The organism is Paenibacillus sp. GXUN7292 (genome assembly GCF_050864975.1).
Lineage (GTDB): Bacteria > Bacillota > Bacilli > Paenibacillales > Paenibacillaceae > Pristimantibacillus.
The window spans coordinates 1-57,671 of the sequence record NZ_JBOZWO010000024.1 but is presented as its reverse complement, the minus strand read 5'-3'; the positions used below and the strand labels follow the sequence as shown (position 1 = coordinate 57,671).

Below are 57,671 nucleotides of genomic sequence, written 5' to 3'. Positions count from 1 at the left end.
CATAATGAGCACTATGAGCACAATTTGTAAAACAGCAAACTCGAAACGACGGACAGGTGAACAGCATGACGAACAAACCTAAAAACGGTACTGCATTGCAAGAAGGCATTCATAATCAAATTGAACAAATTATGGGCATATTCGGACATAGCTCGGACTTATCGTTGCGAAAAATTAAAATAAAAAACGGCAAGCAACAGCCAGTAGAAGCAGCTATGATCTATTTTGAAGGCATGATTGACTCGCAAGCTGTTCAAAATTGCATGAGCAGTCTTTTACTTGTCGATTTGCAGCAAGCCTCTCCTGAACATGCTTCAGTATCGGTTAAAGAGCAGCTTTTCTATTTACAGCGCGAGGCGCTCGTCGTGAATCAGCTTTTTATAGCGCAGGACCTCTCATCCATCACAGCCTATATGCTTTGCGGAGAAGTTATATTTTTACTGGAAGGCTCTGCAGAAGCTATAGCACTAAACGTGAATGACCAGCAGCAGCGCGGAATTAGCGAACCGTCTACTGAAACCATTATAAGAGGCCCAAGGGAAGGCTTTATTGAAAATATTCGTACCAATACGGTGCTGCTGAGACAAAGAATGAAGAGTGAAAAGCTGTGGATTGAACAGAGAACGATTGGAACGATTACAAAAACAAGTATTGAAATTTTATACCTTAAAGGTATAGCTGAAGAGTCAATAGTAGCGGAAGTAAGAAAACGGCTGGATAAAATTGAAACGGATGGGATTTTGGAAAGCAGCTATATTGAGGAATTTATACAAGATGAAACCTACACCCCCTTTCCTACTGTGTTCAATACAGAGAGGCCTGATGTCGTTGTAGCAGAGCTGCTGGAAGGGCGCGTTGCCATACTAGTAGACGGCACCCCGTTCGCTCTTGTCGTGCCCGCTACCTTTGTGCATTATTTTCAAGCAGCCGAGGATTATTACCACCGTGCAGATATAAGCACGTTAATTAGAATTTTGCGATTTGCCACCTTTTTTATCGCATTGCTTGGGCCATCTGTCTATATCGCCATTACAACGTTTCATCATGAGATGATTCCTACCCCCTTGCTCTTAAGCTTAAGCGCGCAGCGCGAAGGTGTTCCCTTCCCTGCTTTTATAGAAGCTGCGCTTATGGAAATCGCCTTTGAAATTTTACGAGAGGCAGGCATAAGAATGCCACGGGCAGTTGGCCAAGCGGTATCCATCGTAGGCACGCTTGTTATAGGCACTGCCGCTGTTGACGCAGGCATCGTCTCCGCTGCAATGGTAATCGTCGTGTCCATTACAGCGATATCAAGTTTTGTCTTTCCTGCACCAGAAATGTCTTCTACCATTCGCATGATCCGTTTTCCAATGATGATATTAGCCGCTACATTCGGACTTTTCGGCATCATTATCGGCATTGTCATTATTGTGTTTCATATCACCAGCCTGCGCTCCTTCGGCCAGCCTTATTTGGCTCCGCTTGGCCCGATTGTCATTTCTGATCTGAAGGATACGTTAATAAGAGTGCCTAACTGGTTTATGAAGAGCAGGCCAGCTATGCTGAACAAGAAAAATAAAACCCGCCAAAAAACAAGGAAAACATTAAAAAATACAAAATGATCGGAGATGCTTCAGCATGAAAAAAACACTACTTGTCATCTCCTTGCTGCTCGTTATAATGTTGCAAACTGGTTGCTGGAGCAGAACCGAGCTTAACGAGCTTGCTATTGCTGTAGGGCTAGGCATTGATAAAGTAGGCGAGCAATATGAGCTTACCGTGCAAATTGTAGATCCCTCTCAAGTATCATCTCAAGGATCAAGCAAAGGCTTCACGCCCGTAGTTTTGTATTCCAGCAAAGGCAACTCATTGCCTGAAGCTGTCGGACGTCTGGCTACTGAGGTACCTCGAAAAATTTATTTCGCCCATTTGTGGATCGTTGTTTTATCTGAAGAAGTGGCTAAAAAGGAAGGTATCGGCTATATACTCGATTACTTATCCCGAGCTCATGAATTTCGCAATGATTTTTATTTTGGCATATCCCGCGAGTCGACAGCCAAGCAGCTATTAGGTATTTTAAGCGCGCTTGAACGGATTCCCGCTAATAAAATGTTTCAATCGCTCTCGATCGCGCAAAGGGATTGGTCCCCCGTCTCAGCGATGCATTTGGATGAAATGCTTGATGAAATGATGCTGGATGGCAAAAACCTTGTCCTTAACGGCTTTAGGATTGAAGGCGATATTAATAAAGGCTCTTCTATTAAAAATTTGGAAAGCACCACTAATCGAACGAAAATAAAGCTGAGCAGTCTTGGTGCTTTCAAAGGAGATAAATTGGTCGGCTGGTTGAACGAATCGGAAAGCAGAGGCTATACGAACATTACTAATAAACTGAAAAGAACCGTCCTGGTCGTTGCTTGCGAGGGAGATGGTACGGTTTCCTTTGACGTGATCCGCTCCAAGACGAAGATTGAGCTGCTGAATGATCGCGGAGGAAAACTAGCCTTTAAAGTATCCATGCTGACGGAAGCTGACATCGCGAGCGCTGAATGTACGATAGATTTAAATGATCAGAACGTGCTGAATGATCTGGAAACGTTAGGGGCTAATCAAATAAAGGAGCACAGCAGTTCCGCCATCAAAAAAGCTAAGAAGCTCGGAACAGATATATTTGGATTCGGAGAAGTGGTACGCCGATCCAGGCCAGCCTATTGGCAAACGATCAAACATGATTGGTACGACATCTTCCCAACTATTCAAGTCGAAATAACGCCTGTGCTCAAAATTAGAAGGCTGGGCGCAATTGGCGAATCTACGCTTAACGATATTAAATAGTAAGGCGGCTATCCATGACTAAATTTCAAATTAGCAACCGGCAGCTTATTATAATGGCTACGATTATTACAATTGGCGATTCTATGCTTGTGCTTCCCTTTGTATCCGCATCTGCAAGCACGCAGGATGCCTGGATTTCCTTTCTGCTTGGCACAGCAATTGGTATGAGCATTATAACGTTTGTCACTTTTATAGCCAAGTTGTTTCCTAACTTGACGCTGGTCCAATATAACGAGAAGGTGTTCGGCCGTTGGATCGCCATGCCTCTCTCCCTTTTCTATTTGTTCTATATTTTTTTAAACACATCTGCTCATATACGAGAAATAGCCGATTTTTTAACAACGCAAATTATGCCGGATACGCCGATCCATGCCATTATCTTTTTGACATTGCTCGCTACCATTTACGGCGCGAGACATGGCATTGAGGTCATTGCACGCACGAGCGAGGTGTTTTTTCCATGGCTTATATTGTTTATGGTGATCATTATTTTACTTTTGGTAAAGGAAGTTAAAATGGAACATATCCTGCCCATAATGGAAACGGGAATAAAGCCGATACTAAGAGGATCAATCCCTTCAGCGGCATTCCCTTTTATGGAGCTTTCTTTATTTTTTATGATCTTTCCTTTAGTAAAAGATAAATCTAAAATTACAAAAAACATGCTGCTTGGCGCTGCGATAGGCGGGATACTAATTTTCTGCATGGTCATTCTTTCTATTTTGGTGCTTGGGCCATATATTACTGTCACGCATATATATCCAAGCTATGCTTTGGCTAAAAAAATAGATGTTGGCGGTTTTTTGCAGCGCATCGAGGCTACTTTGGCTATATTATGGATCATGACCATTTTTCTTAAAATCTCAGTTTGTCTTTACGCTTTCACAACTGGCATTGCTCAGCTTATAAAAATAAAAAATGAAAAAATACTGTTTATGCCCTTTGGCATGATCTTGTACTTTTTATCGATTATTCTGGCACCTAATATCGCATATTTCAACCGATTTATTTCGCAATACTGGTCGCTGCTTGATTTTACATTTGCGTTTGTGGTACCTCTGCTCTTATTGACCGCCTTCACCGCACGAAAATGGTTTGGAAGCGGAAATCTGAAATAGAAAGGAAATGTACATGCTCACTGTCCTTTTTATCGTTCTCGCAAGCACGCTTATCGTTGTTATCGAAGTTCCAACGCTCAAAAGAGAAAAAAACAGAAAAGACATAGTCGTCTTCTCTGTTTTAATGCTAGCAGGCATTGTATTTGGCGTTTGCTGGGGGCTAGGCGTCGTCTTTCCTTCCCCCTTTCAACTGCTGACCGTTATTTATAAGCCGCCTTATGACTTATTAATGCAACTGCTCGGTTAGTTTTGAACAGGATATGTTTTCTGCAAAAATGTGATGGATTGAACAATTAGCTTTTTAAGAACCTTAACATCAATGTCAGCTAATTTATTAATGTATATACATGCTTTCCCAGCTGTATGCTTGCCAAATTGCTGCAATAACTCGTCTCGCTCGGTATCCCCTGTTGCAAAATACAAACTAGTTTTTGCTTTGCGCGGAGAAAAGCCGACTAGGGGAGCATCTCCTTCATGACCTGTTGGATATTTATAATGGTAGCTGCCAAAGCCTATTATGCTCGGCCCCCACATTGTCGGCTCATAGCCTGACGCCTCAGTAAAAATATCAAGCAGCCGATACGCATCCTCTTTTTTCTTCTCGCTCTCAACCTGTTCTATAAACTCAATGACACTATGATCCGTCGGCTTCGTCTTTTGCTCGTACATATTCGCATACCCCTCCACGTTAGATTAGCTGCCATATAAAGGGAAACATTGCGATCAAGTTTGGGATTCCCTTTTCTACTGCTTATCAATGTCCGCAATTAATCGGCACTCTCATTATAGCAACTAATCAGAAGCGGGAACAACTAGCCAACAATAGCTTGCAGTTATTAAGCGTTTTTATATAAATGCTTCATCAATTCCTTGTTTTTCTTTTGGAACAGCTCATTATGCGATGAAACCATTCCCCATGCTCTAGCATCCGGTGCAATATAAAGCTTGGCTTTGTTTATCGCATTAGCTGCATCCTGGAAAGCGCCGGCTATAAGGTGCAGCTTCCCATCATGATGTAAAATATCGCCTGCGGCAAAAATGCCCGGTACTGAAGATTCGCTTAATACACTGCCGTTCACCCAATAATCGTCCTTCAGCTCAATTTTAAGCACGCTTTCCTTTAATAAGGCCATATCTCTTTCATAACCATGATTAATAATGACGTCATCGACCTCAAGCTCAATGACGCTCTCGTCTTCATTTTTGCGCAGCAGCACCTTTTGGATCGCGCTATGGTCGTTGTCAGCAATCAATGTTTCAATCGTTGTATTCAGCAGCAGCTTTGTTGAGCCGTTTTGCAGCTTCGTCACCTCTGCTTCATGACCTTTAAGCATATCGCTGCGATAAGTCAAATATACTTGTTTGGCAATGGGCTCAAGCTCATTGGCCCAATCGATCGCCGCATTGCCTCCGCCGGAGATAAGAACTGTTTTATTTTTGAATCTGGCCAATGATTTCACTGTATAGTGCAGATTGGAAACTTCAAAGCGCTCTGCGCCTTCAATATTCAATTTTGTCGGCTTCAATATGCCTCCTCCAACCGCAATAATAATCGTCCGGGAATAATGCTCTTGTCCGGAAGCGGTATGCAGCGTAAAAATACCTGTTTCATCCTGGGATAAAGATACGACCTTCTCGCCAAGAACAATTTCCGGGTTGAAGGTTCTCGCTTGCGCTTCCAGCTGTTCAATTAATTTTGCGCCGGTTGTAGGCATGAGACCGCCGACATCCCAAATCATTTTTTCGGGATATACATGCACCTTGCCGCCAAGATAGGGCTGGAATTCAATTATTTTTACCGACATCTCTCTCAATCCGCCATAAAAAGCTGCAAACAGACCCGCTGGCCCTCCACCAATTATCGTTACATCCAAAATATGTTTGCTCTCCATTTCTATCCATCCCTTCATTTTCTGTTTTATTTCAACTACGATCTGGATTTTGCTAGTAAGTATAAGAAGTATGGTGCGCCAATTACAGCGACAACAATTCCTGTAGGTATTTCTGAAGGCTGCAGAATGACTCTTCCGATCGTATCTGCTGCCACTACGAGCAAGCTGCCGGCAAGCGCTGCGGTTGGCAGCAAAATCTGATGCCGCGGACCGACAAGCCGCCGCGCCAGATGGGGAGCAATCAATCCTACAAAGCCGATTCCGCCGCTAATTGCCACCGATGAGCCCGCTAATCCAACAGCAACGGCCAACAGCCCTATCCGCTCCTTCTCTATCGAAGCGCCAAGACTGGCAGCAGTGTGTTCGCCAAGGCTTAACACATTCATTATGCGCGCCTTGTACCAGGCTAGAGGAATTAATACAACGATCCATGGCAGTAATGCAAGTACAAATTTCCAGTTGGAGCCCCATATGCTTCCGGCTAGCCAAGTAGCAATAAACTGATACTGATCGGGATCTAGCTTTAATGTTAGGACGATCATCGCAGCGCTTATTCCCGCTGCAACGGCTATCCCTGTCAACAGCAGCCTTGTAGGCGATATGCCTTCATTTTTTTTATAGGAAAGCACATATATAAGCAAAGCGGTCAGCCCCGCGCCAATTAGCGCAAGAAAAGGAATTGCAAATATGGAGCCAAATGAATTGGTCGGAAAAAACGAAACGAACAACATTAATGCAAACCCGGCGCCTGCGTTTATTCCAAGAATCCCGGGATCAGCAAGCGCGTTGCGCGAAATCCCCTGCAAAATACAGCCGGATACTGCAAGCCCTGCTCCAATCAACAAGGAAATGACGATCCTTGGCAACCGGAATTGAAATAAGATCAAGGATTGCTTTTCATTCCCGTATCCAAACAATGTTTTAAATACTTCAAGCGGTCCAAGCCGGATATATCCGGAATTGATACTAACAATAATGCTTAGAACTATGAGTACAGCTAAAATCATAATGATCATTACGCCGTGTCTCATTTTCTTTTGTTCATGGCTTAAAGGTGTTGCTGCCGGCATTAGAGCTCTCTCCTCTCTTTTCTAGCTAAAAATAGAAAGAAAGGAACTCCGATTAGAGCAATTAAAGCGCCGATGGGCGTTTCATATGGCGGATTAATTGTTCTGGCTATTACATCTGCCCATATAACCAGCAAGCCACCTAGTATCGCTGAGCACGGAATAATCCAGCGATAATCAACGCCGACCAGATAACGGGTAACATGCGGTATAATCAAGCCGACAAAGCCGACTGCACCGACGATTGATACAGCAGAGCCCGCCAAAACAAGTACGGCGAGCATGCTTGCTACTTTGACAACAAAGGTGCGCTGTCCTAATCCTGCAGCAATTTCCTCGCCTAAACTCAACAGCGAAATGGAACGCGATAAAACGATTGCCAGGAGAAAAGCCCCCAGCACCCAAGGGAAAATAACTTTAATTTGCAGCCATTTGGTGCTTGCAACACCTCCTGCATACCAGAACGCAATATCCTGGCCGACATGGAAATGCAAAGCGATCCCTTCGCTGATCGCAACGAGCAAGGCACTGACCGCTGCGCCTGCCAGCACAAGCCGCAACGGCGTTAAGCCCCGTCTATTGAGCGAGCCGATTCCAAATACGAGCCCCGCTCCAATCGCTGCGCCTAGAAAAGCAAATATAATCAGCTTCATAAACGGCATGCCGGGAAAAAAGGCAAAGCATACAGCAATCATAAAATTTGCGCCTGCATTGATGCCGAGCAGTCCGGAGTCTGCAAGCGGATTGCGCGTCAAGCCCTGCATAATAGCTCCGGACACTGCGAAGCAAAGCCCAACCATCATGCCTGCAATAGCTCTTGGAATCCGCAATTCGCGAATAATATGATGATCTGTAATTTGATCATTGAAGTGGAAAATCGCCCGCACGATATCATTCCATTTAATCGATGTAGCCCCAATAGAAATGGACAATGCTAGACTAAGCAGCAAAGCAATTGATCCTCCAATTATTATGACAGTCGCAACGATGGGCCTGGAAGAATAGTTACGGTCTGCGGCTGATCGCCTGGTGGACATTTGTGCGTTATTGGTTGCCATTGTTCAATCTATTTACTCCTTCCAATTGCCAGTGCGAGTGTACTCGTATATATTGGCCAAACTTAAACAGCAAATTGCGCTTTATGCAGCCGGCTGTAGATGCCTTCATCTTTTATCAATTCATCGTGGCTGCCTTGCTCTGCTATGCCCTGCTCGGCAACAACAACAATCCTGTCTGCATTTTTAATCGTTGCTAATCGATGTGCGATAACAAGCGTTGTCCTTCCTTCCGCAAGCTCTTGCAGCGCCGACTGAATCGCCTGCTCCGTTTCTGTATCCAAGGCAGAGGTTGCCTCATCCAAAATCAATATTTGCGGATTTTTCAAAAACATTCTCGCGATCGATAATCTTTGCTTCTGACCGCCGGAAAGCTTTACACCGCGCTCGCCGATTACGGTATCAAGCCCTTGCGGCTGTGATAACAGCATTTCCTCAAGCTGCGCGCGTCTGGCAGCCTCCCATATTTCTTCTTCTGTCGCATTCAGCTTTCCATATGCAATATTGTCTCGGATCGTTCCGTCAAACAAAAATACATCCTGCTGAACAATGCCGATATGAGAACGCAGCGATTCCAAAGTCATGTCGCGAATATTAACGCCGTCTATTTTGATTGCACCCGAATCAACGTCGTAAAAGCGCGGCAGCAGCGAGCAAAGTGTCGATTTCCCGGCTCCGGACGGCCCTACCAGAGCGACGGTTTCACCCGCTTTAACGGAAAGATTAACGTCTACCAATACAGGTTTCTTATTTTCGTACTTGAAGGTGACATGCTCAAATTGCAGATGTCCTACTACCTGATTAAGCGGCTTGGCATTTGGCGAATCGTTTACATCCGGTTCCGTCTCCAGCAATTCCAAATATCTGCGGAAGCCGGCCACTCCTTTCGGGTACGTTTCGATGACGGAATTGATTTGCTTGATTGGACCAAGAAACACATTGGACAGCATAACAAACGCGATAAATTGCCCGTAGCTCATTTGATTATCTATGACAAACCATGTGCCGCACAGCAATACAAATATCGTTACAAATTTCATAAGAATAAAGCTGAGTGACGAGTTCCAAGCCATTATTTTATATGTGATAAGCTTAGTCATTCTAAAACGATTGTTGTTTTCAGCAAATTTTTTAATTTCAAAATTTTCGTTTGAGAAAGCTTGCACGACGCGAATACCGCTTATGTTATTTTCCACTCGAGCGTTGTAATCAGCCACGTCGGAGAACATTTTACTGAATGCTTTGGACATCTTTTTACTGAAATAAAGCGATAAATAAATAATTAATGGAATGATAATAAATGTAAGCACTGCCAGCTTCCAGTTAATGCTGAGCATAATGCCGAAAGCGCCAAGCAAGGTCATGATCGCGATAAACAGATCCTCTGGCCCATGATGCGCGATTTCACCGATATCCATCAAGTCATTGGTCATTCTCGAAACAAGATGCCCTGTTTTGTTGTTATCAAAAAAACGAAATGAAAGCTTCTGAACGCGATCGAACAGCTTTTTTCTCATATCCGTTTCAATATTGATGCCCAGCTTATGCCCATGATAAGTAACTACATAATGCAGGACTGAACTAACGAGATAGATCGCGAGAAGCCCAAGACAGGCATATAGAATGACCCGCCAATTTTGGCTTGGCAATAAGTCATCGACGACATAGTTGACTGCAACGGGGAAAATAAGATCAAACAAAGCAGCCAGAATCGCACAGCCAAAATCTAATATAAACAGACCGCGATAAGGCCTGTAATAAGCCATGAAGCGACGAAGCATATTCAACCTCCTAGATTAGTATAAGCGATGCGATTGATATTCATTATCAATAACATTCTGTAACATTATAATGATCTTTCATATTTAAAGCAATGTACTTTTGTGAGCAACTTCTTATACAATTTTTAATACCGGAGGCGCATGCCGGCTTCGGCTTTAATCAAGCTATTTTTTTCTCCAGCATGACTGAAGTTATTTTTTGCAGCTGCAGCTCGAGCGAGAACGGGTCCTCCATAACGAACCCCATGCAGCAAATGAAAGCTGCTTAGCCGCTCACCAGCATTTAATTGAATATGCCGAACATCAATAATCTTTATGTAGGCATAATTCCACATAAGCAAAAGATTACTTGGATCCATCTCTTACAAAGCTCCAAGCTCTAAAAAGTCTATTTATCCCAGAGCCAGCAGTAAATCATCTATTTTCCGATTATGCGAAAGCACGCCGTAATTCATCCATGCCCAAAAATCAACCTCATATACTCGCTTAGCTTTCACTGCGGGATGGGTATTCCACGCTTCTGAGCTCAGCCAGTGTCTTTCGGCACCTCCGCTTTGCTCACGGTCAAATGTAATAAACAGATGTTCTGCATCGAGAGTGGATAACATATCCAAGCTCAATTTCATTCGGCGCTCATGCGAAGGCATTTGCTGTACTATTTGCGGCTGATTCAAGCCTAAACTATCGTATAGTAACGGGCCTGTGTACCCTTTTTTAGGACCACCGTACAAATAAATAGCATTGGAGGCAAATCGAAGCACTGCAACTGTTTCTTTATCCAAAGCGTTTTTTAATTTTTGATGTGCAGTCGCTATTTTTTGTTCATGCTCGGCAATTACTTGCTGCGCTCTTTCTTTACGGCCAATAATAGAAGCGATCTGCAGCAACGTTTTCCGCCAATTTTCCGAGCTGCTAGGCAGCTTGTAGATAGGTGAGATTCTGCTGCATTGATCCAAATTCCACCTGTGATATCCCTCATCCAAAAATATAAATTGAGGCTTGTGCATGGAAAGCATCGACCAGTCTATGCTGGATATATCGATCTGCGGCACATCATTCATTCCTAAATACTCTTGCCGCCCCCAATGTTTATGTGCACACTGTATAACCGGGGTCACCTCAAGGGCTACTAAATAATCTTCTAGAAACGGAGCGAAAAATCTGGTTTCCAGCGCATGGCCGGATCGGTATTGACCAGGCGTGACACCGACCTTTTGCTTGAATTTACGATTAAAATAATACTCATTGTTATAGCCGACAGAATGAGCGATTTGCTGCAGATTGTCATTCGTAGTCAGCAATAATTGCTGTGCTTTGTCTATACGGACTGCATTTAAAAATTCGATAGGAATTTGACCCGTCATTTCTTTAAATGTTTTTGTAAACTGCCAACGATTGATCGCCGCACTCGCTGCCAGCTCAGATATTGTCAATGGTTGATCGTAATGCTCGCGCACATATGCGATCGTTTTCTGGATCACTTCACGAATATTGTAATCTTCCTTTTTAGCATGAAAGCTCTTTAAAATTTGGGTGAATAGAGCAAGAAACCGGGTTTGATTGTTTAATTGCTCTATTTCATTTTCGGCAAACTGATGCTCGTATAAAGTATCTGCTTGTATACGTGCGGCTGAAAAACTTTCACAGCCCGCAGCTACTCTTTTTACAGCTTCACTAAAAAGTTCGCTGCCATTCGCCCCAAAAGGCGCTTTGTGATCCATGAATATCGAAAAAGCGATCGTATAGTACTCCAATCCTTCTTTCTGCAACGTTATTTTATATTCACTGTTAGGAGGCAATAAGCAGCATATGCCGGCATGCAGTTCGTAAGCTTGGTTACCTGTATGCAGCTGACCGCATCCTTCTGCAATTAACAAGATCGAATAAACGGGCAGCTCCAGCCAGACAGATTGATTAGGCAGCTCTTTATTCCACTTTATACTCTCCCAAACAGGTATATATGAACAATGAGCAATTTTAGGCTTCAATAGAAATACCTCCTTCCTTTATTTTCATTTGATAATGATTATCAATATCTATAGTTAGTGTAAATGAAAAAGAGAAGCTTTTCAACGATTTATTGAAAGCTTCTCTAAATATTATTATACATGTGTATGCAGAGCGTTTATTTCTTGGAAAGCACGTCTACAATATCGTCAAGCTTTTTCATATTTGCTGTAATAGCTCCACTTTGCCAATGGGAACGCTCGAACTTATACACTTTATTATTTTTAAAGGCTGGCACCGAGTTCCATAGCGGACTATTTAACAGCTCGAAGGCTTCCTGGTTTTCAGGAGATTCCCAGCTTCCATTAGAGGGAAACACGATTATATGATCTGCATCTAGTTTGGCAAAGGCCTCTTCAGACAATATTTCTTGAAAGCTTTCCATATTTTTAGCAAGCGGATGAGGCTCAAGCCCAAATGTACTGTATATTTCACCGGCATACCGATTTTTCACACCGAACAATGCAATGGTATTGTCTCCTGTGTTGACACGAATTACGGCAAATGTTTCCCTGCCTACCGTTTTATCAAACATCGCTTTCGCTTCGCTTACTTTGTCGGCATATTGATTCAGCACGGTTTCGGCTTTTTCTGGTATAGATAAAACGTCGGCTACCGTTTTGAAAATATCTTCAGCGCTTTGCAATTTATTTTCAGGAATTCGATAAGTTGGCGCAATCAAGGAGTACTGCTCATAATTGGCTTTGTCTACTACGCCATCAACGATAATAAGATCTGGCGAATAAGCAAGCAGCGCTTCAAGCGAGCCTGTTATATCAAAAAGCGGTGCATCCAGCTGCAAATATTCCTGTGTTCCCCAAGTGGGATGGTACCATTGTACGACTGGGGTTACATCTAATGCCTTCAAATAATCTTCCAAGTAAATTGCCGCCACCCTTTGTGGCTTAGCGGGAATTGTTACGCTGCCGAACTCATCTGTAACCTCTCTTGTCTCCGCTGTTGCTTCCGCTTCTTTGATTTTGTCGTCATCCGATTGTTTTTCAGTTGCTGGCGCATGCGAAGCCTGCTGCTGTACTGACTCATTTGTATTTTTGCTGCAAGCGGCCATCGTTATTAGCAGCAGCATCATTATAATCGCGGATGTAACTTTTACTGATTGAATCGTCATTTGTTTCTCTCTCCTATATGTTTTTATCACTGATACTCATTCTCAGTTGACAAGACATATAGTAGCTTATTCTAGCATGTGTAACAATACACTTTCTGGATCGCTTTTTTATACTTTTTCAAATACCGCAATTTCTCGCGACCAACGCTTCTTGCTGCAGTGTAATTAATGACATTAAAGACATTAAGTTAATGACGTTAAAGGTATTTAGTTAGTGGCGTTAACTAATAAGCTACAATTCGCTCTCCTGTACTGTTATAAATACTTGATACTTTTTTCGGTATTGAGCAGGTGTGAGCTCGACCCCCTTTTTAAATACTCTCGTAAAATAGTTCGGATCATTCAAGCCGCACTTGGCTCCAATTTCTTTTAAGCTCAGCTCGGTATGCAACAACAGCCGTTTTGCCAGCTCTATTTGCACATGATGACGATACTGTATAGGGGTTAAGCCTGAATATTGCTTTAGACAGCGAGTAATGTAATCAAAATGATAGTGCAGCTCCTGCTCCATTTGCGACGAATTAAAGGGTCTAGTAATGCTTTGTTCGATGTAATGTGCCGCTTGCTCGCTTAAATAATAGGACCGGGAGTGAAGCCTTTCCCTAATGCCATTCTGAAGCTGGACAAGAAACTGATTGAATACAGCATACAGCTCAAAGGAATGCTGGCGTACAAGCGATGTATGAATTTCGACCATACGATCCAGCAATGGGATGAGCGGCCTTAGCTCAACAACGGAGTGCTTGGGCAAATGAAGGGTTGCCGTCTGCGCGGTCAATGTTTCATTATTGCCTGCAGCTAAAGGCTGAGGCCAGTTCATATGCTCGCTGGAGATGGTGCTTGCTTCCCGGTCATAAATAAAATGCAGCCAGTATACTTCGGACAATTCATCTGAAGCGCGGTAGCCGCGATGTATTTTATTGGGCTCTAGAATGAGTATGCTGCCCTTTGTCAGCTCGTAGCAAATATCGTCTTCCTCAATATAAATTGCGCCACTGACAACAATTAATAAATCATAGAGCTGAAATTTACGTTTGGCATGGATCGTTCCCGAATGCCACAAAGCATGGCCTACTGTTGCAAGCAGCGGCAGCGGCGGCACTTGAAATTCAATCACCTGCATAACTACACCTCCAAAAAAATCGATATTGTGCTATAAATAGTCGATATCGTTAGCTGTTGGCTTTATTTAATGATACTACAATAGTAGATATCAGCATACTATTGGAGGTAGATTCAATGCGTTTTCGCCAAGTTCATCTCGATTTTCATACTTCAGAGGCAATTGAAGGAATCGGCAGCTCTTTTTCTAAAAAACAATTTCAAGAAATGTTGATGCTGGGACGCGTAGATTCAATTACCGTTTTCGCGAAATGCCATCATGGCTGGGCCTATCATCCCAGCGAGGCAAATGACATGCATCCGCAGCTTGATTTCGATTTGCTTGGCGCCCAAATCGAAGCGGCGCACGAAATCAATGTCCTTACCCCCGTTTATATTTCTGCAGGATTGGATGAGAAATTAGCTCGCCGCCGTCCGCAATGGCTCATTCGCGACCAACAGGAAAAATTAAATTGGGCGTCCGATTTCATGTCTGCCGGATACCATCAATTTTGTATGAATACACCCTATTTGGATGTGCTTGTGGAGCAGGTAGCTGAAGTTGTCCGAAGCTATGATGCTGACGGTATTTTCCTTGATATCGTAGGCATTAGAAAATGCTATTGCCAATTCTGTGTAGCGAAAATTCGCGAGCGCGGATCCGATCCCCGCAATTTGGCTGATATGAAGCTGATGTGGGAAGAAACCTATCATACCTATACAAAGCGTATTAACGAAACCATTCATGGTATAAAAAGAAATCTACCTATCTTCCATAATAGCGGCCATATTACTAGAGGCCGGCGTGATCTCGCGCATAAAAATACGCATCTGGAGCTGGAATCGTTGCCGACAGGCGGCTGGGGGTATGACCACTTCCCGTTATCAGCCCGCTATGCACAAACGCTTGGCATGAATGTGCTCGGCATGACAGGCAAATTCCATGAATCCTGGGGTGAGTTTGGGGGCTATAAGCATCCGAATGCGCTTCGCTATGAAACAGCGCTCAGTCTCGCTAATGGATCAGGATGCTCCATTGGCGATCAGCTTCACCCTGCAGGTTTGATGGATAAGGCGACCTACTCTTTAATTGGAGCTGCATACAAAGAAGTAGAAGCCAAGGAGGCCTGGTGCACGGATACATCAGCCATTAGTGAAATTGCGCTGCTATCATTCGAAGCTATATCTTCTTTCACTCGTGCAGAGGGGCAGCGTGTTAATAAATATGTAGATGTCGGTGCGGCGCGCGTGCTGCTGGAAGGCCACTTTCTATTTGATGTTATTGATATGGAAACAGATTTCAGCCCATACAAAGTTATTATTTTGCCTGATGCAATTGTCAATTCCGATCTGCTTATGCAAAAAATAAATGCTTTCTTGGCAGGCGGCGGGAAGCTGCTTGCTTCAGGAAAGTCCGGCCTTGATGAAGAAGAAACAAGCTTTGCATGGGACTTTGGCGCCAATTGGAACGGAATGGCAGATTCCTGCCCTTCTTATTTCCTTCCAGAGTTTCCGCTTCAAGCATTGGAGCAAGCTTCCTTCGTCATGTATACAGAGGCACAGCATATAAGTCTTGCTGATGCCGGCATCGCTCACGGTACGAGAGAAGATTCCTATTTCAACCGTGATCTGTTTACATTCTGCTCACATCGTCATACGCCATCGACCTTGCAGCCAGCCGGCATAGGCATGTCAGAAGGCAAGGACGGCATCTACATCGCTTGGAATGTATTTGAGGAGTACGCGACCAAGGGCAGCTTGCATGTGAAGGAGATGGTCTGCTTTGCACTTGATCAGCTGCTGCCAAACAAGAAGCTCGTAACAAATCTGCCGGCGCAAGGCATAACGACACTCCAAGCCCAGCCGGCAGCTAACCGCTGGATAAACCATCTTCTCTATGCCGCACCCGTTAAGAGAGGACTTGATATCGAGGTAATTGAGGACTTGTTACCACTGCGTAATATCGAAGTGGCAATTGAAGCACAGGAGGCTGTGCAAGAAGTTTATCTGGCTCCGCAGCTTGCTCCTCTTCCTTTTACCCAAGCGGATGGTATTGTTCGCTATACCGTTCCCGAATGGGCTTGTCATCAAATGATCGTGCTGCAGTTTTAGCTTATTTGCTTATTTTTAAAACAAAACGAGCTGAAGAGTCTTCTTCAGCTCGTTTTGTTCATTTTATTTAACGCTCACTGTCATTATCGACATAAGGACCTGTCGTTCGGCGGACTACAAGCTCAGGAAGCAAAATAACACGCTGCTTATTCAGCTTTTCCCCGCTTATTTGATGTACGAGCAGCTCGATGACCTTGCTGCCCATCTCACGGATCGGCTGTGCAATCGTAGTAAGCGGCGGGTCTACTATTGTTGCAAGAATCGTATTATCGAACCCGATGACGGACAATTGATCGGGAATGATGACGCCTCGCTCGCGTGCAGCTTGAACGGCTCCTATTGCAAGGAGATCGTTGCAGGCAAAAATGGCAGTCGGCGGATGCGGCTGGTCGAGCAGCGCCCCTGCTTCCCGCTTGCCACCATCAATCGTAAAGTCGCTAATTCGAATAAGCTGCTCATCATAGATGAGCTCATATTCCTCAATTGCAAGGCGGTAGCCGCGTACGCGCTCGCTGCTGCTCATAACCTTTAAATCCTCGGCAATGACGGCGATGCGCCGATGACCGCTGGCAAGCAAATGAGAGGCTGCCTGATAGCCGCCCATAAAATCATCAACAAGAACAGTATCGACGGCCAGCGTAGGCATGTCACGAGCTATAAGCGCGATCGGCATGCGTGCCTCCAGCATATCCTTCAATCTTTTGTCATTCCATGCGCCAGTTGCAAGCACGATGCCGTCCACGCTTTTCTGCTGCAGCAGCGCAATATATTCGGCTTCCTTCTCCCATTCATTATCTGTGCTGCAAATGACTAGGTTATAGCCCAGCTCATGAGCGCGATCCTCCGCGCTTCGTGCTATTTCTGCAAAAAAAGGATTCGCTATATCAGGTATAAGCATACCGATCGTAAACGTATTTTTTCCGGTTAGCGCAGAAGCCACAACACTCGGCTGATAGCCCATTTCGTCCATAATGGCCGTTACACGCCTGCGCGTCTCATCGCTTATGCGACCTGTATGATTCAAAACTTTAGAAACAGTGGCAATTGACACCCCTGCTTTTTGAGCGACATTATAAATAGTGGGCTTCATTGTTCAGTCCAGGTCCCTTCATGCTTTTACGTGCCATAAAACATAGTAGTTACATTTTAAACCAAAAAGTTTTGGCAGGCAATGAACAAGGCGCAGAAATCCGTGCTGTACTGAACTTCATCAAGAGCCACCTTTATATCGGAATCTTCAATCCACTGCCCGACAGTCACATTTTGCTTAAAAGGCGCTTGATTCGTCTCGGTATTTCTTCAGCGAGCTCATTCCATTCCATATATAGGCTGACAGGGATATGATACGGTTGAAATTGCATGGATGGCTTAAATTTGAACGATTGTAAATAAGCGGCTGCCTTTTGATCAATTTCTTCATTAGTATTGTACGAGCCGGCTAATAGGTCCGGGACCATCAGGCCGCCCTTCCCTGCATTTTCATTTGTTTCCTGATATAAATTCGGAATCTTTCTAAGCTCATCCACTGAAGATGCGAAGGCGTGCTTGCCAGGCTGTGAATAAATTTCGACATGCGTTCGTTGCAGTATATTCTGCCCGCCAGCCAGCAGCACATTGTTATAATCCCCATGATAGCTGGCTTCAGCGTATACGACCTCTCCCTCATGTCCGACATAAACCCAAAAATGCTCCAGCTCATACATATGCACAATATCGTAATCAAAATAAATGGCATACTCAATAACAAAGCTTACTTGAGAGGGATCAAACGTAATGTAACGCTTTAACATAGAAGGCGATTGGCACGCCTCCTTGATTATGGTGGCGCCGACCAAAACAGGGAAAAAAGGTTCCTTTTCATCAAAATAAATGATCGGACTGTATCGATCCAGCAGTTCTACGTCCATCTTCACACATTCCCTTCCTCGTTCGTTGGAACCTGCTCCTGCGACTTAATTACGAACGACCATCATCTTTTTTCGCGTATAAAACTCCACGCCATCTTTGCCGTTCGCATGCAAATCGCCATAGAATGATTTTTTATAGCCGGAAAAGGGGAAAAATGCCATGGGCGCCGGCACGCCTACATTAACGCCCAGCATCCCGGCATCGATATTTTCACGGAACTGGCGAATAGCTTGCGCGCTGTCGGTAAAAATACAGCTTCCATTAGCGAATTCGGATTGATTGGCGATAGCTATCGCTTCCTCCAACGACTCCGCTCTAACGATGGATAGCACAGGAGCAAATATTTCATCCTTCCAAATGGATGAGCCCGGCTTCACATGATCAAATATCGTTGGGCCTACAAAATAGCCCGCTCCGTTTGCTGCCTCGCATTGCCTGCCGTCAAGCAGCAGCTGAGCTCCCTCAGCTACTCCCTTCTCGATATAGCCCAAGGTGCGCGCTTTGTGAGAGTCGCGAATGACAGGACCAAGAAATACGCCTCTATCCATGCCGTTGCCGATTGCCAGCTGAGCAGCGGAAGCGATTAAGCGAGCAGTCAGCTCATCGGCAGCCGAACCGACCGCAACGACAACCGAGCAGGCCATGCAGCGTTCACCTGCAGAGCCAAAGGCGGCATTGACGATTTCTTTTACCGTCAGCTCCATATTAGCATCTGGAAGAACAAGGGTATGATTTTTGGCTCCGCCAAGCGCTTGCACACGCTTGCCCTGTGCCGCTGCAGTTTTATATACATATTCAGCAACGGGCTGTGAGCCTACAAACGAAATAGCCGCGACCTTTGGATGCTCCAGCAGACGGTTGACTACGTCATGCGCTCCATGCACAATATTTAGCACACCATCAGGCAGGCCCGCTTCCGCCATCAGCTCGGCAAGCCGATTCGCTAGCAGAGGCGTTCTTTCGGAAGGCTTCAGCACAAACGTATTGCCGCAAGCAATCGCCAGCGGAAACATCCAGCAAGGCACCATCATTGGGAAATTAAACGGCGTAATGCCTCCAACCACCCCTATCGGATAGCGGTACATTGCCGATTCAAGGCCGGTTGCAATATCGGGCAGGACGCTGCCCATCATAAGTGTGGGCGCTCCGGCAGCGAACTCTACACACTCTATGCCGCGCAGCACCTCGCCATAAGCTTCGGCGTAGCTTTTGCCATTTTCTTGTGTAATTAGTTTAGCAAGCGGGTCCCAATTATCGACTAATAGCTGCTGATATTTAAATAAAATACGGGCGCGGCGCGGAACAGCCGTCTTTTTCCAGCTTTCAAAAGCTGCCGAAGCTGCAGCGACTGCTTTATCTAAGTCTTCCTGCGCAGATAGCGGCACTATGGCGATTGCTTCACCTGTTGCTGGGTTGGGGATAACATCGGCGCTGGAGGTGCTGGCATCTACCCACTGTCCTCCTATAAAATTTTGCAGCCTCAAAACAGAATTAGGTGCCGTCATAAGCTACCGCTCCATTCTCTTTATTGTCACGCAGCACTTGCTCGATTTGCTCAATCGTAGGCATAGCATCAGAACAGCTATGGCTTGCTACAACAATTGACGCTGCTGCACTGCCATACAGCTGGCATCGTTCTATCGGCCAGCCTTGCAGCAAGCTGTAGATGAACGCGCCGGCAAAGGAATCGCCCGCTCCAAATGTCTTGACGACGTTGGCAGGAAATGTGCGCCCGCGTATAGCTTCACCACCGCGCGTATAGGCAGTCGAGCCGTCACCGCCACGTTTAATGAGCACAAGCTTTGCATTTTTGGCTAGCCAATAACTTGCCGTTGCATCATCCTTGCCGCTGTAATCCTGCTTATTGTCCTCCATCAGATCGAACTCTTCTCTGCCGCCGAATATAATATCGCTTTGCTCTGCGACCAGCTTGCAGTACACAGATTTTTCGTCATCTGACTGCCAGCTGTACGGACGGTAATCGATATCAAATATAATAACTGCCCCATGCTTGCGAGCAAGCTCGATCGCTCGAAATACCGCTTCGCGGGACGGGCTCTTGGCAAGTGCCGTTCCTGATATAAGCAGTGATTTGGTTTTACTGATCAATTCCTCCTGGATATCAGCAGGCTCTAGCAGCAAATCGGCTGCATGATCACGATACATCAAAATACTGCATTCCGCAGGGGATTTAATTTCTGTAAAAGCAAGTCCTGTCACACTTCCAGAATAATCCGTAATGACATTGGACGTATCAATATGCTGCCGATCCAAATAATTCGCGATAAATCTTCCATGCTGATCATTGGCTATTCTTCCAATAAAAGCAGTGCGCATGCCAAGCCGCGCCAGCGCGATTGTAATGTTGGCTGGCGAGCCGCCCACATATTTCGTAAAGGTCATCGTCTCCTCCATCGGACGATGAATTTCGTTGGCATTGAGATCGATGCATAAACGGCCAAGACCAATGAAGTCGATGCTTCGATCTACTGGAAAACGAATGTCATTTGTCGACATAATTTATAGCTCCTCTCTGTTCACTCAGGCTTTGGCGTACCGAATAACCATTCATGCTCGGGATCATTATGAAATCGCCATTGCCTGGCGGGACCAGCCATCACATTTAAATAATAAACCTCATAGCCCGGCGGCGCAGATACCGGGTGGTAGCCGCGCGGGACAAGAACGGCATCGCCATTTCTCGGCACTAACGCTTCATCGAGTGTACGATCATCGGTATACACGCGCTGCATAGCAAATCCATGCTCAGGGTTCATTTTGTAATAATACGTTTCCTCTAATAAAGATTCTTGAGGCAGGTTGAGCTGATCATGTTTATGAGGCGGATAGCTGGACCAATGGCCTGCCGGTGTGAACACCTCTACTACTAATAAATGATCAGCGGGCTCAGTTTCCGGCAGTATATTATGAATCGTACGTTCCATGACGCCATGTCCTCGCTGAGAAACGCCAACATCCTGCGGTCTAATTAATCTGGCCGGATAAGCTCCCTTGCCGGGAGCCGTGCAGATAGCAAGCTCCAATTTAGTTATAGCTTTGATTGCAACCGCATCATGCGGCGGGGCATAGAAAGCATAGGGCGGCTTTTGCTCAAATACTGACATCCGCTCACCGATCGCTGTCCAGCTTTCTGTTTTCGTTGCTGCGTTGGCAACGCCCGTCAGCAGCACGATGCAAGCCTCTTTATTTTCGGTTTCAAAACAATAGGTTTGCCCGGCGTTCAATGTGATCACTTGAAATCCGACATACCCCCAGCCAGCACTCTCAGGAGTAATCGACAATACTAACCCGCCAGAGTCAGGCTTATTGCTGCTTGAGACGATGAGTTTAGACATGCTGCATCACCTCCAGCCTAACGGGAACGCCGTCACGAAGAGATTGGCGCGCAGCTTCCGCGATTCTCTCGGCCTGCAGCCCATCGAAACCGCTGACAGGAACAGGCGTTCCTTGCTGTATACTGCTGCAAAACTGAATAACCTCCTCGCGAAAGGCATCGCGATATCGCTCCAGAAAGAACAGCAGCGGCTTATCTCTATGCACGCCGTGCTCTGTCATGATTTCCGCACTGTTAGAAAAATCATTCGACACCGTTATACAGCCTTCCGAACCAAACACCTCTACTCGCTGATCATAACCATAAGCCGCTTTACGGCTATTATCGATAATGCCCAATGCGCCATTGGCGAAGGTGAGTGTTATGACGGCCGTATCGATATCCCCAAGCTCTTCAAAGACAGAGTCAACCAGTACGGCCCCCTTTGCATATACTTCAACGACTTCTGATGCCGCCAAGTATCTGGCCATATCGAAATCATGAATCGACATATCCATAAACAACCCCCCAGATGAACGGATATACGTCTCAGTCGGCGGATAAGGATCTCTTGATGTTATTTTAATCAAATGCGGCATGCCCGCCTGGCCTTGCTCCACCAGCTCTCGCACACGCTTGAAATTATGATCAAATCTTCGATTAAAGCCGACCTGCAGCTGAACGCCTGCTTTGTAGACCTCATTAAGCACCTCTTTAGTTGAAGCGGGATCAAAGCTAAGCGGCTTCTCGCAAAAAATATGCTTGCCTGCTTGCGCTGCTTTTCTAACAATTGGCAAATGGCTCTCTGTAGGGGAACACACAAACACCGCTTCTAATTCTTTATCAGCAAGCAATTGCTCATAATCTGTTGTAATAATTGCTACACCGAGGCTCCTTGCCCATTCTTGCCACCCTGCCTCTGGACTAATATCCGACACTGCTGCAATTTCAATTTGCGGCAGCTGCAGCATGTTTAGAATATGCAATCTGCCTATTCTGCCTGTTCCAATGACGCCGATCTTTAGTTTTTTCATAGGCTGGCCCCGCTTTCATGGAATAGATAAATATTGCTTAGCCAATTTCGCATATGCAACCGGATCGGCCCTTACAGGATCCTGTTCGGCTTCAATAATGATCCAGCCGTCATATCCCCGTTCATTCAGCTCCTGCATGATAGGCACAAAATCAATGCATCCGTCCCCGGGCACAGTAAACAATCCTTCGATAACCGCGTCTGTAAAAGGAATCGCTTCCTCTTGCTTCCGCTGTCTTACATGCTTCCGCACATCCTTTAGATGAATATAAGCGATCCGATCATAATAGGTGTGCAGCAGCTCTAGCGGATCAATGCCGCCGTAATAGGCATGGCCGGAATCAAAAAGTAAATGAACAAGGACAGGATCGGTCGAATCCATTAATCGCTGAATGGCTTGCGGCCCCTCTATAACCGTCTCCGCATGATAATGATAAACGAGCTTCATACCCAGCTGCTTACAATAGCGCCCCGCTTCATGCATGCCAAAAATAAGATGCTCCCATTCCTGTTCATCAAGCTCCAGCTGCCTGCTCCTCTCCTCTGTACGCGGGTCTGAAAAACCATACGATACCTCGCATACTACCGCATGCCGGCAGCCCATTTCATGAAGAAAGTCAGCATGGTTGCGAAAGGCCGCCAGCTCTTCTTCCAGCAGCTCAGGCTGGCTGAACATAACCGATTTCCACTGCGAGGTCAGCACCAGGCCATATTGGGCCAGCTTGCTCTTCAATTCTGCTGCGGGCTTCGGGAATTTGCGGCACATTTCTGTTCCTTTAAAGCCAAGCAGCGACATTTCCGACAATACTTGGTCACAGGTATAGTGGTCTCCGACAGACAAGACATCCTCATTCACCCAATTAATCGCCGATATACCGAACTGGTAACGCATAACTCTTCTCCTTCCTTTCCATTAGAAGCTTTAGAAGCGTCTTGCAGATTCTAGTTTCTTTTGCAGCTTGCCATAAGCTTGCTGAACTTGATTATTTTCCGAAACCTCTGCAACACCTACATGCCACCACGAATCATAGCCGCTTGTTCCCGTGCCGGGCAGCACCTTTATATCTATTAAAGTACTTGTCGTCTCCAGCTTGGCAAGTTCAAGCGCTTCAGCTAGCTGGTCAGCAGTATGTGCAGTATAAGCCTTTGCACCTACGCTTCTCGCATAAGCAGCAAAGTCAATCGGCATATACGCTCCGCTTAATTGTTCCTGCTGGCGATAACGAAATTCATTGCCAAAGCTGCCGCTTCCATGATCTCGCTGCAAGTTATGAATACATTGAAAACCATGATTATCAAACAATAAGACCGTTATTTTTTTGTTCTCCTGCAAGCTTGTAACAAGCTCCGAATGCAGCATCAGATAGCTTCCATCACCGACAAGCGCATAAACCTCCCGATCAGGCTCGGCAAGCTTCACGCCAAAAGCGCCCGCCACCTCATAGCCCATACAAGAAAAGCCATATTCCATATGATAGGTTTTAGGTATTGAACAACGCCATAAGCGATGCAAATCTCCTGGCAGGCTGCCTGCTGCGCCTACAATGATATCTTCGCTGTTGATAAAGGAATTAATGATGCCCAGCGCTCTCGTTTGCGCGAGACCATCTTTATGCTCAAGCTCATATAATCGATCAACCTCAGCATGCCACTCCTCTTTCATTTGCAATAGCTTATTTGGCTTGTTTTTGTTTTCATACCCGATTTGATTAAGCGCTTTACCAAGCGCGATTAATCCTTCTTTGGCATCAGCAACAATCGGGCATGCTTGCCATTTCACAGCATCTGCTGCACCTATATTAATCGTAATCACGTCAGTATCCGAACGAAAGGCTGTTTTGGACTCTGTAGTGAAATCTGCTAGTCTCGTTCCTACTGCAATGACAGCATCCGCTTCATGCAGCAAACGATTAGCTGCAGCCGTGCCAGTAACGCCTAAACCGCCAAAGGCGAGCGGATGCGTCCAGGGCATAGCACTCTTCCCTGCTTGCGTCTCCAGTACAGGGATGCCTGTCGCTTTTGCAAATTGCTGCAGTTCTTCTGCTGCTCCGGAATAATGAACACCGCCACCGCAAATAAGGACTGGCTTCTTCTTGCTGCTCAATAAGGCAGCAGCACGATGGACAGCGGACTGGGCTGCAGGACGCCGATCGGCCATATGCATGCGGTCAGCAAAAAAGTCCGCCGGGTAATCAAAAGCCTCACATTGCACATCTTGCGGCAAGCATAACGTTACTGCACCTGTATCTGCGGGATCGGCAAGCACCCGCATTGCTTGATTCAAAGCTGACATCAGCTGCTCAGGCCTCGTAATTCGGTCCCAATACCTGCTTACAGGTTTAAATGCATCATTGACACTTATTGAATAGTCCATAGGATGCTCAAGCTGCTGCAATACGGGATCTGGCTGTCTGGAAGCAAATACATCTCCGGGAAGCAGAAGCAGCGGTATACGATTAATGGTTGCTGTACCTGCTGCTGTTACCATATTTAGTGCGCCCGGACCTATGGAGGAGGTACAAGCAAACGCTTGCAATCGATTTTGTTGTTTGGCATAAGCAATTGCCGCATTCGCCATTCCCTGCTCATTCTTGCCTTGAATGAATGTAAAATCAGCGAGCTCGCCCTGCTGCTGCGCTTGTTCAAGTGCCTGCCCGATGCCTGTTACATTGCCATGTCCAAAAATCCCCATTATTCCTTTGAAAAACTTGTGCCGCTCGCCATCCCTAACCAAATATTGATGGTTCAAAAAGCGAATCAATGCTTGAGCCATTGTCAGTCGTACGGTGTCCAAAGTATTCCCTCCTTTTCAAATGATTAAGCGCTTACCCTTACATAATAACTGCATGCTGCGAACTTCGCAATACTATATTTTCAAATGATTGTTATTTTACTGCCAGCAAGCAAACGATCAATAGGCATGGCATTACACGGCTACCATACGAATATCGTACATAGAAATTCTAGAGCCTCTCCATGGTTTTTCTTCGCTTTTCTATTTAAACTGTTATTATATACAGCTTACAACTTTCGAGGTGATTTATATGAATATTATATCCAGCAAGCAAAGCAGTTCTCTTTGGAATCATACAGAGCTGTATGTTAAAAGATGCAGTAATACACGCTCCTATCGAATCTATATTGCGGTTCCTGGCACTCCCCCGCCGCTAGCAGGTTATCCGGTCATCTACTTGCTAGACGCCAACTCCGTTTTTGGCACGATGACTGAAGCGATGCGCCTGCAATCACGCAGACCGGAGGTCACTGGAGTGCAGCCGTCCATAATTGTTGGAGTAGGGTACCCGTCTGCTGAGCCATTTCCAGCTGAAAGACATTATGACTTTACGAAGACAACGCCTGACGATGAGCTTCCTCCGCATCCTGCAGGCGGTCAATGGCCTGAGCAAGGCGGAGCTGATGATTTTCTAAATTTTATCGAAGAAGAGCTTCAGCCTTATATTAGAAAAAACTATATGATAGATGGGATGCAGCAGACAATTTTCGGACATTCCTTGGGCGGGCTTTTTGTGCTCCACACACTGTTCAATAAACCTCATCTGTTCTCATGCTATATCGCAGGCAGTCCATCTATTCATTGGAACAAACATAGCTTGTCAGCTTCTGAGCAGCAATTGGCTAAGCGGATTCATCAAGCGCCGCTCCTCATCCGCTTGCTGATCGCAGTCGGCGAATTAGAACAATCCCATAAAAGCGGCATGTTCAGCAATGCCAAGCAGCTGGCAGCTCGGCTAGAGGTACAAAGTGAGCATGGCCTGCACGTTAAATATAAGGAATTTTCAGGAGAAGGCCATATTTCAATCTTGCCCGCGCTGATTAGCAGGGCCATTCGCTTCCCATCGGAAAGTACAGATTTTCGATAAGTTATCATTAGTGGCGATAGAGATCTCGCTATTGTTGAGCGAGCACTAACGGGCCTGCGCTAACTGTATTTCCTCAGACAGTTGAAAAAGTATAAAATGGAGTATGGACATATGTTTGCAGGTAGTAGCTAAGTACATTTTGTGCATCTAGATTCTCTTTTTTTACCGAATAAACGATTCTACATGTATTTTATGCATCTAGATTCATTGAACTACCCTTTATTTCGCGAAATGAGCCAAACTAAAAGTAGTTTTTCCCTTTAGAATCATAAAAAAGCCAAATTTCTTAAAACTAAGTACAAGAAATCAGCGTGTTGAAAAAGCTCCGCAGCAGCTTAATAGCCCGGATAACGGACCTAAAGTAGTCAACGGGAAGCCGTCGATTCGTTGTAGCATCCTTTTAGAATTGTGACGGAACTGAGAGGCTCTATTTAGCAATAAAAAGGGGGGTTAAATCTGTAACGGAACTGTGGTGAGCTATATGTCATCTTTCCCCGTTTAGGTAGTGAATTTGAGTAAATAAGGTTTCTCAGTTCCTTTAGATTTTAGAATAAGCTGATTTACGTACAATAGCGTGTCTCAGTTCCGTTAGCTTTTTCAACGGCCTGAAGAATTGCATTTAGCTTTAGTTTGGGCTTGGTTGCCCACAATGACAGTCCCACCTAAATGCGATAGATCTTCACTTCATTCGTTTTGGTATACTAGCATTTCTAAAAATTCATCCCTCGTCTTTAAGGGTTCACACAGTAAACAAACCTCCCCCAAGACTAGCAGCCAGCCTGTCTTAAGGGGAGGTTTGTAACATTTATGCGGTGCGTCCTTTCTTTCGATAAAGCAATAATATGAAATAAGGCACTCCAATGATCGCTATAACGATGCCGACCGCCAGCTCGGCTGGGGCAAAGACCGTTTTGCCTATATAATCCGCTGTTACGACTAGAAGTGCGCCTATTAACGCACATACCGGTATCATCCGCTTATGCTTATGGCCTGTCAGACGCCTGGCGATATGCGGAGCTATTAACCCGATAAAGCCAATGCCGCCCGCTACCGATACACAAGCACTGACTAGTCCGATGCAGCACAGCAGCAGGAGCGCCTTCTCTTTCTCCACAGCAACTCCCAAATTTCTTGTCGTCGTGTCATCGAGCGTGAACACATCTAAAATGGAAGACTTGTAGTATATAATGGGAACAAGAATAACGATCCACGGCAATACGGATATAATGTACTTCCAGTTAGCGTTATAAATGCTGCCAGCACTCCATACGGTAGCCATTTCAAAGTCATTCGCATTCATTTTAAGACTGATGTACAAAGAAATAGCTCCCATTCCAGAAGCAATCGCAATACCAGTGAGCAAAAAGCGCTGCGATTCCAGCCTACCGTTTTGCCAGGAGAACAGATAAATTAACAGAGCAGCGAGCAATCCGCCTACCATGCCAAAAAGCGGCATCATCATCGCCGTCCCTGTTCCGATACCTTTTACTTGTCCTTGGAAGAAAAATAAAAAAATAACGATAGCAGCTCCTGCACCAGCATTAATTCCTAGCACGCCTGGATCTGCCAGGCCATTACCCGTCGTGCTCTGTAAAACAGCACCAGCAATGGCTAGCCCGGAGCCAACAAGCAAAGCAATAATAATGCGCGGCAGCCGGAATTGAAGCACGACCAAATTTTGATCATCATCCGAGTTCAGATGCAGCAAGCTTTTCATGATATCCATAACTGATATATTAATGCTTCCGCTAGTAAGACTTAAATAAATAGCCAGCACAAGCAGCATAAGCAGCACCAGCATTAGCAAGGCAAATTGTGAATAGGAATGTTTTTTAAGCAGCCTTTTCAACCTTTCCGCCTCCCTTCCTACGAATCAAATATAGAAAGAAAGGTACGCCAATGACCGCAGTTACAACACCGATCGGCGTTTCAAACGGATAATTGATAAATCGGCTCAACACATCGCAAAAAGCAAGAAATACAGCTCCTATTACTGCTGAACATGGAATAATTTTACGATAATCAGCACCTGTTAAAAATTTGGCTATATGAGGAATAATTAACCCGACAAAACCAATTTTTCCTGCAAGCACTACGGAAAGTCCCGTCAGTATTACCACACTTATGGTCGCCAAAAGCTTGATCATGACCGTTTTTTGACCTAATCCCGCTGCAACGTCCTCTCCCAACGATAATAGTGTAATGGATTTAGACAGAACCATAGCCAATATGAACCCTATAATAGCAAATGGAATAGCAAGCTTAATCAGAGTCGGATCTATTTGATGTAAGCGGGCGTTATACCAAAAGCTTACATTTTGCGAGATTTGGAAATACATAGCCAGTGCAGCTGAAATACTGCTTAGAAAGGTTCCGATAATCGTTCCTAATATAGCCAGCCGTACAGGTGACAGCCCGCCAGGAATCAATGAGGCCAGCCCGAATACAATGACAACGCTAAATGCAGAACCAAGGAAGGAATAGCCGACCATGCCAAGTGAGGATGTGCCCGGAAGCACGATCATACAAACTGTAATTGCAAAAGCCGAGCCGTCCGATACGCCCATAATGGAAGGGGATGCAAGATAATTTCTTGTCATCCCCTGCATTAATGCCCCTGATATCGCTAAAAATGCGCCGATTAATAATGAACCTATTGCTCGTGGCAGCCTGGAATGCTTAATTATTTGATGGTTCACATTGTCTGGATCGAAATGCATAATCGCATTCCATACTGTGCCGGCATCGATTTGCTTCGCGCCATACAATACTGAAGTAATGACAGCCAGCACAATTAAAAATGGAGAAGACCACAATATTAAGGTTGTAACAGGAACCTTATAGCGCATCATCATCTACTCACTTTGTCTGATTTAAAGAGCTGTTTTTTACAGCCTCCAAAAATGCAATCTTACTGAAAGCTGTGCCTCCTTGGGCTATCGGATCAACGATATTAACGAATAGATGATCATTTTTGACCGCATTGATCGATTTAAAGATCGGATTGTTCTTCAACTCTTCCAACGTTTTAGGAGTCTCAACATTTTCACCCTCGGCAAATTGGATAAATAAATAGTCGGGATTAATTTCTGTCAGCATCTCCAATGAAATCAATTGCTGAGCTTCAGCCTTCAAGACCGCATCCGGTACATCTGCGCCTAGATCTTCATAGATGGATGGATTGAAAAATATGTTTTGCGGATAGATGTACATGCCGCCTGTACGAATTCTAACAGCAAGTACCGTTTTATCCTTCAAAACCGGACCTAATGACTGCTTTAGCTGGTTCATATTATCTTGATACTTTTGCAGCTCTTGATTTACAAGCTCTTGTTTTCCTGTCAACTCGCCAAGCAGCTTCAAGTTAGCTTCCCAGTTGGTTGAAATATGCGAAACAGGAATTGTAGTAGCAATCGAGCTGAACTTCTCTAAAGATTCGGCAGGAAACTTTGTACTAGCCAAAATAACGTCCGGCTTAAGCTTCAGCATCTCTTCTACGCTTGGCTGCGTCTTCTCTCCCACCCCGGTTACGCCTTCCATAATACTAGCGAACATAGCAGGAAATTCGCCGCTAACCGTCGTTGCTCCGATCGGTTTAACGTTAATAACTAGCGCATCCTCCATAGATTCCATAGAGCCCGCCATGATTATTCTTTCGGCAATAGCTGGAACTTCATATTCTTTGTCCAAATATGTAATTATCCTGGTACCTGCCGGTCCATCCTCCTTCTTGCCTGTTTGTTCGGTTCCTCCAGCGTCACTTGCTGCAGGAGTAGCTTGCGGAGACTGCTTCGGAGTTTCATTCGGTTTATTATTTTTGGCACCACAAGCGGATAAGCTTGCAGCAAGTATAATCGCGATTAATATTGTAACTACTGCACGTCTTTTCATTTTTATTTTCCCCTCTCCTATTCAAAAAAATGATGCTGTACTTATGCAGGAAACAACCACTGAAGCGCTAGCGGGAATTGCTCCACAAAATAACGGTCTTCGTGTGCCGCACCTTCTGTTGTCGCAAACTTTACATGCGAAATGCTGCATTTCTTCGTTCGCAGCAGTTCAAATGCTTTTCTCGTGTTTTCAACCATGTGCCTTTGGATATTCGTCTTATAGATTCCTTCGGCTGTCCCTACATACATATAAATCTTTTGATCGGGCGAATATTGGTCAGCTTTACCCATAAACGGCATAAACCCTTTATACCAAAAGGAAGCTGATATGGCTCCAATAGCGCCAAATACTTGTGGATACAAATATGCTGCGTAAATAGAGATAAGACCGCCTAACGAGGCGCCCATTATAGCTGTGCCTGTAAAAGAGGAGTCCGTATTGTATTCGGCATCGATATATGGCTTTAAATCATGAACGATAAAGCTTAAGTACCGGTCCCCTTTCCCGCCAAAGTCGTTAAATCTCTCTGTCAGAGCCGGAGCAGGCCAAGGTGTGTAATCATCATTGCGCTGCGCAGATTCAATGCCTACTAAAATGACTTCCTTCAGCTTGCTTTCTGACATCCATTGTTCCATTGTGTCTAGGCTGTTCGTTCCAGCGCAGAATAGATCACAGCCGTCCTGAACATAGACAACGGGAAAAGCGCTCCAGCTTTCCTTATAGCTCGGAGGCGTATAAATCCACAGCCTTCTGTCCATAAAGATTTGTTCGCTTACATTCCCCCTCAACATGTGCCCCTTCTTCCACCCTCCAAATAAAAAATGAGAACAATCAACTATAATGATAATCATTCTCAATAAATTATAAGCGAACATGGATTGTAGTAACATGGACTATTTACGGTTTTCGTTTGCAGTATCTCCATACAGCAGCTTTAATAGATCATCTATCATGCGATCGCAAGCATATGCTGAATATTCACGCCAAGGATCTGATAAAATTTGATACATTTGATTTTTTCTTACCGCTTTCAAATTAGCCCACTGCGGAAGTGATTGAAAAGTCTGCCAATGCTCAAGCGTTTCCGTTTCCTGACAAATATTAAGCAAAATATGATCAGGATCGCTAAGCGCCAATTGCTCTATCGTTACGTTACGATTGAAGCTGCAGCATTCCAAATGCTCTGCTTCGTTCAGCTGCAATTCTTCGTATATGAGCTCTCTCATTCCTCTAGTATGGCAGTAATAGCAGCTATTTTTATACATGCTCAAAACAAGCACCGTTTCCTTCTGCAGCTTTTTCTTTAATAATTGTCTCGCATGCTGCAGCTTCTGCTCATAATGCTCCAGCCAACGCCGTGCCTCCTGCTGTGCCCCTGCCTGCTCAGCTACCCAAAGCAGCTGCTCGCGCCAATTGCCAGATTGAACAGAAAGAGCTGCTACCGGTGCTATGCTCTCCAGCCGCTGCTTCTCCTCCGCATGAAGATGCTCTTCACTGCAAATGATCAGATCCGGCTTGTTAGCAGCCAATATGGACAAATTAGATTCCCAATCCAGATTATAGCGATAAGCGCTTAATTGCACCGGGATTTCCGATCGGTAACGTTTATAATAATAAGCTGTCCATTTTGGGTGCAGCGGTGCGGCAAATGGCAATATATCCAGTACGAGCAAATAACCGGCAATGGCCGAATCATAAGCCGCAATTTTAGTTTTTCTTTTTTGCACATAAAATGCAGGAGAGACGCCTACCTGCTTCTTGAACATACGGCTGAAATAAAACTCATCATTATAGCCTACCTGATGCGCAATTTCGCGCAGTTTGGCACTAGATTGCGCCATCAGCTTTTTTGCCTGATTAATTCTAATTTCTGTTACATATTCGATAGCGCTTTTTCCATACGCTTTTTTAAACAGCTCCACATAATATTTAGAACTTACCTCCGCCATATGCGCAAGCTGGTCTATTGTAATTGGCTCATAATAATTGCATTCCAAATAAGCTTTTGTTTTTTCAAGCGCGGAGCGCGTATCCGTCAAAGGCTTGCTGCCCGAGCACTTGAACATCTGATACAGCAGATCATGGAACAACGATTGCGCATGAAATCTTTCTGCCGTCGACTCATGATGATGACAAGCATTTATTTGCTCGCACAATGGCAGCAGCTGTGTGCATGTATGCATTGCTATTTGGTCTTTCCACTCCAGCTTTTCGTATTGATTATCCGTCATTCCGTAATCAAATCTAAATAAATACAGCTCCAGCTGTTCATGATCGGCTTCTATCCCAATCGTCTGACCTGCTGCAGCAAAGTAGACAATGCTTTGCTGTAAGGCATACTCATCAAAATCGATATGCAGCTGGCCGCTACCGTTCTTTACAACTAACAGGATAGGTGATGACAGCAGCTGGCTGTGCAGCTGTTTATCGCGCAGCAGCCTGCTTTCGCCAAGCCTAAACCAGCAGCGCTCTATTAATTCTGTTATCCCTTTCTCACAAAATGCTGCTTGCTGCATACTTGAAATCTCCTTCCGATTGTTCATTCATATCACAATAAGAAACGCTGCTCACCTTGGCTTAGGAAACCGTTTCTCACTGAGATATAAACACAATATAAGTCTTCAAATTTTAATAACGATGATTTTTTTCAAAAAAAGCTCCTGCTCGATCTTATTATCGAGCAAGAGCCTCCTTCTACAAAATGAATAATGGCGAATTATTTATATTGCGAGGTTGTAAGTGGAATAAATACGGAGCCTTCTTTGGAAATATCGCCATAAACATATAATTCCTCTACTCCGCCAATATTCACTTCAATCGTTGTCAAGCCATCCTCTGCTTTAATAAGCTCTACTTCTTTCAATATAATATCTTTTTTAGAATCTTTAATGGTGAATTTTTCAATATCGGAGCCAATTGCTGCAACTTGCAGCTGCAATGTTTGATACTGTTTCTTTGGATACAGCATAAAGCTGCTGCTGCGGTTTCCAGTAGCGTTATCAAAAAAGACCTCTTTGTAATCCTTGCCCTTATAGGTAGTAAAGGCCGGGTCTTTAGTATGATACATATCTTTGAAGCCAACAGATAAAGCAGTGCCTTCGATTTTTTCTCCAAAAATAACGGTTCGTGTAGCTTGATCATAATCAACGGCTACCCCTAACGCATCTGCGACCGCTCTAACTGGTACGTAGTTGGCATTTTGATACAAAATGGGTACGATTGCATTGCCATTAACATCCTTCAGCTGCACTGGAGCCCCATCCACTTTAACTTTCACGTCGGGATTCAAGTACGCTTTTATTTCTTGCAGCTTGGTAGCAGCATAAGCACCTGTCCCCATACTCGCCAAAATCGTTACGCCTAAAACGGCGGCCATCGTTTTTTTCTTCAAAATATCCTCTCTCCTTCTAAATATATAAAAATGTATGCGTATTATTATATATATGGAAAGAGTTGCTATACAAGTTAAGAAAGTACTATTTGGAGAGATTTAACAATAAATTTGCATGCAAATTTAAAATAGGCTTATTTATAATATTTTTTATGCTGTAGCTTCTGTTTTTTGCCGGACATAGACGGTCTGATTCTGATTTACCGCCTCTTCATGAGCAGCTCCGGTAAGCTCGAAAGGCAGACATAATGGAACGCCGGTGCGGGGATCTGGAATAATATCAGCTTCAATACCGAACACGGTTCGCAAAACGTCCTTCGTCATAACAACCTCTGGCGTCCCCTCACTAATTAGCGTGCCATTTTTAATGGCAACCATATGCTGCGCAAAGCGGGTAGCGTGATTAAGATCATGGACAACCATCACAATCGTGCGTTTTTGCTCTTGGTTAAGCTGCTGCAGCAGCTTCAGCACCTCCAGCTGATGAGCCATATCCAAATAAGTAGTAGGTTCATCCAAGAAAAGCATGTTTGTGCCTTGCGCCAACGCCATCGCGATCCACGCCCGCTGACGCTGCCCTCCTGACAGCTGATCAACCGGACGATCATAGAAATCCCCCATGCCGGTTACTTCTATCGCCCACTCGATCATCTTTTTATCCTCAGCTGTTAAAGAGCCGAAGCCCTTCTGATGCGGAAAGCGCCCATACCCGACTAGCTCAGAGACAGTAAGCCCATCCGGCGCAGTCGGATTTTGCGGCAGTATAGCGAGCTGTTTCGCTACTTCCTTGGTCGGTTGGCTATGAATCGATTTGCCATCAAGAAACACAGTTCCGCCTTGCGGCTTCATCATGCGGGCCATCGCTTTAAGAATCGTTGATTTCCCAGAACCATTCGCGCCGACAAGCGCTGTAATCTTTCCTTCCGGAATAGATAAGTTTAAATTGCTTACGATCAGCCGCTCCGAATAACCGATATCGAGCCTTTCTGTATAAATTCTCTTCATAACTTCTCACTCCTCTTTATGTAGATTCTTTATAATGTTTGAACAATAATAGCTTCCATTTCCTCACACTATATGTTGAGAAGGATTATCAATATCAATGTTAATATATCAAATCCGAAGAAGCTTCGCAACCCTAAAATTAATTGGACATCTGTACAATAGCTTGAAGACTCTCTTGTTTTCATGAATAGCATTAGTAATACATGGTAACAATATGACTCAATTATAGTAAAAAATACTTTACGTATGGGGTAATCTGCATGATCAAAACAACTGGAAAAATTAGCTTCATACAACTTTTCATGGTCATCATGCTTTTTAACGGCTTACTCAGTCATGTAATCGTCAATCCGATTTTGCTTGAGGCTTCTAGAAGAGATGCATGGCTGGCTGTTCTATTTGCTACTCTTTTATTTCTTCCATGGTGTGCTTTGCTTGTGTACATTATGAACAAATCAGGGAGACAAAAAATACAGCCTTGGCTCGCCGAGAAAACCTCTCCATTACTTTCTTGGCTTATACTGGCTCCAATTATTGCACAGCTATACTTAATTGGCGGTATGACCATTATTCAAACAACACTGTGGACGGTATCTAATTACTTGCCGGCTACACCTCAATATGTGCTCATTCTCACTCTTCTCCTCGTAAGTCATTTTGCTGCCAGAAACGGCATACGTACGATTGCTATAGGATCAGGCATATTGCTGCCAATCGTGGTTTGTCTCGGTTACTATGTTTCCTTTGCTAATATGCCGAATAAAGACTGGTTTTTATTGCTGCCTATGATGGAAGATGGCTGGGGGCGTGTTTTAAATGGCATGGTCTATATTGGCGGCGCCTTTATTGAACTGTCTCTGGTGCTTCTTCTTCAGCATCGCTTGTCTAAAAAGGTTAAAGTATGGCAAATGCTCCTGCTTGGCCTCGTACTTGCCTATATTACTCTCGGACCGGTAGTGGGTGCCATAACAGAATTCGGCCCTGATGAATCAGCAAAGCAAATGGTGTCTCCCTATGAACAGTGGAGACTTGTAAAACTGGGCTCGTATATTGAGCATGTTGACTTTTTTTCTGTATTTCAGTGGATCGCTGGGGCATCGGTGCGAATTAGTCTGGCTCAATTTTTATTGTATGATTTGATTCCTTTTAAAAAGCCAAAATCCCGCAACCGCTTTTTAGGTGTCATTACACTCAGCTATTTAGTTATCACGCTTTACATAAGCCGAAAACATACGTTTTATTTGGATTTATTTGAAAAGTATCTCGTTATCACTTTAATTATCACTTTGATACTAAGTGCAATATTGACTGTCATTGCTCTGTTTAGCAAATCTTCCAAGGAGGTGCACAAATGAGTCAACAAGCTGATCTAGCCTCAGTCTGGACCGAGCAGTCGCTTCGAGATATGTTCAGTAAAGCTTCTGATGTCAATATACGCTCCTTTCACTATATGCATGAAGAGTTAAATTCCAGCGTCATACTCGTTTTTTCGGAAGGGCTTTGCGATAGCTGGCAAATTATAGAGACTGTGCTTCCAGAATTAAATCAGCAGTTTCTAAAGGACCATTTCGAAGCACTGTTAAATGAGCAGTCAATCGGTCCCTTGCCCCTTAGACGAATTGAAGCGAAGCAAGCCAAGGAAGACATGGTAGATGCTATATTTGATGGCGATCTTGTGCTTGTTTTTCAAGAGTACAATTCTGTTTACAAGCTAAATATGAGCAATCGGCCGAAACGCTCCCCTGAAGAATCCAGTACAGAAATATCGATTAAAGGGCCCAAGGATGGCTTTGTTGAAGATATAACGACAAATATTGCGCTTATTAGAAAAAGAATTCGCAGCACATCCTTATGCTGTGAATCATTTATACTTGGTAAACGAACGAAAACGAAAATTGGCTTACTATACTTCGATGATATTTTATCGCGAAAAATATTAGAAGAGGTACGAGAGCGCTTGAATAACATAGACGTCGATGGCATTTACAGCATAAACCAATTAGAGGATGAAATCGTCGATGTGAAATATTCACTCTTTCCTTTGCTTGATACTACTGGCAGACCAGATTTTGTTGTGAGCAGCTTGCTGGCAGGCCGATTTGCCATCATTGTGGACGGCAACCCTCAGGCGCTAATCGGACCGGCTACATTCGGGCTGATACTAAAATCACCGGAGGATATGCATTTCAGCTTTCAATATGTATCTTTTGCCCGTATTATTCGAATAATCAGTTTTGTGTTGGCGCTGCTGCTTCCCGGGCTATGGGTCGCACTAACCGCTTTTCATCAGGACCAGATCCCTTTTCAATTTATGGCAACCATCGCCGTGTCGCGGCAAGGGCTTCCTCTGTCAGCCCAGATGGAAATGTTTGTCCTGCTCTTGCTGCTGGAAATATTCAGAGAAGCTGGCGTCCGCTTGCCAAGCTCGATCGGGCAGACGCTAACCGTAATCGGCGCTCTCGTTATCGGAGATGCCGCTATTAGGGCTGGTCTCGTGTCCCCTTCCGTAGTAGTCGTAGGATCGATTACAGCCGTAATGGGCGTAACGCTTGTCAATCAAACGCTTAGCACAATGGTCAGCGTTATACGCTTCACTCTGTTTCTTATATCATCCATTATCGGCATGTACGGCTTAATACTGGGCATTGTTTTGCTGATGTTTTATATGTCAAAAATTCATTCTTTTGGCGTACCTTATTTATCCCCTTTGTCGCCTCCCAATGTGGGAGATATATTAAGGGGGTACTTGAGAGCACCCTGGAACAAAATACGCTACCGCCCAAAAGCGCTGCATCCGATTGATCCCGATCATCAAGGGGAGGAAAAGGAATGAGAAAGAAAAGGTTACTTCTGCTGTTCTTGAACCTCTTCATTCTGTTATCGCTAACCTCCTGCTGGAATTCAAAGGATATTCAAAATATGGCTTATGTCACAGCTATCGGGTTCGATTATGCGGATAATCAATATACGACCTACGTGCAGGTACTAAATTTCTCAAACGTTGCTAAAGGCGAGGCTAATGCCATGGGTAAAAATGTTCCCAATTGGATTGGCAAAGGGACAGGCACTACAGTGACGGAGTCGTTCAACAGTATTTATGCTACCTCTCAATTAAGACTTTTTTGGGGACATGTAAAAGCGATCGTTTTAAGCGAACGCTTTTTAAAAGATATTGATCAAGTAGCTGAAACCTATGACATGGTCAATCGTTATCGTGAAATTCGCTATAACATACTGCTATATGGCACTACCGAATCGATGATCGATATCTTTTCACAAAAATCAAATTTGAATATAACACCTATCGAATCGCTGCTTGCGCAGCCGTCGCAAATATATTCTCAACGTTCCTATATACTGCCAGTATACGGCTACAAATTAATAGCAAGTCTGAATGAACCGTCAGGATTAGGCATTCTCCCTGCTTTATCGATTGACCACAACAACTGGTTTGAGGATAAAAAAGGAACGTCGATGTTTAGAATCAACGGCGCCTACTTTTACAATGAAAAAAAATATAGCGGGTACATGACAGAAAAACAGCTGGAGGGCTTCCGCTGGATGCAGCACAAGCTGGAACGCTCGCCAATCAACATCCCTGATGATAAAGATCCCGCAGCAGCGATTGTGCTGCAGAAACCAAAAACTAAAATCCATCATTACGAAAAAGACGGAAAAGTTAATTTTGATATAAAAATTTCCTTGCTGGCTTATGTCGACGAATTGATCAGAAATGAAACGAAAGAAAATATTGAGAAGCAGGCAGGCGAGGTTATAGCGAATCAAATTAGAGCGTCATTCGAAAAGGGAGTCGAGATTAAGGCAGACGTGTTAGAGCTCGGTTCGCGACTTTATCGAATGGACAACAAGCTCTGGGAGAAACAGCACAGCAAAAACACATTTTTTCTTACGAAAGAATCACTTCGAAACGTTGAAGTAAAAGTAACCTTAATCCATTCTGGAAAATATAAGCTTAAAGTGGAGTAACTGTAACCGTGATATAAAAACAAGGGAGAATCGGACTTCTGATTCTCCCTTGTTGCTGCTTTATTTGGCTTCATTAGCTTGCTGTGCTGCTACGCCATCCCTCTCATCTCGCTTGGGCATAATGAAAGCAACAGCAATAATTACAATCGCAATAATCGCCGCTATCGTAAAAATGCGGTGCAGGCTCACCTGCAATATTGCAGGTTCAATTTCATTCGCTTTGCCTGTATGCAGCATTAATCCAAAAATCGTAATTCCGACTGTCTGACCAATCGTTCTAATAAAATTGTTGCTGGCCACTGCGGCTCCTCTCATTCTCATGCCTACAGCAGAAGTGACGGCTATCGTAATCGAGGTCGATATGAAGCCAAAGCCAAGCCCGCATAAAGCAGAATAGACGGCAAACCAAAGCATGGCGGAATCCGCATTCAGCGTCGTAAAGCCGAATGTACCGATCAACAAAATAATGGCGCCCAAAAAGCAAAGCTTCTTCAACCCTGCCCGAGCGATTAAGTTACCGGCAAGGATGGAACCAAGCGGCCAAGTAATAGACAATGGAATCATCATAATGCCGGAGTAAGTAGCAGACTTGTTATACACCCCTTGCATCCATAGCGGCAAGTAAAATGTTACAGCGACTACTAGAATGCAAAAAAGAAAGCTTTCCAAATTGGAAATGCTGATTGTTTTATTTTTGAACAGCTCTAGCGGAATCATCGGCTCCGGCGACTTCTTTTCAATGTAAATAAACCAAGCGAGCAAGCATACTGCCGCAAGCAACAAGGCCGCTATAAGCAGAACGCTGGCGGACGTATCGCCGCTTCCTCTCGTATCAATGAGCGACATCCCGTACAAAAAGCAAATCATCGCTAATGAAAAGACAATAACGCCCGGAAAATCGATATGCTGCTTTTTCTTTGCTATCGATTCCTTCAAAGAGCTGCTCAATAAGTAGATCGCCGCTATTCCAAATGGGATATTCATATAAAATATGGCGCGCCATGATACATAATCGACAAAAAGCCCGCCTACTAGCGGTCCGGATATACCTGCTATTCCCCATATGCTGGAAAGCCAGCCTTGGATTTTTGCACGCTGTTCGAAATTGTATAAATCCCCGATGATCGTATAGGGAATCGTAATAAGTGCGCCGGCGCCAAGACCTTGAACAGCCCGAAACCAGATAAGCTGGTCGATCGATTGGGCGAGCCCCGATAAAGCCGAGCCGGTTAAAAAAATAATCGCACCTGCAATAAAAACATTTTTGCGGCCATATAAATCTGATAGCTTGCCGAATATCGGCGTTGTAATGACTGTCGCAAGCAAATAAATAGAGATGATCCAACTGAACTTTTCTATGCCTTGAAGCTCACGGGTAATACTCGGCATTGCTGTGCCTACTATCGTCCCTTCGATGGCCGCAAGAAAGGTAGCTACAAATAATGCGATTGTAATTTTTCTCTTCGTAGCATCATTCGTAACAGCTTCGTTATTCATCGGCGCTCCCGCCTTCCTATGTAGCTTACATTTGACTATTTTTGCAAAGCATCCATTGCTGCATCTACCAGCCTATCAAATGCCTCATCATTCTCCTCCAGCTCATCCTCAACCTCATTTAGCTGCTCCTCATTGCCGGATTCATGCAAAAAAAACAAGCCGTAGCCCCAATCCTTGCCTTTTTTGCTTTGAAGAGCCATTTCATACTCGTTTTTATGGCCTTCTACATTAAATTGAACCTTTCCAACGTAACCGTCTTCCTTCGTGTAATTCATTTCCGCGTGAATAACGGTAATATTCATTGTTTCATCCCTTTCTAGGCGTTAAGTATTCGTCCATGTAGAATAGCAAAACCCCGCAAACATTGCAACAGCATGCTTGCGAGGCAAGGATAATGGCTTCGCCGTCCTTCCTTTAACGAAGGAATACGAATTAAAGCTTCTTCGCTCGGCTATTATGTCTAAATATCAGCACGACAACAACCAGCGTCATTAACATAATAATAGACAGTATCCATAGGGTAGCATTGGATTCACTAGATGCCGCTTTTTGCGAAAGAGGAAGCTCTGGCGGCGCAGAACCGCTTCCAAGCAGGCTTAAATCTTCCGATGCCATATCAATAGATGCGGTACGGCTGCACAGGCTGACATGCAAGTCGCTATCCTTAAGCTTGGCGTAAACGAGATACGTTTTGCCTTCTTCAAAGCTGAAGCCGCAGCTCGCCTCATGAAATGCAGATAAAACAGTTATAGAAGAGGTAACCTTTCCTCTCCATACCTCGCTTACATCAAACGTTATTTTGTACGTGCCGCCTGAAGATATAATACCTTTACCCTTTTTCTTATTCTCCGAGACTACGGTTCCTTTAAAAACTGCGTCATGTTCATCGCGATGCTTCAATACATCAGGTGCAGCAGCGCAGTCGCAAGCATATGTTTGCTTCGGCGCGATTACAATGCCCGCTGCCACTATTGCAGCGATAATAAGCAGGCTTATGTATTTTTTAAATGATATAAACGTCACACTGAACACAACTCCAAGCCCCCTCCATCTAATAATCTCTCTATCTTATTGTTAGACGGATGACACTGTAAATAAGTTACAATCTGCCAAATTAAATTTACAATTCCTTAAAACATAATAAATAAAAAGATAGCAGCAAGCGCAAAGCGATAATAAGCAAACCATGATAAACGCAGCTTTTTCATCATATTAATAAAAGTAACGACAGCAATCATACCGACTATAAAAGCGGCAATCAAGCCGACAAGAAACAGAGGGATATCTGACTTCACCAGAAATTCCCTGCTGCCTATCAAATCAACCATACTGGCGCCGGCCATAATAGGAACAGAGACAATAAAGGTAAATTCCGCTGCTGCCTTCTGGCTTGCTCCAAACAGCATGCCGCCGGATATCGTAGAGCCTGATCGGGAAAAACCCGGCCAGAGCGCTAAAATTTGAAAGCAGCCAATGGCAAAGGCCTGTTTATATGTAATATCGTCAAGCTCCTGCGCAGCGATATTACGCTTGAAGCGGTCTGCAATAATCATCAGAATACCGCCTGCAACAAGCCCTATTAGCACGGTTTGGGGACCAAACAAATATTTTTTTATGACACTGTGCAAAGCTACCGCTACAACGCTTGCCGGGAGCATAGCCAAAATAATATGCAGCGCGTTCAAGCCTGTGCCTTTTTTGAAATTAAAATTCAATAAACTGACAAAGCGGTTGCGATACAACACCAGCACCGCCAGCACTGCGCCGAATTGAATAACAACCTCAAAAGTTTTTGCACGATCCCCTACAAACCCTAACAGTTCGCCTGTTAATATTAAATGCCCTGTCGAGGATACCGGCAAAAACTCGGTTAAGCCCTCTACAATCCCCATAATAATAGCTTGAATTAATTCGTACAACGATATCTCTCCCTCCGCTGGGTAAATTCACTCCTATATTAAATACTATGCATGTCCAAGGGGAGATACTTCTGTTTCTGATCGATTTACTTCGATATCGACCACATAAATGCGATGATCGTCTCTTTGCTGTACCGTCAAAATCACATGATCAAGCGCCCATGGCTCTCCTTCTTCCAGCTCCGGGTTTTTCTCGAATATCCATCCGCCTATCGTATCGACCTCTCCGCTCTCCAAATTCATATGGATAACATCATTTAGATCGCTAATAAGCGCCTTACCGCTAACCCGATAATGGTTCTGATCCAGCTGCTCAATTTCCAGCACTTCATCCTCGTCAAATTCATCGCGGATTTCACCTACGATTTCCTCGACTATATCTTCAATCGTAATCATACCGGAGGTTCCCCCATACTCATCAAGCAAAATAGCCAGCTGCGCACGCTCATTTTGCATTCTGCGCAGCAGCTTGCTGATTGGCATCACTTCCGGCACAGTCAGCACCGGCTGCAGCAGCTCGTCAATTAAAAATTGTCCATCCTTCGGGTCGTGCAAAAACAGATGCTTCGTATGCAAAATACCGATAATATTGTCCTTGCTCCCCTTGGCGATAGGAAAGCGAGAGTATCGCTCCTGGCGTATCGTTTCTAAATTTTCTTCCTGCGATGCATCAACGTATAAACAAGCCATATCGGTTCGCGGCACCATAATTTCCTTTGCCAGACGTTCATCAAATTGAAAAATGCGATTAACATAACCATACTCGCTCTGATTGATTTTGCCGCTCTCGTAGCTCTCTGTAACGATCATGCGAATTTCTTCCTCCGAATGAGCTTCCTGCTCATGCGAAGGCTTGAAGCCGAGCAGGCGGACAAGTCCATTGGCCGATCCATTCAAAAGCCAAATAAACGGATACATCAGTTTATAAAACCAAATGATTACTGGTGCAGCTGCTTGGCTGATTTGCTCAGCTTTAATAATTGCAAGCGTTTTTGGCGCTAGCTCGCCAAGCACGACATGCAAATAGGTCACAAGAGCGAAAGCGAATACGAAAGTAATAATTGTGCTTACTTCAGCAGGAATATGCCAATAGGCAAGCAAAGGCTGCAGCAGCTTGGCGATCGTCGGTTCTCCCAGCCAGCCCAGTCCTAACGCAGTAATCGTAATGCCCAGCTGACAGGCAGATAAATAACTGTCCAAATGCGAGGTTACACGATGAACAGCCTTTGCATTTTTCACGCCTTCGGCTACCATTTGATTGACTCTGCTTGTGCGAATGCGGACAATGGCAAATTCAGTCGCTACAAAAAAAGCTGTTAGTACGAGTAATAAAATAAATAACACTATTTTGAGAACCATCGTAATCTCCTTATCTGAATGTAAATAATAGGTTAATTCCTATTTCTACATCCTCTCCGATGTATACGCGGTCTATACTCCATACGCTAATGATTGCTTCATATTACCAGGGAACCTCATTATCGCCGTTATTTTCCGTCTCATCCTCATCATGCTTTTGCTTCGTTCCGATTAGCGGCAGCAGCTCTTCCAGGCTTTGCGGCTGCAAAAGCTCAACCGGAGACAAGCCTTTCTGGAATTGAAAAGCATCGCCTTCCAGCACGGCTACATAACGATCATTATGCTTCGCAAAATGAATCGTAATGCCGAAGTCGGAAAGCTGTCCGCTTACGGAGGCATTGCCTATTTTAAACGCAAAGGGAAGATCCTCCTTCTGCTCCACCAAAGCGGCTGCGGCTACCTCAACCTGCTCTTGGGACCACCATTCCTGCAGCTCCCGCTTCTCACTGGCAGCCCAAACCTCAACGGCATTTTCCGCCTCGCTCCTTGCTGCCCCGGCTTCTTCTTGAAACGTATCAGAAACATATTGATGCACCATATCGACAACCTGCTCGCTAATAACTTCAGGCAGCGGCTTCTCATAGGATACGAATTTTAGAAAATCCTCGAAATATCTGGCGTGAGATGCTTGATGGATTTTCAGCTCCCAGTGCTCAAGCGTTCCAGTCTCTGGCATATGAGGATATTGAATCGACTTTATGCTGCGTGCGCTTATAGCCATCTCTACTTGAGTAATTAAGCTCTTTTCCGATATAGTAGCAATTTTGGGTTCAAAATCACATTTCAGCAAAAACAGAAACGGCTCATCAAAATAAGTGTTCAGCTTGGATAAAGCAATAATAAATGCTCCGCCTCTTACCGCAGAGGTATCCATATAAATACGCACCAGCTCATCGGCTATGCCGAAAAATCTTTCTTTATTATCGGCATCTCTTAATCTTTGAAACAAATTATAGTTCTGATTGCTATCCAGCTCGTAGCCGGGCTCAACCATAAACCTGCCGATTTTTGTAGGCACATTGGCAGAACTGGGATTGCGCTCTACTTTGCGCTTGACGATTTTCGTGAATTCATCATTTAAAAAGTCCTTTAGCTCGCTCTCTTCGTACTCATCATGCTCTAATGTTTTATAATGCTTGAAGCGCTTGACGGATGAATCCGCATCACCCTCGGTCTGAATAACAAAAAAAGATAAATATTGCAATGAAAAATCCATGAATGCAGCCCTTTCTAAGCTCAATTAATAATAATATTCATATAAATGAACGGCGGCATAGATCGTCCCGATATGAAGGATCAGCAAGGTAGGAACGCCAAAGATAAAAGAGGCATGCTTCGTTTTATGATGAAACACCTTCATCGCCAGCCAAATCCCGACTGCGCCTCCTAAAAAGCAGAGCCAAAAAAAACGTTTTTCCGAAATTCTTCGTTTATGCCGCCTGGCCAGCTGCTTATCCTCCTTCATTAGCCAATAAGCATAACCGTTCATGCAGCAGTAATACAGTATAATTATGATCCATATTGCCTTATCCACAACTATTTCTCCTTGTCTATATGAAGGTTGCAGTGTTACTGCTGTTCGCGTGGACGCACCCGGTTAGTCGCGACAGCCTGAAGCGGATCATCGGGCCAGTAATGCTTCGGATATCTTCCCTTCAAATCTTTTTTCACCTCAAAATAAGTACTGCTCCAAAAGCTTGCCAAATCATTCGTCACCTGCACCGGTCTTTGTGCTGGCGATAATAGTTGAATCGTAACGGGAAGGTTCCCGTCCGCAAGCATCGGCGTCTGCTTCATACCGAATAATTCCTGCAGCCTGGCTGACAATATCGGCCTGTCAGGATCAGAATAATCAATTGGCAGCTTCGAGCCGCTAGGCACAGTTATATGTGTTGGCAGCTGCTCGTCCAGCTCTTTTTGCTGCTCCCAGCTAAGCATTCCCGCTAAAAGCTGCGCTACTGAAACTTTGCCCAGCTCTTGAGCAGAGCTTTTGCCGTATATATACGGTTTTAACCCTTGCTCCGCATTTTGAAGCAGGCCCTCGTCAGATACATTTGGCCAGCTGCCGGGCGAATACCTGTACATCAGCTGCATTCTTTGCTGCAGCTGTCTCGCTTGCTTTGTCATATGAAGCATAGTCAACCCTCGCTTGCGCAATTGCGCGATGAGCTGCTCCGTTACCATTTCCCAATTATGATTGGGGATGATTTGCTCTTTCAAAATAATGGCGCCAATGCGTTCCTGTTTATGCGTTTTAACAGACTGGCCAGCCTCTTCCCATTGTATAAGCTCATCAATAATGATAAGACTGCTGCAATATTGCCGCAGCTCAGGCAAGCTAATGGCTGCTGCTGATCGGATATAGCTGTCTTTGCCGACGTCTTCAATCTCGCAAGCAACGATAAACGGTGTTTGAAGCAAAGCATCATCTATGGCTCCGGCGCCTCTTCCATTGGCGAGCAAATAACGTTTATCCTCTCTTTGTCTAGCGATCCGGTCAGGGTAGCCATAAGATAACAGCACTCCAGTGGAGAGCTTTTCTTCTGCGTTGCTGCCGCTTGCCGCCATAATCCGCGCTAGACTCATCTCCCATTGCTTAGCTTGAGCGATTATTTTTTGGGCGGCAGGCTGTGAGCTGTAAGCAAGCAAATTTTGAAGTTGGGTATCGACGTCCTGGTTAGCAGCCGAAACAGCCAACGTTCTTTCACTGAGCATGCTCGCCAGCATACATGCTTGATGCTGCTGCCCATACGACAGTGCCTTCAGTATGATTGCGCCAAGCCTCGGATGAACGCCAAGCTGAGCGGTGGCTATGCCTTGCTTGGTAGGATGGCCCGCTTCATCGATCGCTCCTAAAAGCTGCAGCAGCTCGATCGCTTGATTAAAGGCAGCCTCTGCGGGCACAGTTACCCAATTCAGCTCATTACAGCCTTTAATGCCCCATATGCGCAGCTCAAGCGCCAGCTGGCTTAAATCGCCCAGCAATATTTCTGGAACATGATGCTCAGACAGCAGCCTGTGCTCCTGCTCGGTCCAAGCGCGATAACAGCGTCCAGGCGCAAGCCTGCCTGCTCTTCCGCTGCGCTGCTGCGCTGCTGCTGCCGAGATTGGAACAGTTTCCAGCCTGGACATGCCCGTTCGGTAAGAAAACCGCTGAATTCTAGTTTTCCCGCTATCGACTACTGCAGTAATGCCTTCAACCGTAATACTTGTTTCCGCAATTGAGGTTGCAAGCACAATTTTTCGAAATCCCGGCGGAGCGGCTGCAATTGCAGCGCTTTGTGCCTCCAGCGGCATGCTGCCATGCAGCATATGTATGCAGACTTTGGAATCCTTCAACTGCTGCTCAAGCAAGCGCGCCGTTTTTCTTATTTCGCCAATACCCGGTAAAAAAGCGAGCACATCTCCGCCGCATTGCTGCAATGCGCCGACAATAAGCCGGCACATACATTGATCCAGCGCCTCGCTCGAAGGCTTGTCCAAATATTGAATGCTGACAGGATAGCTCCTGCCTTGGCTGGCTATGATAGGGGCATTGCCTAAGAGCTGGGCCAATTCGTTCGTATCGAGCGTTGCAGACATGACAATAATTCGCAGATCATCGCGAAAAAGCTCTTGTGCCTGCAAGCAAAGAGCTAATCCTAAGTCGCCATGTATATGTCTCTCATGAAATTCATCAAATATAATGGCAGCCACATCGCTCAACGAAGGGTCATGCTGCAGCATGCGGGTTAAGATCCCTTCGGTTACTACTTCAATTCTGGTTGACTCGCTAATACAGGTATCCAGCTTCACGCGATAGCCTACTGTTCCGCCTGCTTTTTGCTGCAGGGAGGCTGCCATATACTGAGCAGCCGATTTGGCTGCGAGCCGTCTTGGCTCAAGCATAATTATTTTTTTGCCCGCTGCCCAGCTTTGATTCAGCAAAGCAAGCGGCACTCTTGTAGTTTTACCGGCGCCTGGCTCCGCCGTCAGGACAATATTGTTTTCCTGCTCTAATTTTTGCAAGAGCTCTGGAAGAATAGCGTCAATTGGAAGCTGTTTCATACGCTGTTAGTTCCTTCCTTATTTTAAAATCCTCATCATTTGTACAACCGGTCTGGAATCGCCTGGCAATGCTGCTTCCTTGGCAAGCAGCTGTGAGGAACCGTCGCCGTCAAGAAAAATGCCGTCAATCAGCTTGCCAGCGCCAGTCTGCTCTACTACAGCTGCCCGAAACTCAGACAAAGTATGCTTCGTTTCACTAACGAAAAGGTACAGCATGCCCGCTTCATCGTAAGCGGCAGCTGATCGCAATCTGGCCGAATCCATAAATGGCGCTTCTTCAAGCTTAGCCTGGCTCAGCCATTGATCGTCCTGCTGCAGGCTCATGCTTATGCCGCCCTGTGCCCAGAAACGCGTATAGTCTTTAACGCGTATCTCCTCTGCTTTGCTTAGAACCTGCACATTCATTGTATTTGCTGCGCCGTCCCATACCAAGGTTCCTCGGCTATACTTCACATTTTCCCCGCCGCTGCCGTAATCGCTAGCCTTTCCATTAACAGCTGTACCGTTCACAACGGCGATGCTCAGCAATTGGTCGCCAAAGAAAAAACCGCCATTGATGCCTACCCTGTTGCTTAAAGTAACATTATCATGTATGGCTTCAAGCGTTATATTGGACGGCTTCGTCACTAACTTATGAATAATGGCGCCATTGGACGCTTCCAGCCTCTGATAGCTGTATTGGCTTACATGCTCGATCGTTCCCTGATTAACTGCATCCCTGCCAGTAATCGACTGTATCATGAAATATAGCGCGATAGCGAGTATAACCAAAATACCTGCCAATATGCTAAATGACGCGATCCACTGCTTACGGGTTAATTTGACATGCTGATTGCTAGACATTCGACCTTCTCCTTCAAATCAATGATCCAACTACTAAGCTATTATACAAAAAAAGCAGCACTTTGGGAAAATAAACGTATACAAGCAAGCTGCCTCGCATCCTTTGTTCAAAACAGCACTTCCTTAATCAAGGGCGTGCGATGTTTCTTTTTAGGACAATGAGACAGCTTGCTTGATATTTCAAAATGAATTAATCGAGCTCCTCCAATGGATAGAAGATCAAATTGATTGGGAACGCTGAGCCAGCCGGCGGACTGAATTCAATATCCAGGCTTTGTTCCCTTCCTGTAGTCTTTGCCAGCATGACCATGCCGTCGAATGCAGTCAACACTCCCGATGCCGGCGCCTTCATCATTTCACCGTTAATTTTGAAAGGCCCTTTGAAGTAACCGCCTTTGGCCAAAAGCATGATAGCCATTTTTCTCGGCTTTTCCGAGTGGATTTTGTACACAGTGCCATAGTTTCCAGATAGCACGGCTTCCGTTCCGCGCTGCGGATCATAGCCCTGTACGAATGGATCGACTTTACCGTCACCTAGCACAAGCTTTAGCGGGGCCGTTAAGCCTTTTTCGGATAAATCCACTTTCCAATCAAAGCCTGTCGTCTGGAAGGTGCCGCGAATATGGCCGTTGAAAGCCAGCTTCGGCAAGTCCAGCATAGCAGACGATACTGCCTTGTCCGCTGCAAAAGTAAATTGGATTTCGCCGTCTGTTTCTACATCATACATCAAATTAACGCCTTGTGAAGGATGAAAATCAGGAAACTGCTTGTAGACGAACGTTTGTCCAGAAGGAATGACCATCTGCTCCTGCTTGTCCTCTCCCATCAAAAAATCTACCATCGCTTCGCTGCCAATCAAGTGCGCATAAATGGACGGGTATACCTCGCCTTTGTTAGTCGTTTTAATTGTTACATCATGATCCGAAGTGTTCGTTGCCAGAATAGCAAACGATACTGTCTCCTCTGTTCCATTAATATGGTCCGCATACAGTCTTCCCTTGCCGTTGATTTTGTCTTGGTACAAAATACCGAGCTCCTTGAAGGTTTCGGGGCTGTCGCTCATTAGCAGCGTACGGGAGTTATCTTCCGTTACTTTTTTCGGCAGGTCCGGCAAATTCAAATAATATTTATAAAGAGTGCTCCAGTCCGTTTTCACATAACCGCCAACAGGCTGCATATAGATCGGATATTCCTGCTCTGATAAATAGACCTCATCCGTTACGACAATTTCCTTTGTAAAAGGCACGCTCACCTTTCCTTTTTTGTCTGTAACCGTTAAGGTTACGGGATAGGTTCCTGCTTCAAAAAACACATCCTCGCGGCCTTTCCATTCCAGCTTCAAGCCTTCGGCATCAGGATCATAGCTTAAATTTATATATTTAATCGGCTCCCCCTTGCGGTATTCCGTTTTGCCAAGTGCAAATTTCGCAACTGGAGTAGAGTTTTTTTCCTCAGGATCATATACGCCTTCCGGCTTTCGGGTATGAAGCACCTCGACCCTTCTAAGCTCGTGATCGTATATATAGGAAGCCCCCATGTAATCAGAGAGCCAGGTCAACTTGATTAATAATCTTCCGTTGGCAAGCATAGCTACATCATCAAAGTTAAAACGCTGGCCATTTACAAATACTTCCTTGTTTACGGTATCGAATTGAATATTGAATTTGGGCGTTTCCATCATAATTTGACGCGTTTTTTCAATCCATTCTACCTTCATCCCGAAGGCATCGCCTAAAAATTTAGCTGGCACATAAGTTTTTCCTTTGCGGATAATGGGCGGGGAATCCAACGTAAATGCCTCGCCATTCAAATAAACCTCTGGTTGATCGATATGTAAAATAACATATGATGTTCCGCTCGTAATTGTTGAAGCATGGACAGCCGATGGCGTTACCGGAGAAGTCAATAGCGCTACGCTCAGTACTGATGCTACTGCCAGCCGCTGCAGCCGACTATGCTTTTTCTGAATAGACATGGATAATTCTCCTTTTTACAAAAACTATGTATTTAGTTGCAATCTCATAATTAGACGAGCATGCCCTTTTAAAGTTGCACTAAATCATAGAGACGACCAGTCTAAAGCTGCGGTTGTCATAACTTTGTAACATTTAATGTAAAAAGCAGCGCACTCATCCAATATCATCCTGTTCAATTCAACTAATATTAAGCAGTAAGCTTTAATTGCCAGGCGTTAAAAGCACTTGCGGAACTTGAATTTCCGGATGGTCAAACACAACCGCTTTCGTATTGTATACGTTGCCTAACAGCTCCGAGGTGACGACCTGCCCAGGCGTGCCGACAGCTGCAATTTCACCTTGATGAAGCACCATGATTTCGTCGCAATACATAGCGGCCAGGTTTAAATCATGCAGTACGGCTATTACGGTCAGCTTACGTTCCTGCTGCCATGCTTTCACTTGATCCATCAGCTGCATTTGATAGCCAATGTCCAAATAAGTAGTCGGTTCATCTAATAATAAAAGTGAAGGGTTTTGAACCATCAGCTTGGCTAATGCCACTCGCTGTCTTTCGCCGCCGCTTAACTGCTCCAGCTTGCGATGCTGTAAATGCTCAATTCCCATGGCAGCAAGCGCCTCATCAATCATGTTCTCCACATCAGCAGCCTCGCCCCCAAGCCAGTTCTGGTAGGGGAATCTTCCCATTGCTGCGATTTCTCTTACTGTAAAGCCTAATGGAGGAATGCCTTCCTGCAGCAGAACAGCCATATATCTGGCCAGCTTTTTTCGCGCAATCAAATGAACAGGCTTGTCATCAAGACATATTTCGCCGCTGCTTGGCTTGACAGTTCCGGACAGCAACTGCAGCAAGGTCGATTTCCCGGCCCCGTTAGGTCCGATAATCCCGTATATTTTCCCTTCCGTGAAGGAACAGCTTATTTGCTTTAATATTGCAGTTGACTGGATAAAGTGGGAAACGTTTTTGATTTGTATCATAATAGCCCTCCCTTACTTTCCTCTTTCTTTCTGCGGATAAGCAAATAAGCAAAAAACGGGGCACCAATCAAAGCGGTCACTACTCCGAGCGGAATTTCTCTCGGACTCATTGCCATTCTTGCCAGTGTGTCAGACCAAAGCACAAACATTCCGCCGCCTATTGCCGATAGCGGCAATAAAAAACGATAATCCGGACCGATCAGCAAGCGAACAAGATGCGGAACGACTAAACCGACAAAGCCGACTACGCCGGATACAGATACGGCAGCTGCTGTCAAAAAGGTGGAGCAGAGCAGCACGATCAGCTTCGTCCTCTCCACCTTCACCCCAAGATGAGCCGCATGCCTCTCACCAAGCATGAACAAATTAAGCGGCTGGCTGAAAATGAACAGGACAGGCAGTCCTACGGCAACAAACGGTAAAATCATCCCAACATGCTCCCAGCTTCTTAAAGCGAGCGAACCCATAATCCAAAATAAAATTTGATTAACGACGCCCTGTGACATCGAGATCATTAACGATACGAAAGCTCCTAAAAAAGCTTGAATTATAACGCCCGATAAGATTAACGTCTCAATATTCATCGCTCCGTTGCGTCTAGCCAGCCATAAAACAGACAGCAGCGCTGCTGTACCCGTTACGAACGCTGTCAGCGGCAGCGTCCAAATCCCCAAGGCAAGCTGCAGCCCGCCAGCTATAATAAAGGCAGCGCCAACCGAGCTGCCGGACGCGACGCCGAGCGTATAAGGATCTGCAAGCGGATTGCGCAGCACACCCTGGAAGCCCGCGCCTGCAAGGGCCAGAGCTGCTCCTACTAATACTGCAAGCAGAACTCTCGGCAGCCGCACCTTCGTAATGATGGCTACTTCAGCACCGCTAAAGCTGGAATTATCCATAGACAAGCCAAACATATAATGCACGAGTATGCGCCAGGCATCTTGAATCGAAATGCCCGCTGAGCCTAAAGAAAGGCTAGTAATAATAGAAACAGCAAGAAGGAGCAATGCTGCTCCTCCATACAAGTAAAGTTTTATTTTCATTTCGCTTCAAACAGCTCAGGGTGAACCGCAGCAGACATTGCCTGCAGGGCGTCTGCCAGACGCGGGCCAACTCGCGATACAAGATCCTCATTAATAGGGAAAATCGCTTTGTTTTTCACAGCTTCGATAGCATCCCAGCCAGATCTTGCTGCAATTCCATCCACCAGAGCGTTTGTATCCCCTCCGTAGCTTGAGAATAATATCACATCCGGATTATGCTTGATCACCATTTCATTGTCAGCTTCGAACCAGCCCTGCTGCTCAGCAGCAATATTGCTGCCGCCAGCTAGTGAAATCAGTTCATCGATAAACTCGCCGGAGCCAACTGTCCATCCATCAGAAACATCAAAGAAAACCGACTTTTTCGCTGCATCTTTAATTTTGTCTGTCACTTCCGATTTAACTGTAAGCATATGACCCGCTACTGCAGCAGCTTCGTTTTGTTTATTCATAATTTTACCGATTAATTCAATTTTCTGGGCAACTTCGTCATATGTTTTCGGATCCGTTGCATATACGTTAATATTTAAAGCTCTAAGCTGCTCTACTGCGGCAGTATTCATAGTAGAGGAGGCAAGCACCAAATCAGGCTCCAATGCAAGCACCGCTTCAATATTTGTTGTTACATCTCCCACCTTTGGTTTTTCCAGCGCCTCTGGCGGGTAGTTGCTGAAATCATCAACACCTACAACCTGCTCGCCTGCACCGATCGCATATAAAATTTCAGTCTCGCTGGACAAAATAGAAACAACCTTGGCAGGCGCTTTTTCAAACGTAAGCTCAAATCCAGTGCTGTCCTTAAGTGTCAAGGGATAGGCAGTCTCGGCCTCCTGCCCAGGAGTTGGTGAAGCCGTCGTCTCAGGCGTACTGGCAGCTGAACTGGATGAAGGCGTAGCGCTGGGCTGATTCGTACTGCCAGCTCCGCAGGCAGCCAGCATTGCTGTCATAATAACAGCTAGCAAGGACAGCAGCATTCGTTTATTGCATTTTTTATTTTTCCACATTGAACATCTCTCTCCTATTCTCTATATCTAGCTAAAACACAAAAAAACATTCCCAACAACAAGTGTCGGAAATGCCCGTGATTGCCTGCAGGATTTCTGCAAACAATGGATCCCCCGAACACCTCCCTAATTCCTCGTAGGCATAAGCGTCTTTTAAACAGGCAGGTATCCTGACTCAGCTTGAACGATCAGCGCCTTCCCAAGCAGCGGCTGCTCAGTGGCATTAACTGATGTTGACTTTCCAGCAAAGGCTGGTGTCCAGCATTACAGTGGCGGGTCCGTACCGGATTTGCACCGGTTTCCCAATTATGCTGACCGACGTAAGATAGCATCTCTGCGATCGATTAGCACCTGTTTAATTAAAATAAAATTGTCAGTAGTAACTATACACTTCAACCGCCTATTTGTCCATTCCCAACCATAAATCGAAAGGAGTGCGCTTATGAATAGAAAAGCATCACCCGCTCACTATTCATCTAAAGCAATTGTAATATGCCTGCCTATCGTAATCCTTATTTTCGGAGTTTTTTATTTTTTTCAAGATACATTGCATCCTTCTGCAAAAGAGGAAAGCCTGCCTGTTACTACCGAGCATCTTCAAGCTGACTTGCAGGCCATATGGACGGTTACACCAGCCCCGGCAAAAGTACTCACACCAAACACCTTTATTATCGAGCTTGCAGATAAGGATCAACTGCCGATCACAGGGGCCGAGCTGTCCGTGAAGCTCAGTATGATCGGCATGTTTTGCGGCGATATGAATTTCACGCTTCAAGAGCAGCAGCCCGGCACTTATATCGGAGAAGGCTACCCGCTAATGCCAGGCGACTGGCAGGCTAAACTCTCGATCAAGCTCGGACAAGAGAAACCGGTCACATTGTTCCGCGAAATTAAAGCGGTCCGCACTTTATAACATTTATCACTACCATAGCCATATCGCTATAGACGGAATAAGGCCATTAGCAGCTAGCCCGCGCATTATGGCAATGATTCCTATTAATAAAGCAGCGGCATTGCCGATTTTGCGCAGCAGGCTTCTATTTTTTCTAGTAATCAGCTTTGCTGCTGCCGCTGTCGCTGCCAGTACAGGAAAGGTAGAAAGGCCGAATAACAGCATAATAACAGCCCCCGAAACCATTGTGCCCGAAGCAGCCGCATTCATCTGCATCGCATAGGTCAGCCCGCAGGGCAGAAATCCGAAGGCAAAACCTGTTAAAGCAATATGCAGAGATTCCATATAGGCACTGCGCTCTGACCTTGGGGTCATTTGATGATGCAGCCTTGCAGACAAAGCCGCTAAAAATGGCAGCTGATTACGCCGCCATAGCCAAAGCAATATAAAAATACCGCCTATAATAGATGCTGCGCCTTGCAAGCCTGCTACCTTGCCTGCGACATTGAGGAAGGAACCAACAAGGCCCATCACCATTCCAAGCAGCGTATAGGAGGTTATTCTTCCCGCGTGATACAGCAGGCTCGCCCGCCATGCAGAAAAAGAGCTGTTAAGCGCAACCGTCGTTACAATCCCTCCGCACATGCCCATGCAATGGGGAGCTCCGAAAATACCTGTCAGCAATATTAGTCCCGCCTCATGCCATGTTATCATCATCCTTTCGCTGCTCCTTTGTATCTGCGATTCATTTGCAGCTTCAGCCGAAGCGCATTGCTTACAACAGAAATCGAGCTTAGCGCCATTGCAATTCCTGCCATCCACGGCTGCAGCAGACCTGCTATAGCGAGCGGTAGCATCAGCATGTTGTACAGGAAGGCAAAGCCCAAGTTCTGTTTCACATTCGCAATCGTCAATTTACTAACCGCAATTACGTCTGTAACTGCCTTAAGTCTAGAATAGAGCAGTGTAATATGTCCTGCATGCAAAGCCGCTGTCGTTCCGCTCCCCATTGCAATGCCCACATCGGCAGCAGCCAAGGAAGGCGCATCATTCCAGCCGTCACCAATCATTGCGACTTGCTTCCCATGCTGCTGCAGCTGACGCACCAGCTCCAGCTTGCTCGCAGCCGTTTGCGAAGCGTATACCTGCTCGATTCCAGCTTGGGCAGCAATCGCATGGGCGGGCGCCGCCCCGTCGCCAGTCGCCATTATACTCGTTATATATGTGTTTCGCAGCGCAAATACGAGCTCAGCAGCCTCCTCTTTTATCGGATCTCTAAAACTGATAAAGCCTGCGCAACGATTTTGCCAAGCGGCGAACAGCACCGTCTCGCCATTGGCCTCTCTTTTTTCTGCTTCCTGCAATAATAGCAATGCAGGGTTTATTTGGTGCAGCTTCAAAAAACTTAAATGTCCAAGCATAAACAGATGCCCGTCTATTTGCGCCTTGACGCCCGAGCTGGCTATGTAGCTGCTATTCTCGGCTTGAGGAAGCTGCAGCTTCATAGCTACTGCACGACTGACAATTGCTTTTGCAAGCGGGTGCTCGGCTTGCATTTCAGCGGCTGCAGCATAGCTGAGCAAACGGTGCTTCGTCATGCCAAGAGCAATAATTTGTGTAATAATCGGCGTACCTGTCGTAAGCGTTCCTGTCTTATCAAAAACTATCGTATCGACAGCTGCCAAACGCTCAAGTGCACTGGCATCCTTCACGACGACACCCTGCTTGGCCAATCGCCCCGAAGCGAGCACAAGTGATAAGGGCGCAGCTAAGCCAAGCGCGCAAGGGCAAGCTACCAGCAGCACTGCAACCATGCACAAAACAGCATGCTGCCAATTGCCCGTATCCAGCCATATTCCCCACAGCAATAATGTCAATGTCGCGATCAGCATAATTATGGGTACAAATATAGCAGCAATTCGATCAACCTGTCGTTGAATATTCGCTTTAGAGCGCTGCGCCTTCCTGACCAGCTCTTCTATTTGGCTAAGCAGCGTATCATAGCCCGCGGCATTGGTTTGTATCGTCAGTTTTCCCGCTCCATTTTTTGTGCCTGCCCATACTTGCTGTCCTGGGTTTTTCTCTATAAACTTACTTTCTCCCGTCAGCAAAGACTCCTCTACTGTGGAGCAGCCCTCAAGCAGCAAGCCGTCCACAGGTATAATCTCGCCCTCTCGCACCTCGACCAGCTCGCCTTTTCTAACGAACTCACTTCTTACTTCCTGCCACTTTTCTTTGCGCAGCACTCTTGCTAATTTATTGGCCAAGTCATTATAGCTTGAATTAGCTTCATGTGCTTTGAGCGAGGCGGCGGATTCAATATATTTGCCTAACAAAATAGCAGTTATGACAACCGCAGACGTTTCAAAATATAGTGGAATGCCTGCCATCAGCAGCTCTTTTGACTTCCACAGCTCATTTTGGAATACAACATAATGACTGTAAAAATAAGCCGTTGACGTACCTAATACGACTAGCACATCCATGTTCGCGCTTCGTTGCCTAAGGGCATGAAAGGCGCCAAAATAAAATGGCATGGCGATTACGAACTGAATAATCGTTCCAAGTGCAAGCTGCAGCCAAGGATGAAAAAGCAGAGGCGGCAAGCTCTCAGCAATAAAATGCAACCATGACACATGCTGAGTCATGCTCAGCAGAAGCGGGATAGCTAATAATAAAGAGCACAGCAGTCTGGTTTTCAATTTGTTCTTTTCTTGCTTAATACTCTCTATTGAGGTTTGATTGGCTGAGGCGTGAAAGCCCAGCTTCTCTACGGTTTGCAAAAGCTTAGGAATTGTAATCTGCCTAGTATCATATTGGACCCAAGCGGTGCGAAATGCATAGCTTACAGCTGCTTCACTGATACCTTCCTTTTTCTGCAACGCCTTCTCTATTCTGGCAGCACATGCCGCACAATTCATCCCTGTTATAGAGAATTGCCCTGTTGTAAGCTGCTGCTGTTCATTCAGCTGCATTTCATCGATCAGTGGATATGCCGGAGACCGGGCTTTCATTTATTATCGCCCCCATTCCTGTCATGCTGCACAAGCAAGGCCTGTACTTTGCTATACAATATATGTTAGCTTGGGCGAATACATGAATAAACGATTCTACACAATGAATGAACGATTCTACACAATGAATGAACTTGGTCACACGTTCCGTTATTTGCCTAAAAACCGCCAACTTCTTCATTTCGCGGTCACTCATTCCGCTATACAGCTCCAAAAGGGGCACTTTCTGCGATTTATGGATCAATAACGGAACGTCTGTCACTTTGCCTCCTCAAAACTACGATTTTGGGCGTAATAACGGAACGACTGACCAACTAGTAATACACAACAACAGTTTTCCAATGTAAGTTTCCCCAACAAACTGAGGAAAATCAGTTAGCTTGGGCGCATGAGTGCTCATTTTCAAAACAGCGTTTGCTATTGCAAAGTACTTATCGAGGCGGCATCGACCGATTCTGTATGATATTTCATATACAATTGGGGTTTTCGGGGCATTCCAGCGCATTGTGTATGAATTTTCATATACATTTAGACGTTTGGGGGCGGCATCGACCGATTCTGTATGATATTTCATATACAATTGGGGTTTTCGG

The 57,671-nt window shown here is 45.2% G+C and carries 49 protein-coding genes and 1 riboswitch; of the genes, 10 read left to right on the top strand and 39 right to left on the bottom strand.

Features of this window, described 5'->3' with window-relative positions:
- Positions 1–65 precede the first annotated feature (65 nt).
- The 4 genes from ACRRU2_RS18635 to ACRRU2_RS18620 are packed head-to-tail and all read left to right on the top strand — an operon-like array spanning position 66 to position 4,182.
- Positions 66–1,604: a spore germination protein gene (locus ACRRU2_RS18635; RefSeq protein WP_331698123.1), complete on the top strand. Its 1,539-nt coding sequence runs from the start codon at positions 66–68 to the stop codon at positions 1,602–1,604.
- 16 nt (positions 1,605–1,620) lie between these two features.
- On the top strand, positions 1,621–2,817 hold the full coding sequence (locus ACRRU2_RS18630) for a Ger(x)C family spore germination protein (RefSeq protein ID WP_432503972.1): 1,197 nt from the start codon (positions 1,621–1,623) through the stop codon (positions 2,815–2,817).
- Between the two features lie 14 nt (positions 2,818–2,831).
- Positions 2,832–3,935, top strand: coding sequence for a GerAB/ArcD/ProY family transporter (locus ACRRU2_RS18625; protein ID WP_432503970.1), 1,104 nt, complete (start codon positions 2,832–2,834; stop codon positions 3,933–3,935).
- A gap of 13 nt (positions 3,936–3,948) precedes the next feature.
- Positions 3,949–4,182, top strand: a complete 234-nt coding sequence (locus ACRRU2_RS18620) for a hypothetical protein (RefSeq protein WP_331698126.1) — start codon at positions 3,949–3,951, stop codon at positions 4,180–4,182.
- Here ACRRU2_RS18620 and ACRRU2_RS18615 read toward each other — a convergent pair.
- The 9 genes from ACRRU2_RS18615 to ACRRU2_RS18575 all read right to left on the bottom strand — a co-directional run bounded on the left by ACRRU2_RS18615 (position 4,179) and on the right by ACRRU2_RS18575 (position 13,989).
- Positions 4,179–4,604: a DUF1801 domain-containing protein gene (locus ACRRU2_RS18615; RefSeq protein ID WP_432503968.1), complete on the bottom strand. Its 426-nt coding sequence runs from the start codon at positions 4,602–4,604 to the stop codon at positions 4,179–4,181. The genes ACRRU2_RS18620 and ACRRU2_RS18615 overlap by 4 nt on opposite strands.
- A 167-nt stretch (positions 4,605–4,771) precedes the next feature.
- Complete coding sequence (locus ACRRU2_RS18610) at positions 4,772–5,827, bottom strand: NAD(P)/FAD-dependent oxidoreductase (protein WP_432503965.1); 1,056 nt, start codon at positions 5,825–5,827, stop codon at positions 4,772–4,774.
- A 35-nt stretch (positions 5,828–5,862) separates the two neighbouring features.
- On the bottom strand, positions 5,863–6,843 hold the full coding sequence (locus tag ACRRU2_RS18605) for a FecCD family ABC transporter permease (protein ID WP_432504029.1): 981 nt from the start codon (positions 6,841–6,843) through the stop codon (positions 5,863–5,865).
- Positions 6,844–6,896: 53 nt separating this feature from the next.
- Positions 6,897–7,952, bottom strand: a complete 1,056-nt coding sequence (locus ACRRU2_RS18600; protein ID WP_432503963.1) for a FecCD family ABC transporter permease — start codon at positions 7,950–7,952, stop codon at positions 6,897–6,899.
- 62 nt (positions 7,953–8,014) lie between these two features.
- Positions 8,015–9,730, bottom strand: coding sequence for an ABC transporter ATP-binding protein (locus tag ACRRU2_RS18595; RefSeq protein WP_432503961.1), 1,716 nt, complete (start codon positions 9,728–9,730; stop codon positions 8,015–8,017).
- A 125-nt stretch (positions 9,731–9,855) separates the two neighbouring features.
- Positions 9,856–10,089 carry a hypothetical protein gene (locus ACRRU2_RS18590; protein ID WP_432503959.1) on the bottom strand — a complete coding sequence of 78 codons (234 nt, stop codon included), beginning with the start codon at positions 10,087–10,089 and terminating at the stop codon, positions 9,856–9,858.
- Between the two features lie 33 nt (positions 10,090–10,122).
- On the bottom strand, positions 10,123–11,718 hold the full coding sequence (locus ACRRU2_RS18585; RefSeq protein ID WP_432503957.1) for a helix-turn-helix domain-containing protein: 1,596 nt from the start codon (positions 11,716–11,718) through the stop codon (positions 10,123–10,125).
- Positions 11,719–11,855: 137 nt separating this feature from the next.
- Entirely contained in the window at positions 11,856–12,866 is a 1,011-nt protein-coding gene (locus ACRRU2_RS18580; RefSeq protein WP_432503955.1) for an ABC transporter substrate-binding protein, read from the bottom strand.
- A gap of 232 nt (positions 12,867–13,098) precedes the next feature.
- A complete protein-coding gene (locus tag ACRRU2_RS18575) occupies positions 13,099–13,989 on the bottom strand; it encodes a helix-turn-helix domain-containing protein (RefSeq protein WP_432503953.1) in 891 nt (296 codons plus the stop codon).
- Positions 13,990–14,105: 116 nt separating this feature from the next.
- Between ACRRU2_RS18575 and ACRRU2_RS18570 the strand changes: the two genes are divergently transcribed.
- Positions 14,106–16,079 (top strand): alpha-amylase family protein, encoded by a 1,974-nt coding sequence (locus ACRRU2_RS18570; RefSeq protein WP_432503951.1) that lies wholly within the window; start codon positions 14,106–14,108, stop codon positions 16,077–16,079.
- Between the two features lie 67 nt (positions 16,080–16,146).
- Here the strand turns inward: ACRRU2_RS18570 and ACRRU2_RS18565 are convergent, their stop codons facing one another.
- The 8 genes from ACRRU2_RS18565 to iolD all read right to left on the bottom strand — a co-directional run bounded on the left by ACRRU2_RS18565 (position 16,147) and on the right by iolD (position 25,148).
- Positions 16,147–17,169 (bottom strand): LacI family DNA-binding transcriptional regulator, encoded by a 1,023-nt coding sequence (locus tag ACRRU2_RS18565; protein ID WP_432503949.1) that lies wholly within the window; start codon positions 17,167–17,169, stop codon positions 16,147–16,149.
- A 166-nt stretch (positions 17,170–17,335) separates the two neighbouring features.
- On the bottom strand, positions 17,336–17,992 hold the full coding sequence (locus tag ACRRU2_RS18560; protein WP_432503947.1) for a hypothetical protein: 657 nt from the start codon (positions 17,990–17,992) through the stop codon (positions 17,336–17,338).
- 39 nt (positions 17,993–18,031) lie between these two features.
- The gene (locus ACRRU2_RS18555; RefSeq protein WP_432503945.1) at positions 18,032–19,492 is read right to left on the bottom strand and encodes a CoA-acylating methylmalonate-semialdehyde dehydrogenase; all 1,461 of its coding nucleotides are present in this window, start codon (positions 19,490–19,492) and stop codon (positions 18,032–18,034) included.
- Positions 19,479–20,504, bottom strand: coding sequence for a 5-dehydro-2-deoxygluconokinase (iolC, locus tag ACRRU2_RS18550; protein ID WP_432503943.1), 1,026 nt, complete (start codon positions 20,502–20,504; stop codon positions 19,479–19,481). The genes ACRRU2_RS18555 and iolC overlap by 14 nt, the downstream gene beginning before the upstream one ends.
- A gap of 20 nt (positions 20,505–20,524) precedes the next feature.
- Positions 20,525–21,343: a 5-deoxy-glucuronate isomerase gene (gene iolB / locus ACRRU2_RS18545; RefSeq protein WP_432503941.1), complete on the bottom strand. Its 819-nt coding sequence runs from the start codon at positions 21,341–21,343 to the stop codon at positions 20,525–20,527.
- Entirely contained in the window at positions 21,336–22,355 is a 1,020-nt protein-coding gene (gene iolG, locus ACRRU2_RS18540; RefSeq protein ID WP_331698142.1) for an inositol 2-dehydrogenase, read from the bottom strand. The genes iolB and iolG overlap by 8 nt, the downstream gene beginning before the upstream one ends.
- A gap of 15 nt (positions 22,356–22,370) precedes the next feature.
- Positions 22,371–23,246, bottom strand: a complete 876-nt coding sequence (gene iolE / locus ACRRU2_RS18535; RefSeq protein ID WP_432503939.1) for a myo-inosose-2 dehydratase — start codon at positions 23,244–23,246, stop codon at positions 22,371–22,373.
- A 30-nt stretch (positions 23,247–23,276) separates the two neighbouring features.
- A complete protein-coding gene (gene iolD, locus ACRRU2_RS18530; protein ID WP_432503936.1) occupies positions 23,277–25,148 on the bottom strand; it encodes a 3D-(3,5/4)-trihydroxycyclohexane-1,2-dione acylhydrolase (decyclizing) in 1,872 nt (623 codons plus the stop codon).
- Positions 25,149–25,398: 250 nt separating this feature from the next.
- Here iolD and ACRRU2_RS18525 point away from each other — a divergent pair, with 250 nt between their 5' ends.
- The gene (locus tag ACRRU2_RS18525) at positions 25,399–26,235 is read left to right on the top strand and encodes an alpha/beta hydrolase (RefSeq protein ID WP_432503934.1); all 837 of its coding nucleotides are present in this window, start codon (positions 25,399–25,401) and stop codon (positions 26,233–26,235) included.
- Positions 26,236–27,040: 805 nt separating this feature from the next.
- On the opposite strand, the gene ACRRU2_RS18520 is transcribed toward ACRRU2_RS18525, so the two are convergent.
- The 7 genes from ACRRU2_RS18520 to ACRRU2_RS18490 form a co-directional block, all read right to left on the bottom strand.
- Positions 27,041–28,036, bottom strand: coding sequence for a FecCD family ABC transporter permease (locus ACRRU2_RS18520; protein WP_432504027.1), 996 nt, complete (start codon positions 28,034–28,036; stop codon positions 27,041–27,043).
- Between the two features lie 31 nt (positions 28,037–28,067).
- Complete coding sequence (locus ACRRU2_RS18515; protein WP_432504024.1) at positions 28,068–29,084, bottom strand: FecCD family ABC transporter permease; 1,017 nt, start codon at positions 29,082–29,084, stop codon at positions 28,068–28,070.
- A gap of 10 nt (positions 29,085–29,094) precedes the next feature.
- Entirely contained in the window at positions 29,095–30,126 is a 1,032-nt protein-coding gene (locus ACRRU2_RS18510; RefSeq protein ID WP_432503932.1) for an ABC transporter substrate-binding protein, read from the bottom strand.
- A 41-nt stretch (positions 30,127–30,167) separates the two neighbouring features.
- Positions 30,168–30,917, bottom strand: coding sequence for an alpha/beta hydrolase (locus ACRRU2_RS18505; RefSeq protein ID WP_432503930.1), 750 nt, complete (start codon positions 30,915–30,917; stop codon positions 30,168–30,170).
- 102 nt (positions 30,918–31,019) lie between these two features.
- Complete coding sequence (locus ACRRU2_RS18500) at positions 31,020–32,642, bottom strand: ABC transporter substrate-binding protein (protein ID WP_432503928.1); 1,623 nt, start codon at positions 32,640–32,642, stop codon at positions 31,020–31,022.
- A 200-nt stretch (positions 32,643–32,842) separates the two neighbouring features.
- Positions 32,843–33,517 carry a stalk domain-containing protein gene (locus ACRRU2_RS18495; RefSeq protein ID WP_331698148.1) on the bottom strand — a complete coding sequence of 225 codons (675 nt, stop codon included), beginning with the start codon at positions 33,515–33,517 and terminating at the stop codon, positions 32,843–32,845.
- A 150-nt stretch (positions 33,518–33,667) separates the two neighbouring features.
- Positions 33,668–34,522 (bottom strand): ABC transporter ATP-binding protein, encoded by an 855-nt coding sequence (locus ACRRU2_RS18490; RefSeq protein WP_432503925.1) that lies wholly within the window; start codon positions 34,520–34,522, stop codon positions 33,668–33,670.
- A gap of 260 nt (positions 34,523–34,782) precedes the next feature.
- Between ACRRU2_RS18490 and ACRRU2_RS18485 the strand changes: the two genes are divergently transcribed.
- From ACRRU2_RS18485 to ACRRU2_RS18475, 3 genes are read left to right on the top strand one after another with little or no spacing between them, the layout of a single operon-like run.
- On the top strand, positions 34,783–35,877 hold the full coding sequence (locus ACRRU2_RS18485) for an endospore germination permease (protein WP_432503922.1): 1,095 nt from the start codon (positions 34,783–34,785) through the stop codon (positions 35,875–35,877).
- Positions 35,874–37,355, top strand: coding sequence for a spore germination protein (locus ACRRU2_RS18480; RefSeq protein ID WP_432503920.1), 1,482 nt, complete (start codon positions 35,874–35,876; stop codon positions 37,353–37,355). The genes ACRRU2_RS18485 and ACRRU2_RS18480 overlap by 4 nt, the downstream gene beginning before the upstream one ends.
- Positions 37,352–38,509, top strand: a complete 1,158-nt coding sequence (locus ACRRU2_RS18475; protein WP_432503917.1) for a Ger(x)C family spore germination protein — start codon at positions 37,352–37,354, stop codon at positions 38,507–38,509. The genes ACRRU2_RS18480 and ACRRU2_RS18475 overlap by 4 nt, the downstream gene beginning before the upstream one ends.
- Positions 38,510–38,569: 60 nt before the next feature.
- Here the strand turns inward: ACRRU2_RS18475 and ACRRU2_RS18470 are convergent, their stop codons facing one another.
- The 13 genes from ACRRU2_RS18470 to ACRRU2_RS18410 form a co-directional block, all read right to left on the bottom strand.
- Entirely contained in the window at positions 38,570–40,006 is a 1,437-nt protein-coding gene (locus tag ACRRU2_RS18470) for an MDR family MFS transporter (RefSeq protein WP_432503914.1), read from the bottom strand.
- A 35-nt stretch (positions 40,007–40,041) separates the two neighbouring features.
- On the bottom strand, positions 40,042–40,308 hold the full coding sequence (locus ACRRU2_RS18465) for a hypothetical protein (RefSeq protein ID WP_331698154.1): 267 nt from the start codon (positions 40,306–40,308) through the stop codon (positions 40,042–40,044).
- A 130-nt stretch (positions 40,309–40,438) separates the two neighbouring features.
- Positions 40,439–41,038, bottom strand: a complete 600-nt coding sequence (locus ACRRU2_RS18460) for a hypothetical protein (protein ID WP_331698155.1) — start codon at positions 41,036–41,038, stop codon at positions 40,439–40,441.
- 98 nt (positions 41,039–41,136) lie between these two features.
- Positions 41,137–41,925 (bottom strand): undecaprenyl-diphosphate phosphatase, encoded by a 789-nt coding sequence (locus ACRRU2_RS18455; protein ID WP_432503910.1) that lies wholly within the window; start codon positions 41,923–41,925, stop codon positions 41,137–41,139.
- Positions 41,926–41,970: 45 nt separating this feature from the next.
- Positions 41,971–43,284, bottom strand: a complete 1,314-nt coding sequence (locus tag ACRRU2_RS18450) for a hemolysin family protein (RefSeq protein ID WP_331698157.1) — start codon at positions 43,282–43,284, stop codon at positions 41,971–41,973.
- Between the two features lie 103 nt (positions 43,285–43,387).
- Positions 43,388–44,500, bottom strand: a complete 1,113-nt coding sequence (locus ACRRU2_RS18445) for a DUF3900 domain-containing protein (RefSeq protein ID WP_331698158.1) — start codon at positions 44,498–44,500, stop codon at positions 43,388–43,390.
- A 24-nt stretch (positions 44,501–44,524) separates the two neighbouring features.
- Complete coding sequence (locus ACRRU2_RS18440) at positions 44,525–44,818, bottom strand: DUF1294 domain-containing protein (protein ID WP_432503908.1); 294 nt, start codon at positions 44,816–44,818, stop codon at positions 44,525–44,527.
- A gap of 35 nt (positions 44,819–44,853) precedes the next feature.
- A complete protein-coding gene (hrpB, locus tag ACRRU2_RS18435; protein ID WP_331698159.1) occupies positions 44,854–47,331 on the bottom strand; it encodes an ATP-dependent helicase HrpB in 2,478 nt (825 codons plus the stop codon).
- Between the two features lie 18 nt (positions 47,332–47,349).
- Entirely contained in the window at positions 47,350–48,174 is an 825-nt protein-coding gene (locus ACRRU2_RS18430) for a phosphodiester glycosidase family protein (RefSeq protein ID WP_432503904.1), read from the bottom strand.
- Between the two features lie 190 nt (positions 48,175–48,364).
- Entirely contained in the window at positions 48,365–50,149 is a 1,785-nt protein-coding gene (locus tag ACRRU2_RS18425) for a stalk domain-containing protein (RefSeq protein WP_331698161.1), read from the bottom strand.
- Positions 50,150–50,351: 202 nt separating this feature from the next.
- Positions 50,352–51,128: a heme ABC transporter ATP-binding protein gene (locus ACRRU2_RS18420; RefSeq protein ID WP_432503902.1), complete on the bottom strand. Its 777-nt coding sequence runs from the start codon at positions 51,126–51,128 to the stop codon at positions 50,352–50,354.
- Entirely contained in the window at positions 51,125–52,168 is a 1,044-nt protein-coding gene (locus tag ACRRU2_RS18415) for a FecCD family ABC transporter permease (protein WP_331698163.1), read from the bottom strand. Before ACRRU2_RS18415 ends, ACRRU2_RS18420 begins: the two co-directional genes overlap by 4 nt.
- Entirely contained in the window at positions 52,165–53,172 is a 1,008-nt protein-coding gene (locus ACRRU2_RS18410) for an ABC transporter substrate-binding protein (protein ID WP_432503898.1), read from the bottom strand. Before ACRRU2_RS18410 ends, ACRRU2_RS18415 begins: the two co-directional genes overlap by 4 nt.
- A 143-nt stretch (positions 53,173–53,315) precedes the next feature.
- Positions 53,316–53,542, bottom strand: a riboswitch (cobalamin riboswitch).
- Positions 53,543–53,614: 72 nt separating this feature from the next.
- Here ACRRU2_RS18410 and ACRRU2_RS18405 point away from each other — a divergent pair.
- The gene (locus ACRRU2_RS18405) at positions 53,615–54,085 is read left to right on the top strand and encodes a FixH family protein (RefSeq protein WP_432503895.1); all 471 of its coding nucleotides are present in this window, start codon (positions 53,615–53,617) and stop codon (positions 54,083–54,085) included.
- 9 nt (positions 54,086–54,094) lie between these two features.
- Here ACRRU2_RS18405 and ACRRU2_RS18400 read toward each other — a convergent pair whose 3' ends face one another.
- Together ACRRU2_RS18400 and ACRRU2_RS18395 are read right to left on the bottom strand one after the other, a co-directional pair.
- The gene (locus ACRRU2_RS18400; RefSeq protein WP_331698166.1) at positions 54,095–54,781 is read right to left on the bottom strand and encodes a sulfite exporter TauE/SafE family protein; all 687 of its coding nucleotides are present in this window, start codon (positions 54,779–54,781) and stop codon (positions 54,095–54,097) included.
- Positions 54,778–57,078, bottom strand: coding sequence for a heavy metal translocating P-type ATPase (locus ACRRU2_RS18395; protein WP_432503893.1), 2,301 nt, complete (start codon positions 57,076–57,078; stop codon positions 54,778–54,780). The genes ACRRU2_RS18400 and ACRRU2_RS18395 overlap by 4 nt, the downstream gene beginning before the upstream one ends.
- Positions 57,079–57,671 lie beyond the last annotated feature (593 nt).

Bases quoted from the DNA above. Each gene is read 5' to 3' on its own strand.
- ACRRU2_RS18635 (WP_331698123.1), top strand. From the start codon at position 66: ATGACGAACAAACCTAAAAACGGTACTGCATTGCAAGAAGGCATTCAT.
- ACRRU2_RS18630 (WP_432503972.1), top strand. From the start codon at position 1,621: ATGAAAAAAACACTACTTGTCATCTCCTTGCTGCTCGTTATAATGTTG.
- ACRRU2_RS18625 (WP_432503970.1), top strand. From the start codon at position 2,832: ATGACTAAATTTCAAATTAGCAACCGGCAGCTTATTATAATGGCTACG.
- ACRRU2_RS18620 (WP_331698126.1), top strand. From the start codon at position 3,949: ATGCTCACTGTCCTTTTTATCGTTCTCGCAAGCACGCTTATCGTTGTT.
- ACRRU2_RS18615 (WP_432503968.1), bottom strand. From the start codon at position 4,604: ATGTACGAGCAAAAGACGAAGCCGACGGATCATAGTGTCATTGAGTTT.
- ACRRU2_RS18610 (WP_432503965.1), bottom strand. From the start codon at position 5,827: ATGGAGAGCAAACATATTTTGGATGTAACGATAATTGGTGGAGGGCCA.
- ACRRU2_RS18605 (WP_432504029.1), bottom strand. From the start codon at position 6,843: ATGATCATTATGATTTTAGCTGTACTCATAGTTCTAAGCATTATTGTT.
- ACRRU2_RS18600 (WP_432503963.1), bottom strand. From the start codon at position 7,952: ATGGCAACCAATAACGCACAAATGTCCACCAGGCGATCAGCCGCAGAC.
- ACRRU2_RS18595 (WP_432503961.1), bottom strand. From the start codon at position 9,730: ATGCTTCGTCGCTTCATGGCTTATTACAGGCCTTATCGCGGTCTGTTT.
- ACRRU2_RS18590 (WP_432503959.1), bottom strand. From the start codon at position 10,089: ATGGATCCAAGTAATCTTTTGCTTATGTGGAATTATGCCTACATAAAG.
- ACRRU2_RS18580 (WP_432503955.1), bottom strand. From the start codon at position 12,866: ATGACGATTCAATCAGTAAAAGTTACATCCGCGATTATAATGATGCTG.
- ACRRU2_RS18575 (WP_432503953.1), bottom strand. From the start codon at position 13,989: ATGCAGGTGATTGAATTTCAAGTGCCGCCGCTGCCGCTGCTTGCAACA.
- ACRRU2_RS18570 (WP_432503951.1), top strand. From the start codon at position 14,106: ATGCGTTTTCGCCAAGTTCATCTCGATTTTCATACTTCAGAGGCAATT.
- ACRRU2_RS18565 (WP_432503949.1), bottom strand. From the start codon at position 17,169: ATGAAGCCCACTATTTATAATGTCGCTCAAAAAGCAGGGGTGTCAATT.
- ACRRU2_RS18555 (WP_432503945.1), bottom strand. From the start codon at position 19,492: ATGACGGCACCTAATTCTGTTTTGAGGCTGCAAAATTTTATAGGAGGA.
- iolC (WP_432503943.1), bottom strand. From the start codon at position 20,504: ATGTCGACAAATGACATTCGTTTTCCAGTAGATCGAAGCATCGACTTC.
- iolB (WP_432503941.1), bottom strand. From the start codon at position 21,343: ATGTCTAAACTCATCGTCTCAAGCAGCAATAAGCCTGACTCTGGCGGG.
- iolG (WP_331698142.1), bottom strand. From the start codon at position 22,355: ATGAAAAAACTAAAGATCGGCGTCATTGGAACAGGCAGAATAGGCAGA.
- iolE (WP_432503939.1), bottom strand. From the start codon at position 23,246: ATGCGTTACCAGTTCGGTATATCGGCGATTAATTGGGTGAATGAGGAT.
- ACRRU2_RS18525 (WP_432503934.1), top strand. From the start codon at position 25,399: ATGAATATTATATCCAGCAAGCAAAGCAGTTCTCTTTGGAATCATACA.
- ACRRU2_RS18520 (WP_432504027.1), bottom strand. From the start codon at position 28,036: ATGCTGGTGCTGCTTATGCTGCTTGTGCTGGCTATTTATTTAAGTCTT.
- ACRRU2_RS18515 (WP_432504024.1), bottom strand. From the start codon at position 29,084: ATGCGCTATAAGGTTCCTGTTACAACCTTAATATTGTGGTCTTCTCCA.
- ACRRU2_RS18510 (WP_432503932.1), bottom strand. From the start codon at position 30,126: ATGAAAAGACGTGCAGTAGTTACAATATTAATCGCGATTATACTTGCT.
- ACRRU2_RS18505 (WP_432503930.1), bottom strand. From the start codon at position 30,917: ATGTTGAGGGGGAATGTAAGCGAACAAATCTTTATGGACAGAAGGCTG.
- ACRRU2_RS18500 (WP_432503928.1), bottom strand. From the start codon at position 32,642: ATGCAGCAAGCAGCATTTTGTGAGAAAGGGATAACAGAATTAATAGAG.
- ACRRU2_RS18490 (WP_432503925.1), bottom strand. From the start codon at position 34,522: ATGAAGAGAATTTATACAGAAAGGCTCGATATCGGTTATTCGGAGCGG.
- ACRRU2_RS18485 (WP_432503922.1), top strand. From the start codon at position 34,783: ATGATCAAAACAACTGGAAAAATTAGCTTCATACAACTTTTCATGGTC.
- ACRRU2_RS18480 (WP_432503920.1), top strand. From the start codon at position 35,874: ATGAGTCAACAAGCTGATCTAGCCTCAGTCTGGACCGAGCAGTCGCTT.
- ACRRU2_RS18475 (WP_432503917.1), top strand. From the start codon at position 37,352: ATGAGAAAGAAAAGGTTACTTCTGCTGTTCTTGAACCTCTTCATTCTG.
- ACRRU2_RS18470 (WP_432503914.1), bottom strand. From the start codon at position 40,006: ATGAATAACGAAGCTGTTACGAATGATGCTACGAAGAGAAAAATTACA.
- ACRRU2_RS18465 (WP_331698154.1), bottom strand. From the start codon at position 40,308: ATGAATATTACCGTTATTCACGCGGAAATGAATTACACGAAGGAAGAC.
- ACRRU2_RS18450 (WP_331698157.1), bottom strand. From the start codon at position 43,284: ATGGTTCTCAAAATAGTGTTATTTATTTTATTACTCGTACTAACAGCT.
- ACRRU2_RS18445 (WP_331698158.1), bottom strand. From the start codon at position 44,500: ATGGATTTTTCATTGCAATATTTATCTTTTTTTGTTATTCAGACCGAG.
- hrpB (WP_331698159.1), bottom strand. From the start codon at position 47,331: ATGAAACAGCTTCCAATTGACGCTATTCTTCCAGAGCTCTTGCAAAAA.
- ACRRU2_RS18430 (WP_432503904.1), bottom strand. From the start codon at position 48,174: ATGTCTAGCAATCAGCATGTCAAATTAACCCGTAAGCAGTGGATCGCG.
- ACRRU2_RS18425 (WP_331698161.1), bottom strand. From the start codon at position 50,149: ATGTCTATTCAGAAAAAGCATAGTCGGCTGCAGCGGCTGGCAGTAGCA.
- ACRRU2_RS18420 (WP_432503902.1), bottom strand. From the start codon at position 51,128: ATGATACAAATCAAAAACGTTTCCCACTTTATCCAGTCAACTGCAATA.
- ACRRU2_RS18415 (WP_331698163.1), bottom strand. From the start codon at position 52,168: ATGAAAATAAAACTTTACTTGTATGGAGGAGCAGCATTGCTCCTTCTT.
- ACRRU2_RS18410 (WP_432503898.1), bottom strand. From the start codon at position 53,172: ATGTGGAAAAATAAAAAATGCAATAAACGAATGCTGCTGTCCTTGCTA.
- ACRRU2_RS18405 (WP_432503895.1), top strand. From the start codon at position 53,615: ATGAATAGAAAAGCATCACCCGCTCACTATTCATCTAAAGCAATTGTA.
- ACRRU2_RS18400 (WP_331698166.1), bottom strand. From the start codon at position 54,781: ATGATGATAACATGGCATGAGGCGGGACTAATATTGCTGACAGGTATT.
- ACRRU2_RS18395 (WP_432503893.1), bottom strand. From the start codon at position 57,078: ATGAAAGCCCGGTCTCCGGCATATCCACTGATCGATGAAATGCAGCTG.